At 46.0% G+C, this 57671-nt stretch carries 59 protein-coding genes and 3 riboswitches (2 of these 62 only partly in view); of the genes, 7 read left to right on the top strand and 52 right to left on the bottom strand.

Annotated features, from left to right (window positions below; genetic code table 11):
• The 20 genes from EV210_RS03005 to EV210_RS03100 form a co-directional block, all read right to left on the bottom strand.
• On the bottom strand, nucleotides 1–1932 hold the 5' portion of the coding sequence (locus EV210_RS03005) for a sigma 54-interacting transcriptional regulator (protein ID WP_132075389.1). Its footprint begins 9 nt before the window's first position; only the first 1932 of its 1941 coding nucleotides appear in the window; it begins with the start codon at nucleotides 1930–1932; its stop codon lies beyond the left edge, outside the window.
• 3 nt (nucleotides 1933–1935) lie between these two features.
• Nucleotides 1936–2472 (bottom strand): ClbS/DfsB family four-helix bundle protein, encoded by a 537-nt coding sequence (locus tag EV210_RS03010; RefSeq protein ID WP_132075392.1) that lies wholly within the window; start codon nucleotides 2470–2472, stop codon nucleotides 1936–1938.
• A 185-nt stretch (nucleotides 2473–2657) separates the two neighbouring features.
• Nucleotides 2658–3242: a hypothetical protein gene (locus tag EV210_RS03015; RefSeq protein ID WP_132075395.1), complete on the bottom strand. Its 585-nt coding sequence runs from the start codon at nucleotides 3240–3242 to the stop codon at nucleotides 2658–2660.
• A gap of 163 nt (nucleotides 3243–3405) precedes the next feature.
• Complete coding sequence (locus EV210_RS03020; protein ID WP_243650437.1) at nucleotides 3406–4245, bottom strand: DUF6612 family protein; 840 nt, start codon at nucleotides 4243–4245, stop codon at nucleotides 3406–3408.
• 320 nt (nucleotides 4246–4565) lie between these two features.
• A complete protein-coding gene (gene rsgA / locus EV210_RS03025) occupies nucleotides 4566–5654 on the bottom strand; it encodes a ribosome small subunit-dependent GTPase A (protein WP_132075400.1) in 1089 nt (362 codons plus the stop codon).
• Nucleotides 5655–6150: 496 nt separating this feature from the next.
• Nucleotides 6151–6891, bottom strand: coding sequence for a transposase (locus EV210_RS03030; protein WP_132075403.1), 741 nt, complete (start codon nucleotides 6889–6891; stop codon nucleotides 6151–6153).
• Nucleotides 6892–6972: 81 nt separating this feature from the next.
• Entirely contained in the window at nucleotides 6973–7584 is a 612-nt protein-coding gene (locus EV210_RS03035; RefSeq protein ID WP_132076323.1) for an ABC transporter permease, read from the bottom strand.
• A 6-nt stretch (nucleotides 7585–7590) separates the two neighbouring features.
• Nucleotides 7591–8352 carry an ABC transporter ATP-binding protein gene (locus EV210_RS03040; protein WP_132075406.1) on the bottom strand — a complete coding sequence of 254 codons (762 nt, stop codon included), beginning with the start codon at nucleotides 8350–8352 and terminating at the stop codon, nucleotides 7591–7593.
• 22 nt (nucleotides 8353–8374) lie between these two features.
• Complete coding sequence (locus EV210_RS03045; protein WP_132075409.1) at nucleotides 8375–9265, bottom strand: glycine betaine ABC transporter substrate-binding protein; 891 nt, start codon at nucleotides 9263–9265, stop codon at nucleotides 8375–8377.
• A gap of 92 nt (nucleotides 9266–9357) precedes the next feature.
• Entirely contained in the window at nucleotides 9358–10029 is a 672-nt protein-coding gene (locus EV210_RS03050) for an ABC transporter permease (RefSeq protein ID WP_207900633.1), read from the bottom strand.
• Between the two features lie 333 nt (nucleotides 10030–10362).
• Nucleotides 10363–11217: a hypothetical protein gene (locus EV210_RS03055; RefSeq protein WP_132075412.1), complete on the bottom strand. Its 855-nt coding sequence runs from the start codon at nucleotides 11215–11217 to the stop codon at nucleotides 10363–10365.
• 80 nt (nucleotides 11218–11297) lie between these two features.
• Nucleotides 11298–11624 carry a thiamine pyrophosphate-binding protein gene (locus EV210_RS22830; RefSeq protein ID WP_207900634.1) on the bottom strand — a complete coding sequence of 109 codons (327 nt, stop codon included), beginning with the start codon at nucleotides 11622–11624 and terminating at the stop codon, nucleotides 11298–11300.
• A gap of 71 nt (nucleotides 11625–11695) precedes the next feature.
• Nucleotides 11696–12643, bottom strand: coding sequence for a transketolase family protein (locus EV210_RS03065; RefSeq protein WP_132075415.1), 948 nt, complete (start codon nucleotides 12641–12643; stop codon nucleotides 11696–11698).
• Nucleotides 12643–13479 (bottom strand): transketolase, encoded by an 837-nt coding sequence (locus EV210_RS03070; protein WP_132075418.1) that lies wholly within the window; start codon nucleotides 13477–13479, stop codon nucleotides 12643–12645. Before EV210_RS03070 ends, EV210_RS03065 begins: the two co-directional genes overlap by 1 nt.
• A gap of 85 nt (nucleotides 13480–13564) precedes the next feature.
• Nucleotides 13565–14245, bottom strand: a complete 681-nt coding sequence (locus EV210_RS03075; protein ID WP_132075421.1) for an aspartate/glutamate racemase family protein — start codon at nucleotides 14243–14245, stop codon at nucleotides 13565–13567.
• 290 nt (nucleotides 14246–14535) lie between these two features.
• Nucleotides 14536–15426, bottom strand: coding sequence for a LysR family transcriptional regulator (locus EV210_RS03080; protein ID WP_132075424.1), 891 nt, complete (start codon nucleotides 15424–15426; stop codon nucleotides 14536–14538).
• Nucleotides 15427–15702: 276 nt separating this feature from the next.
• Nucleotides 15703–15891, bottom strand: coding sequence for a small, acid-soluble spore protein, alpha/beta type (locus EV210_RS03085; RefSeq protein WP_243650415.1), 189 nt, complete (start codon nucleotides 15889–15891; stop codon nucleotides 15703–15705).
• 133 nt (nucleotides 15892–16024) lie between these two features.
• Entirely contained in the window at nucleotides 16025–16510 is a 486-nt protein-coding gene (locus EV210_RS03090) for a ferritin (RefSeq protein ID WP_132075427.1), read from the bottom strand.
• 188 nt (nucleotides 16511–16698) lie between these two features.
• On the bottom strand, nucleotides 16699–17511 hold the full coding sequence (locus tag EV210_RS03095) for an amidohydrolase family protein (protein ID WP_132075430.1): 813 nt from the start codon (nucleotides 17509–17511) through the stop codon (nucleotides 16699–16701).
• Nucleotides 17512–17625: 114 nt separating this feature from the next.
• Complete coding sequence (locus EV210_RS03100) at nucleotides 17626–18312, bottom strand: AAA family ATPase (protein ID WP_132075432.1); 687 nt, start codon at nucleotides 18310–18312, stop codon at nucleotides 17626–17628.
• Between the two features lie 239 nt (nucleotides 18313–18551).
• Here EV210_RS03100 and EV210_RS03105 point away from each other — a divergent pair, with 239 nt between their 5' ends.
• Nucleotides 18552–19283, top strand: coding sequence for an AzlC family ABC transporter permease (locus tag EV210_RS03105; protein WP_132075435.1), 732 nt, complete (start codon nucleotides 18552–18554; stop codon nucleotides 19281–19283).
• Entirely contained in the window at nucleotides 19273–19596 is a 324-nt protein-coding gene (locus tag EV210_RS03110; RefSeq protein WP_132075438.1) for an AzlD domain-containing protein, read from the top strand. The genes EV210_RS03105 and EV210_RS03110 overlap by 11 nt, the downstream gene beginning before the upstream one ends.
• A gap of 11 nt (nucleotides 19597–19607) precedes the next feature.
• On the opposite strand, the gene EV210_RS23235 is transcribed toward EV210_RS03110, so the two are convergent.
• The 7 genes from EV210_RS23235 to EV210_RS03145 all read right to left on the bottom strand — a co-directional run bounded on the left by EV210_RS23235 (nucleotide 19608) and on the right by EV210_RS03145 (nucleotide 25681).
• Nucleotides 19608–20786 (bottom strand): methyl-accepting chemotaxis protein, encoded by a 1179-nt coding sequence (locus tag EV210_RS23235; RefSeq protein ID WP_279388472.1) that lies wholly within the window; start codon nucleotides 20784–20786, stop codon nucleotides 19608–19610.
• A 173-nt stretch (nucleotides 20787–20959) separates the two neighbouring features.
• Nucleotides 20960–21472 carry a GNAT family N-acetyltransferase gene (locus EV210_RS03120; protein WP_132075444.1) on the bottom strand — a complete coding sequence of 171 codons (513 nt, stop codon included), beginning with the start codon at nucleotides 21470–21472 and terminating at the stop codon, nucleotides 20960–20962.
• A 26-nt stretch (nucleotides 21473–21498) separates the two neighbouring features.
• Complete coding sequence (locus tag EV210_RS03125) at nucleotides 21499–21984, bottom strand: GNAT family N-acetyltransferase (RefSeq protein WP_132075446.1); 486 nt, start codon at nucleotides 21982–21984, stop codon at nucleotides 21499–21501.
• Between the two features lie 142 nt (nucleotides 21985–22126).
• On the bottom strand, nucleotides 22127–23581 hold the full coding sequence (locus EV210_RS03130) for a protein adenylyltransferase SelO (protein WP_132075449.1): 1455 nt from the start codon (nucleotides 23579–23581) through the stop codon (nucleotides 22127–22129).
• Nucleotides 23578–23871 (bottom strand): iron chaperone, encoded by a 294-nt coding sequence (locus EV210_RS03135; RefSeq protein ID WP_132075452.1) that lies wholly within the window; start codon nucleotides 23869–23871, stop codon nucleotides 23578–23580. The genes EV210_RS03130 and EV210_RS03135 overlap by 4 nt, the downstream gene beginning before the upstream one ends.
• 271 nt (nucleotides 23872–24142) lie before the next feature.
• Entirely contained in the window at nucleotides 24143–25171 is a 1029-nt protein-coding gene (locus tag EV210_RS03140) for an epoxyqueuosine reductase (RefSeq protein ID WP_132075455.1), read from the bottom strand.
• Nucleotides 25172–25246: 75 nt separating this feature from the next.
• Nucleotides 25247–25681 carry a MarR family winged helix-turn-helix transcriptional regulator gene (locus EV210_RS03145; RefSeq protein ID WP_165898765.1) on the bottom strand — a complete coding sequence of 145 codons (435 nt, stop codon included), beginning with the start codon at nucleotides 25679–25681 and terminating at the stop codon, nucleotides 25247–25249.
• 126 nt (nucleotides 25682–25807) lie between these two features.
• On the opposite strand from EV210_RS03145, the gene EV210_RS03150 reads away from it, so the two are divergent.
• Nucleotides 25808–26149 carry a hypothetical protein gene (locus EV210_RS03150; protein ID WP_132075461.1) on the top strand — a complete coding sequence of 114 codons (342 nt, stop codon included), beginning with the start codon at nucleotides 25808–25810 and terminating at the stop codon, nucleotides 26147–26149.
• 50 nt (nucleotides 26150–26199) lie between these two features.
• Here EV210_RS03150 and EV210_RS03155 read toward each other — a convergent pair whose 3' ends face one another.
• Nucleotides 26200–27195, bottom strand: a complete 996-nt coding sequence (locus EV210_RS03155; RefSeq protein ID WP_132075464.1) for a YeiH family protein — start codon at nucleotides 27193–27195, stop codon at nucleotides 26200–26202.
• 108 nt (nucleotides 27196–27303) lie between these two features.
• Here EV210_RS03155 and EV210_RS03160 point away from each other — a divergent pair, with 108 nt between their 5' ends.
• Nucleotides 27304–28179 (top strand): LysR family transcriptional regulator, encoded by an 876-nt coding sequence (locus tag EV210_RS03160; RefSeq protein ID WP_132075467.1) that lies wholly within the window; start codon nucleotides 27304–27306, stop codon nucleotides 28177–28179.
• 96 nt (nucleotides 28180–28275) lie between these two features.
• On the opposite strand, the gene EV210_RS03165 is transcribed toward EV210_RS03160, so the two are convergent.
• From EV210_RS03165 to EV210_RS03175, 3 genes are all read right to left on the bottom strand, one after another.
• Complete coding sequence (locus EV210_RS03165; protein WP_207900635.1) at nucleotides 28276–30879, bottom strand: hypothetical protein; 2604 nt, start codon at nucleotides 30877–30879, stop codon at nucleotides 28276–28278.
• A gap of 223 nt (nucleotides 30880–31102) precedes the next feature.
• Nucleotides 31103–31444 carry a zinc ribbon domain-containing protein YjdM gene (locus EV210_RS03170; RefSeq protein ID WP_132075470.1) on the bottom strand — a complete coding sequence of 114 codons (342 nt, stop codon included), beginning with the start codon at nucleotides 31442–31444 and terminating at the stop codon, nucleotides 31103–31105.
• Nucleotides 31445–31529: 85 nt separating this feature from the next.
• Nucleotides 31530–32717: a GGDEF domain-containing protein gene (locus EV210_RS03175; RefSeq protein ID WP_165898766.1), complete on the bottom strand. Its 1188-nt coding sequence runs from the start codon at nucleotides 32715–32717 to the stop codon at nucleotides 31530–31532.
• 168 nt (nucleotides 32718–32885) lie between these two features.
• Between EV210_RS03175 and EV210_RS03180 the strand changes: the two genes are divergently transcribed.
• Both EV210_RS03180 and EV210_RS03185 read left to right on the top strand, forming a co-directional pair.
• Nucleotides 32886–33371 carry a CBO0543 family protein gene (locus EV210_RS03180; RefSeq protein ID WP_132075476.1) on the top strand — a complete coding sequence of 162 codons (486 nt, stop codon included), beginning with the start codon at nucleotides 32886–32888 and terminating at the stop codon, nucleotides 33369–33371.
• Nucleotides 33372–33448: 77 nt separating this feature from the next.
• The gene (locus tag EV210_RS03185; protein ID WP_207900636.1) at nucleotides 33449–34897 is read left to right on the top strand and encodes a right-handed parallel beta-helix repeat-containing protein; all 1449 of its coding nucleotides are present in this window, start codon (nucleotides 33449–33451) and stop codon (nucleotides 34895–34897) included.
• Nucleotides 34898–34946: 49 nt separating this feature from the next.
• Here the strand turns inward: EV210_RS03185 and EV210_RS03190 are convergent, their stop codons facing one another.
• From EV210_RS03190 to EV210_RS03270, 17 genes are all read right to left on the bottom strand, one after another.
• Entirely contained in the window at nucleotides 34947–35825 is an 879-nt protein-coding gene (locus tag EV210_RS03190) for a cysteine ABC transporter substrate-binding protein (protein ID WP_132075478.1), read from the bottom strand.
• A 20-nt stretch (nucleotides 35826–35845) separates the two neighbouring features.
• On the bottom strand, nucleotides 35846–36577 hold the full coding sequence (locus EV210_RS03195; protein WP_165898767.1) for an amino acid ABC transporter ATP-binding protein: 732 nt from the start codon (nucleotides 36575–36577) through the stop codon (nucleotides 35846–35848).
• Between the two features lie 33 nt (nucleotides 36578–36610).
• Entirely contained in the window at nucleotides 36611–37288 is a 678-nt protein-coding gene (locus tag EV210_RS03200) for an amino acid ABC transporter permease (protein ID WP_132075482.1), read from the bottom strand.
• Nucleotides 37269–37934: an amino acid ABC transporter permease gene (locus EV210_RS03205; RefSeq protein ID WP_132075485.1), complete on the bottom strand. Its 666-nt coding sequence runs from the start codon at nucleotides 37932–37934 to the stop codon at nucleotides 37269–37271. The genes EV210_RS03200 and EV210_RS03205 overlap by 20 nt, the downstream gene beginning before the upstream one ends.
• 123 nt (nucleotides 37935–38057) lie before the next feature.
• Nucleotides 38058–39218, bottom strand: a complete 1161-nt coding sequence (locus tag EV210_RS03210; RefSeq protein WP_207900637.1) for an adenosylcobinamide amidohydrolase — start codon at nucleotides 39216–39218, stop codon at nucleotides 38058–38060.
• A 155-nt stretch (nucleotides 39219–39373) separates the two neighbouring features.
• Complete coding sequence (locus tag EV210_RS03215) at nucleotides 39374–39796, bottom strand: energy transducer TonB (protein ID WP_132075488.1); 423 nt, start codon at nucleotides 39794–39796, stop codon at nucleotides 39374–39376.
• Between the two features lie 60 nt (nucleotides 39797–39856).
• Nucleotides 39857–40447, bottom strand: coding sequence for a hypothetical protein (locus EV210_RS03220; RefSeq protein ID WP_132075491.1), 591 nt, complete (start codon nucleotides 40445–40447; stop codon nucleotides 39857–39859).
• Nucleotides 40444–41487, bottom strand: coding sequence for a S8 family peptidase (locus tag EV210_RS03225; RefSeq protein ID WP_279388473.1), 1044 nt, complete (start codon nucleotides 41485–41487; stop codon nucleotides 40444–40446). Before EV210_RS03225 ends, EV210_RS03220 begins: the two co-directional genes overlap by 4 nt.
• A gap of 41 nt (nucleotides 41488–41528) precedes the next feature.
• Nucleotides 41529–41900 (bottom strand): hypothetical protein, encoded by a 372-nt coding sequence (locus EV210_RS03230; RefSeq protein WP_132075495.1) that lies wholly within the window; start codon nucleotides 41898–41900, stop codon nucleotides 41529–41531.
• Nucleotides 41901–42017: 117 nt separating this feature from the next.
• Nucleotides 42018–42917, bottom strand: coding sequence for a C1 family peptidase (locus EV210_RS03235; RefSeq protein WP_132075498.1), 900 nt, complete (start codon nucleotides 42915–42917; stop codon nucleotides 42018–42020).
• 157 nt (nucleotides 42918–43074) lie between these two features.
• Nucleotides 43075–43668, bottom strand: a complete 594-nt coding sequence (locus EV210_RS03240) for a hypothetical protein (RefSeq protein ID WP_132075501.1) — start codon at nucleotides 43666–43668, stop codon at nucleotides 43075–43077.
• Between the two features lie 56 nt (nucleotides 43669–43724).
• Nucleotides 43725–48131 carry a TonB-dependent receptor domain-containing protein gene (locus EV210_RS03245; RefSeq protein WP_132075504.1) on the bottom strand — a complete coding sequence of 1469 codons (4407 nt, stop codon included), beginning with the start codon at nucleotides 48129–48131 and terminating at the stop codon, nucleotides 43725–43727.
• Between the two features lie 74 nt (nucleotides 48132–48205).
• Complete coding sequence (locus EV210_RS03250) at nucleotides 48206–48799, bottom strand: hypothetical protein (protein ID WP_132075507.1); 594 nt, start codon at nucleotides 48797–48799, stop codon at nucleotides 48206–48208.
• 40 nt (nucleotides 48800–48839) lie between these two features.
• On the bottom strand, nucleotides 48840–49595 hold the full coding sequence (locus EV210_RS03255; protein ID WP_132075510.1) for a hypothetical protein: 756 nt from the start codon (nucleotides 49593–49595) through the stop codon (nucleotides 48840–48842).
• A gap of 200 nt (nucleotides 49596–49795) precedes the next feature.
• Nucleotides 49796–50239, bottom strand: a complete 444-nt coding sequence (locus EV210_RS03260) for an OmpH/Skp family outer membrane protein (protein WP_132075513.1) — start codon at nucleotides 50237–50239, stop codon at nucleotides 49796–49798.
• 197 nt (nucleotides 50240–50436) lie between these two features.
• Nucleotides 50437–50617: riboswitch (cobalamin riboswitch) on the bottom strand.
• Nucleotides 50618–50993: 376 nt separating this feature from the next.
• Nucleotides 50994–51166: riboswitch (cobalamin riboswitch) on the bottom strand.
• 140 nt (nucleotides 51167–51306) lie between these two features.
• Nucleotides 51307–51489: riboswitch (cobalamin riboswitch) on the bottom strand.
• Between the two features lie 138 nt (nucleotides 51490–51627).
• Nucleotides 51628–52095, bottom strand: coding sequence for an OmpH/Skp family outer membrane protein (locus EV210_RS03265; RefSeq protein WP_132075516.1), 468 nt, complete (start codon nucleotides 52093–52095; stop codon nucleotides 51628–51630).
• Between the two features lie 118 nt (nucleotides 52096–52213).
• Nucleotides 52214–53125, bottom strand: a complete 912-nt coding sequence (locus EV210_RS03270; RefSeq protein ID WP_207900638.1) for an MBL fold metallo-hydrolase — start codon at nucleotides 53123–53125, stop codon at nucleotides 52214–52216.
• Between the two features lie 113 nt (nucleotides 53126–53238).
• On the opposite strand from EV210_RS03270, the gene EV210_RS03275 reads away from it, so the two are divergent.
• A complete protein-coding gene (locus EV210_RS03275) occupies nucleotides 53239–53808 on the top strand; it encodes a nitroreductase family protein (RefSeq protein ID WP_132075522.1) in 570 nt (189 codons plus the stop codon).
• Between the two features lie 12 nt (nucleotides 53809–53820).
• Here EV210_RS03275 and thrS read toward each other — a convergent pair whose 3' ends face one another.
• The 4 genes from thrS to EV210_RS03295 form a co-directional block, all read right to left on the bottom strand.
• Entirely contained in the window at nucleotides 53821–55758 is a 1938-nt protein-coding gene (gene thrS / locus EV210_RS03280; RefSeq protein WP_132075525.1) for a threonine--tRNA ligase, read from the bottom strand.
• 154 nt (nucleotides 55759–55912) lie between these two features.
• On the bottom strand, nucleotides 55913–56458 hold the full coding sequence (locus EV210_RS03285; RefSeq protein ID WP_132075528.1) for a glutathione peroxidase: 546 nt from the start codon (nucleotides 56456–56458) through the stop codon (nucleotides 55913–55915).
• Between the two features lie 143 nt (nucleotides 56459–56601).
• Nucleotides 56602–57390: an EFR1 family ferrodoxin gene (locus tag EV210_RS03290; RefSeq protein WP_165898768.1), complete on the bottom strand. Its 789-nt coding sequence runs from the start codon at nucleotides 57388–57390 to the stop codon at nucleotides 56602–56604.
• Between the two features lie 158 nt (nucleotides 57391–57548).
• Nucleotides 57549–57671, bottom strand: partial view of a zinc-binding dehydrogenase gene (locus EV210_RS03295; protein WP_243650416.1) — the final stretch only. Its footprint extends 858 nt past the window's final position; the window shows 123 of its 981 coding nt (coding positions 859–981); its start codon lies off the right edge, out of view — the gene reads right to left on this strand; the stop codon is at nucleotides 57549–57551.

Below are 57671 nucleotides of genomic sequence, written 5' to 3' on the forward strand. Positions count from 1 at the left end.
ATAGCGGATTAAATCAAAATAATAAGGTTCGTTTTCTATAATCTTTTTCATCTTTCGCCATAACGTAGTTGTACTGATCCCTAGTTGCTTTGCAGCAGCAGCTTTATTCCCATTCATTTTAGATAAAACTCGTCGGATAAACTCCTTTTCCGTTAAAATCCCATTGTCAGTCGCTGCCGACAATCTCTCCGGCAGATGGTCGCCGCTAGGCATCGCAATATCATCAGCAACTTCGAGCACCAATTTTTTATCAATTATGCCATTATCACACATGACAGCTAACCTTTCCATAATGTTGCTCAGTTGTCGGATGTTGCCGCGCCACTCACCGGACGCCAAAAGTTCCAAAGCCTCCTCGGTAATACTGCAGGGATGTAGATTGGCGTGGTTTAAAAAGCAGCGCGTCAGTTCCGGAATATCTTCCCGCCGTTCATTCAGGGTTGGGAGACGCAGCTTCAGCACACATAAGCGATAGTAGAAGTCTTCGCGAAATACGCCCTGCTTTACCAAATCATTCAAATTTTTATTGCTTGCAGTAATAATCCGGATATCAACCGGCGTTACTTTATCATCGCCAATGCGAATTACTTTTCGTTCTTGTATGACGCGCAGCAGCTTTAGCTGTACATCTAGAGGCGTTTCGCTTATTTCATCTAGAAAAATTGTCCCTTTGTGCGCTAATTCGAATATTCCCGGTTTCCCTTCATTCAGTGCTCCCGTAAATGCCCCTTTTACGTAACCGAATAACTCACTTTCCAGGACACTGGAGGGAAATGCCGCACAGTTAATCGCCACAAAAGGTGCATGACGCCGGCCGGATGCATTGTGAATACTTTGCGCAAACATTTCCTTACCTGTCCCCGTACCACCGACAATGATAACAGTGCTATCCACGGAAGCATATTTAAGCGCCAGTTTCTTAGCAGCCTGGATAGCTGGACTAGAGCCAACAATATCGGCAAATGTTTTATCGGCAGAATGCTTTTGCGCAAGTACCCGTCGCATTTTGTGTTCGATATTTTGAATTTCGGTTTGTTTCTGCAGTGTTATGACCGCACCTATAACATTCTGTTCAAGCTTAATCGGATCAATACTGATAATTAGCGAGTGCTTGCCGGTTGATAGTAAGGCGCCCCGAATTGACTCCCCCTTGGCAAGCACATCGGCAAAATAACTCTTCCTTATTACACTGTCAATAGGCTGTCCATAGCGCAATGTCTCAAAATACCGGCTCACTTCTCCATTCATATTTGTAACAATGCCCTTGTGATCAATACTGATAATCCCTTCGGATACACAATTTAAAATGGCACGGGTTAACTCATAGCGGCTTTGCAACTCTAAGCCCTTGCGAATTTTTTCCTCTTCAATTTTCAAGAAATGGATTGCCGTAAGAATAGCATCATCAATAGCATCCTGATCGGCAGTGGTCATAAGGTATTGAATATTGCGCTTCAGCACCGCTTTTTTCAAAGACAGTCCACCGATAGCTACCTCGATCCCTAAAGCAGCCAATTCATTAAGCTTTTCTTCTGTGGCTTCTGCTCCCAGCAGCGGATTAATCGGAAAGATTAACGCATCCTCTAAAAACGGTTTTGATTTGGTTAAAATGTTCATGTAGCCTTCAGAAGTTGCTAAAAAAGCGATTTTAGAAGAGATCCGGCGAGCCTTTTGATAACAAGAAAAACAATCAAAAAAAGTATGCTGTACATCAACGATCGGTATATTCAACTGACTGCGCAACATTCGCGCAGTATTTCCACGGCTGATAATGACAGCTACGCCCTTAGCAATGAGCTCTTTCGCGGCCTCCAGCGCATCTTCCTGGGATGCTTGCCGAATTGCAAAAGCTAAGCCTTTTTCCTCAATATTTTTTTGTATTAACTGTGTCAGTGTACTTGAAGGTGAAATGATTCCTATTTTAGGCTCCATTTTTTAATCTCCTTGCTCAGCAGGTGGCCTCCCGTTTAAACATTTTTTCCACTTTCGCAGCTTAGATCTAAAGCTCATGAAGGGAGCAACAGAATTAATATGGAGCCATTTCCACATCGGCCAATTGGCATTGGTCACAGTCCATTTGCGTCTATTCGGTGTAAATAACTCTTCATCACTCAACTCGCTTATCCAATTGCACCAGGCTTCAATGCTTTGTTTAAATAAATTCCGTAATTCCGCAAGGGAACACTCACCATATTCAGCATAAAACTGTGCATAAAGCAACCCTAACTGATTCCACTTATATTGAGGTGAAGGCGTAGTAACTGCTTTACCCGCTAACTCATCTTTTTCCCAGCTCATAACAAGCTTCAGCCAGCCAAGCTGATAGGCCAGCATTTCCCGCGGAGTCTTGTCCACCTCTGGCAGCCGATCATCTATATTTTTTTCTGCTACCTCATCAAATTCCTTGTCAAAGAGCTGATAGGTTTTTTGAATCTTTGCAACCAGTTCTGCTTTGCTGTTATAAGTTTGCATAATACCTCCCTATTCATCCGTGATTTCCGGATTCAATATAACTCAACTTCTGCCTTTGAAAGTGAGGTTCCTTCTATTCCTCCTGACCGATTGATAAAAAACGCCTCGAAGCATTAGTCTTCGAGGCTCTACTATTTAATATAAGCACATTTGCCTGATGTTTAGTTTTCCTAAAAATTTAGTATTCAAATCATGATATTGACACGCCGACTCTTTTTACGGTGATCAGCCTGCTGCTTATCGGCCTTTTCCTCGATTTGCGCCTTGGCCTCCGCATTTTTCCTGCGTACAGCCACCTCTGCGGCAGCAATCCCGTACTGGGCAGCTTCCTGCAGGTCGCGATCAACAGCTGAAACATAGCTGCGCTCTCCTTTGCCGCCATCATTAAAGGCGCTAATCGCTGTCTCTCCCGGATAGTCGGCCTTAACAGCAGCGGACAGGATTTTACTCATGCTTCTGCTTACTAACAGACGTTCGTGCTTAGCCAGAGCCCGTTCCCTGTCTCGCTCCTTTTTTGCTACAGCAGCTTCTCTTTCCAGTCTTTCTTTCTCCAGCCTTTGGGAGACCTCATCATATATTCCCTTAGCAAGCTGCTGATCGACGGCAGCCAGTTCTCGCATTTCTTGTTTTACATCAGCCGGTTTGCCGTTATCCATTTTCTGCTGCAGTTTCTGCAAAACATTGGCACGCTGTTCCCGTAAGACCGCCATATTATTTTTGGGCGTAAGAGTAGCCAGCAAGTTGTTTAAGCCGGTTTGATCAATCGCCATATTCTCCACTCCATCCGTACTGTTCTACTTATTCTATCGAGATTTTCCAGGAAAAGTTAAGTTCTATGGCCTCAATTATATAGCTAAATAATATAAACCCCCGAAAGCTTGTACTATGAGCTTCCAGGGGGTCCAAATCTTTTCGCTTCACAAAACTATGAAATTACACTTTACTCATTGGACTGATATCCTTTGCATTATCGCGCGCTTCCTGCGGTATTTCTATCGGATTTATCTGATTAAATTGCGAATAGGAAGCCCGCATATGTAATGTTGATTTTGCTAAAAAGCCTTCAATAGCTGCTCTGTCTTTGGGTTCACCTATATCCAACAATAAACCTGCGCCTTTGCGAATCGGTTCTGTTAAATCCATTTCAATTTCGTTGATCATTTTCGTTGCTTTATCGACTTTAACAGTGTACTTAATATCACCTGCAGCCAGCAGGGCAAGCCGTCCTACTGCGGCCGCTCTCTGCATTTCCTTATTCTGCATCGTATCCTGCTTAACAGTTGCCCCCATCGCATCACTTAATTGTATCGTATCCAGAGTTACTTCCATGTATTTGAACGATGGTGTTTCCCTTAACGGCTTTACCGCTTTGATAAATTGCAGCATATCCGCCTGAGAATTAGTCTTTTCATCAGCAGCAAGTTTGGCTTTCAGTCCAGGATCAACCGGCAGCATTTGTTTGAACCAGGTTTGATTAACAAACATATACATCATTAAATTACCCTGGTATTGCTCTATATATTGCTTAGCCAGCATAGTATTTTCGTTATTCAGTATATCACGAAAGGTAAAGCTGGCATCGTTTTTCATGCTCAGCGGTTTTTCCTGAGCTTCCCCATTAATCACAGCCTCTACTACTCCCATCGGAGTGTCAGCCTTAACGGAAACATCATAGTGAACGCTGCTTACCTTGGCCATATTTTTATACACTTCATATAAATAGGCTTTTTCCGGCGGCAGTTTTTCCGCAGCAAATGCAAACGATGTGTGCATTGCCACCAATAACAAGCCCCCTATCAAAGCAACTTCCCAATTGCGCTTTCGCCAAAATCCCATCAAATTATCAAACTCCCTCCGTCCTATTCTACTACCCATACATTACCAGTATATGATAATTACACGCCTTTTACAATCCAAGCATGGAAGAGAGTCTTTTCTAATTATGAGGTATTATGGAGCTAGTTAATGTCCTCTCCAATTCAATCAAAAAAGTTACCCTGAAGCGAACAGCTTCAGGGTATTTCACTACTTTTTCACTATTTATACACACTACAAAATCGGGTCCGGTCTTCTCCCTAATCAGGCTTCCCCTATTAAAAACCCTGTCTTTTCTTATTTTTTTCTTTGAGAAACTTTCGTGCATTTTTCATGCCGCCCACTTCTGAGAACATGGCAGTTAACTTTTCCGTCTCAATCTGCTTAGAATTTAAGCCCTCATACTTAGCCTCTTTTTTTAGTTTTAAATAATTTTTAAGCCTTTCCTCCGGCAACAGGCCACCTTTTATAGCCTTTTGTACCGCACAATGGGGCTCACTCGTATGCGTGCAATCATTAAATTTACACGTTGTTGCCAGTTCATCAATATCAGCAAAGGTTTTTGATAAGTCCGCACTTTCAATCCCAAGCTCTCTCATCCCCGGAGTATCAATGACAATGCCACCGCTTGGAAGAACAAAGAGTTCCCGCCTGGTAGTAGTGTGCCTGCCTTTATCATCATTTCTTATTTTTTGAGTTTCAAGAGTATTTTCACCTATCAGTCTGTTAATTAAGGTAGATTTTCCAACACCAGACGAACCAATGAATGCAATAGTTTTGCCACTACCAGTATAACTTTTAACAGATAAGTATCCATCCTCACTCATACTGGAAGTAACACGCACATCAACACCACAGGCAACAGCATTCAGTGCCAACATCTTTTGTGGGAGATTATCACATAAGTCAGCCTTAGTAAGCACGATAACCGGAATTGCCCGACTATCCCAGGCAACTGCAAGATAACGTTCTAATCTACGAAGATTAAAATCATTATTAAGCGACATACAAATAAAAACTGTATCAATATTGGAAGCTACTACCTGTTCATCATTCGATGTCCCGGCAGCTTTTCTAATAAAGGCACTTTTTCTTGTCAGAACATGGTGAATAATTGCATTCCCGCAGTTATCATCATTTCGGTCAAGCATAACGAAGTCACCAACAGCAGGGTACTCCGATAAAGTTCGGCTAGCAAAACGAAGCTTCCCTGAAATTGTTGCTGCTAACTCACCAGTTTCTGTTATAACCTTGTATAGGGCCTTATATTGAGAAACTACTCGCCCGACATACAGACTGGCATATAATGCAGACTCAGTAATAAATCTTTGGCTGAGTCCTAAATTTGTCATATCTATTTTGCTCAATTTTTTAATCCTCCAAAAGTGTTATACAGTAACTCTTGGGAGGTATATACACTAAATTATTTTGTATGCACCTCCCGCCTTGTTACAATATCCAGCATATTATTGTTAAACATAATAACACTCCTTTCATTATTCATTATGCAGTCTACATTTGAAAAACTGGTGTTTAAGCAAACTGCGCTTTTGATAATTACATTATAACACACTAAAATACAACTGAAATTTACCGCTTACGCAGGGGCTGGGTCACAGCCCAGGATATCGAAGTATCTAGCGGCCACATGCTCTAAAAATGCGTGGACAAGCGTCATTGGTGGTTTGAAAGTGCTATTGCTGGCTGCAAAAGTTATATACAAACAAAGGAGGTTTAAGTTGGACTAAGATTTAAGGAAATACTGGAACGAAGAAGAACAATCTCATGTCCACGAGTTTTTAGGAAGTACTCGGCTCGCAGCACTAAAAGTTCGTGTTGACAGCGGGGGACGGTCCTTTTTTGTCAACTTTTTGCCACCACACCCCGTGAGATGCCGGTCGCTCTTTCAATCTGTCGAATCGATAATCCCGCTTGTTTCAGCTCTCTTAACATAAAATTACGTTCAGCCTTTGTCCATGATCCAATCTCGTGAGGCTCCCGTCCATTAGTAAAATTCATAATCCTACGGCGTATTTCGCCATCATTTATGCTGAGCTTCCCTGAAATATCAAACTCATCCACTGTCAGCACCTGGTGCAAGCCTATCCATTCTTCACGCCCGATTAGTTCGAACGCAAATGCAGTATCCGTCAATTCCCCGCCTGATAAATACTCTCGATAACTACTAAACGGGTACGCTTCCAGTTTATCTACTAATCCAGCTTTCAGCGGATTCTGGTGAATATAGCGTAACAGCGGAATAAAGTATTCATCTACTTCAACTGGCACGCTCTTATATCGATTCGCTATCAACGCTCCATTCCGCTGATATTTGCGATTAAAGTACATAGCATATTTAGTTAATAATCGCTTCATAATCAGTGATATATCGCCTGCCTGCTTTTCCCGGAGTAAAAGGTGGACATGATTACTCATCAAACAATAGGCATACACCGCAAAGGCGAGATCAGTCTTCAAGTTATGAAAATCCTTCAAGAAATAGGTGTAATCACTCTCTTCTTCAAAAATATGCTGGCGATTAATCCCCCGAAGCAGTATATGATAAAAACCGCTTTCACTTAATTGTCGCGCTTGCCTACCCATTTATGATCCCCCCATAAGAACATAGTAGAAATGGGACAAAAAAGGACCGTCCCCAATTGTCCTAAAAAATTTTACTTTAAGTTATTCAAGCTTCTTTTCAATAACATTGAATATACCATTTACTACTATGGCTAAGCCTGCTGCCATTAAGGTCCCCCATAGAATTTTAGCTGTATTTACTGTTCTAAGTCCGTCTAACAATACGCTGCCAATTCCACCCGCATTAATCGATGCCGCAATGGTAGCAATACCGATTGTAGATACAACTGCCAGATGAATCCCTGTAAAGATTGGCTTAATGACTAGCGGCAACTTTACTTGAAATAACAGCTGGCTTTTACTCATTCCCATTCCAGTTGCAGCTTCAACAATAGACGAATCTACATTGTTTAATCCATCCAGGATATTTCTCAATAATATGTACTGGTTATAAACTACTAAAACGATAATTGCAGTTGTTTTACCAAGTCCGGTCAGTGGCACCAGGATTGCGAATAACGCCAGACTAGGAATCGAATATACCATGGAAAACAGAGTAACCAATAATCCGGATGCCACCTTGGAATAGGCTGCCAGGATAGTCAGTAAAGCAGCCAATATAATAGAAATCAGTAACGTAATCACCACAATTTCTACATGTTGCACAAAAGCTTTTAGAAGCTTGTCAGGATATCTCAATAGATAATCAATCATCACTCTCTATTCCTCCAAAAATACTTTTTGAACTTTTGCAGAGCGAAGTAGTGATATAACAAAATCATTTGCAGGGTTTTTAGCAATATTTTGCGGCGTATCAAATTGTTGTATCTTACCTTTATCCATTATTAAAACCCGGCTGCCAAGTTTAAATGCTTCAGTAATATCATGAGTAACAAATAGATACGTTTTCTTTGAAGCACGATAGATCTTTAATAACTCATCTTGAAGATTGATTCTAGTTATTGCATCAATAGCTCCAAATGGTTCATCAAGTAACATGACATCAGGATTAGCCGCCAAAGCTCTAGCAAGTCCGACACGCTGCTGCTGGCCACCAGATAGCTGTGCCGGATATCTATTTCTAAATTCGCTTGGTTCCAAATCGACAAGCTTGAGAAGTTCGTCTACTCTAGAATCAATCGTTTCCTTCGGCCACCTAAGGATTCTGGGAACTGTCGCTATATTACCTGCTATCGTCATATGAGGAAAAAGGCCCGCTTGCTGAATCACATAACCTATTTTTCTGCGAAACTCAACCGGATCGGTATTACTAATATCTTTACCGAAAAATTCAATAGTCCCTTTCTGTGGATCATACAAGCGATTAATCATTTTAAGGAGAGTCGTCTTTCCGCAGCCTGATGAGCCTAATATGGTAATGAATTCGCCATGTTTTATGGTCAGACTAACATTATCAACTGCAATAGATGTTGATTCCTTAAATTGTTTGCTAACATTCTTAAACTCTATTGCTATACTCATGTCGACTAGCTCCTTGCTGCTACTATTTAATCGAATCGTAATATTTCTTTGCTACTTCTTCGTATTCTCTCTTTTCTACATCAACTTCTGCATTTAGTTTTGTTATTTGCTTGGTATCCAAGCTTGCGCTAATCTTATTTAAAATATCAGCAATATCGGGGTGCGCATCTAATACGTTTTTTCTAATTACTGGTGCTAAGTTGTAAGGGGGCCATACATGTTTATCATCTATTAATAAAGTAAATTGGGACTTAGTTAATTGACCTTCTGTTGTAGATGCAGGTGCAAGGTCTGCCTCATTACTTGCCAATACCTCATATTTTAAGCCATTGTCATAGACCTTTGATGATTTCCAATTAAACTTACCATATGCTTTCTCTAAGCCAGGAATACCATCTTCTCTTTTATCAAATTCGCCTTGCGAGGCAAATCTAATCTCATTTGCCTGCTTTTGCAAATCAGAAATAGTCTTAATACCCAGTTCATTCGCCACATCGGTGCGAATTACTAATCCCTGCCCATCATTTGCTGATGAATAATTTAACCATACTAAGTTAAACTGCTTTAGATATTCCACTTTAACAGTGTCGTAAACTTGTGTGGGATTTGTTAGCAAATCCTTCTTTAGAATTGCTAACAATCCCGTGCCTGTGTACTCAGGGTATAAATCAATTTCACCATTTACAAGTGCAGTATGGATTATGGAGCTAGCAATATTAGGTACTCGTTCCACTTTATACCCCTTATCCTCGAGGGCTAGGGCATAAATTTCACTAACTATTAAGTTTTCTGTAAAGTTTTTTGCCCCTATGCGGATTTTACTTTTATCTCCACTTACACTTTTATTATTACTGCAACCAACAAGGCTTCCGATTACCACTGCAATCAACAAAGCTACTAAAACTCTTTTCATATTGGCACTTTCCTCCGTTAATATTGTTTTTATTCACTTTTTTATTGTGAGAATTGATAAAAGCTACATCTTGGCCTACCTAGAACGTTGAATTATATATCCGAATCAAGAAATTTATATCTAAAAAGATATCTTTCTAAGCCCAGCATAATTAGGTTCGCCAGCATGGAAATGATCGCTACGGTAATACCTCCGATGAGTAATAAATCCGCTCTGTTTAATCCTAGTCCGGTAAAAATAATATTTCCGACACCACCGCCTCCTACATAGGCCGCCAGTGTAGCACTTGCAATGATCTCAATCATTGCCGTCTTTATCCCTGTCAACATAAATGGTGCCGCCAGAGGCAGTTTAACCTTCCAGAAACTTTGCGTTTTTGACATGCCCATAGCCATTGCCGTCTCTATCATAAACTCAGGAATAGTATTAAAACCAAGTGCTGTATTTACTATTATTGGCGGCATTCCAAGTAAAACCAACGCAATCATCGCGGGTGTCATTCCTGTTCCAGCAATAGGAATTAATACAATGAGAACGGCTAAACTCGGAATAATTCTCAGTGTACCAAACCATGTAGTTACCCCTTGATACCATTTTTTATTCTTTGTAGATACTATTCCAAAAGGGATACCGATCACGGCTGCCACAACTAAGGCTAATAAACTTATTTCAAAGTGCTGCCCTATAGACAGCAGGTAGTTATTTATATCCTTTTGAAAATACTCGAAAATATTTTGCCACATCTCTTCACTCTCCGCTTTCAAAACGTATCCTGCCTAAAAATATAATTGTTCCGCCTATCTAAAACTCTTGCCCTTACTGCCAAATATACTGCCCTGCCTGGCCACACACTTTAGCCAAAAGGCGATATAAGTATATATGCACGCAATTGGATTATTATTGTAATTATTGGATATATTTTACATTTATTCATTTTATCCTTCTATTGAACAGCGCCCTACTGCTGATCATCTTTAATGATAAACTTCGCAAAGTTGACAAAAAAGGACCGTCCCCAATTGTCCCTGTGCCTGCATGAGAGAATATAGAAAAATGGTGACCGGAAGCATGTTTCGCTACTTCAGGTCACCATTTCATTATTCCGCATTCGCCTGTCCGTACATTTTATCAAGAATATATATATACACATACAAGGAGATAATTGCAATCGTTGTATATGCTAGGAACCAGCCCTCCTGATAATACATCAGCTGTAATTTAAAACCAATGTAATGTGCGATATAAAGGCCAGCGATGGTCAACGCTTTCCACGCCCATTTGATTTTTGAAAAATAAACAGCCATCATTGTGCTGAACACGATTAGGTAATAACTTCCCGAGATAAGTGCATCGAGGCCGGATCTTTCCGGAGGAACATCAAGACTTGGGCCAAACGAAAATATGCTCAATAGTCTAAAGACCCACATGGTATGAGCTTGTAAGGTAATTAACCCTAAGAATATATATATATAAAATAAAGTAGGCTTTATAGGTTTTGATCCGCTTTCATATACCTTTTTCCCAATCCAGAATAGTACAGGCAGCGCGGCAACCGTCATCCATGTCCTGTACCAATACTGCACATAAATGCCCAATTTTAAGAAGAGCTCTTCAATACCGCCATAGGCTGCAGCAAATATAACATACCAGTAGTAATTCAGCTTAAAAACAGCAATCAGCATCGCAGTAGCTGAAACAGAAAACTGCGAGAAATAATTCCCTACGACTCCATCATCATACAAGCTGTGTGGAATAATCTTTGGGAAATACTGATATGCATGCAGACCGCCTATTAGTATTTCATAACTAAAGACCAAACCGGCTAAGGAAATGTATAAGGCTAATACTCTCCACTTGTTCCGTACCTTTGTGAGAATGAAGATGAGTTCAATAAGAATTGTTACACCTAAAAGTATGTACCAAATTGTATTGCTCCAAAATGATGAAGGCATAAAATACCTCGTACGCTTTTTTCGAGTGGTCGCCACGTACCACCATCTTTTAGGTTCTGTACAATACGAGTCTCTTATACTCACATAAGTATAAAACAGCCCTGAAGTATATCGCTCAATACTTCGGGGCCGTCTATTCCTTTTATTACGCCGTTCTGACGAGCCGCATCATTTTCCAGGACTTTCTGAGTAAACCTAATTAGTTCCAATCTTTTGGTTACGCGAGCGTAACCATCGGCTGCATGCGAAGCGATTTGTTCGTGCCGCACATTTATGAATTTAATTTTTTTACTTTTGGATAAAGCAGCTAAAAAAGCAATATTCGTATGTCCGCATAATCCAAAGATGTGCTCTACTCCTCTGTCTTCTAAATATTGGATAATTTGCTCTGACATATTTTTCTTCATTGCTTTCCCTCCTAAATTTTGAAACTACTTGCTGTATAATTTGTAACCTTCAAGTACCACTACTTTTAGGTTCATTTGAAATTAATGTTCTTTTGATCAACTAAATTTTCAGCAGCCGCTACTATCCCTGCAGTATCCATATTATACTTGGTATACAATACTTCGCATGGTCCGGATTCACCGAAAACATCCGGGATACCAATACATTTGACCTTACAAGGATACTTTTCCGCCAAAAGTTGGGAAACGGAAGAACCTAGTCCCCCAATAATCGAATGATCCTCTATTGTTACTATTGCGTTTGTCGCTTTAGCTGCTTCCAACACCGCATCCTCATCAATAGGCTTGAGAGTGCTCATATCAATCACACGAACTCTGATCCCTTTTGCATTGAGTATACCCGCTGCATCTAATACCTTTTGCAGCATGATACCAGTAGAAATAAGTGCCACATCATCGCCATAATTTAATATCTTTGTTGCCTTACCTAGTTCAAACTGATAGGAATCATCATAAATTACTGGAGACGGGTTACGGTGCAAGCGAATATATAGAGGGCCGGTAAAACCTATTGCAGCATGCGCTATAGAGCGAGCCGCCACAGCATCGGCCGGTTGAATAATCGTCATATTCGGCAAGGCTCCCATTATAGCCACGTCTTCTACCGCTGCGTGAGTCGCACCATCCTCTCCTACCTGCAGCCCAGTATGAGTACCAACTACAGTTACATTAAGTTTAGGATAGCAAATGTAAGTCCTTACCTGCTCGCAGCAGCGCATCGTAGCAAAGACAGCAAAGGTACAGGCAAATACCTTAAAGCCTGTTGCCGCAAGACCAGATGCTACGTTAATGAGATTTTGCTCAGCTATACCGATAGAATAGGACCTATCCGGAAACAACTCGCCCATCATTTCAATGCCACAAGCTTTGGTATCCGCATTGCATACCACAAAACTATCATCGGTCTTTGCGATCTCTAACAATTCCTTGCCAAAAACAAATCTGGTTGCTACTTCCATTATTCTGCCACTCCTTCTATCTCACATATAGCTCGTGCCAGTTCGTCGTTGCTTGGGGCAGCACCGTGCCACTTAGCCACGCCTTCCATGAAAGATACCCCTTTGCCCTTGACAGTCTGCGCTAGTATCACAACAGGTCCCTCAATAGTTTTGGCGTAATCTAGTGTAGCAACAATCTGCGCCATATCATGCCCATCCATTTCTAATACCTTCCAGCCAAAAGAACGCCATTTATCTGCTAGAGGCTCAATATTCATTACCTTTTCTGTTGTATCAATTATCTGTAGTTTATTTACATCAACAATAGCAATCAGATTTGTTAACTTATGATGAGCTGCACACATGGCAGCCTCCCATACCACACCTTCCTGACATTCGCCGTCGCCTAGCATGACATATACTTTATAGTTCTTATTTCGTACTTTTCCAGCTATAGCAATGCCCACTGCGCAACCTATACCATTTCCTAGTGATCCGCTTGTCATATCGATACCAGGACATTTGTTCATGTCAGGGTGCCCTTGTAACTTCGTTCCATATTTGCGCAGAGTCAAAAGCTCGTTTACTTCAAAATATCCACGACGGGCAAGACAAGCATACAATACCGGACAACAATGGCCTTTAGATAAAACAAATCGATCTCGGTCTTCCCATTGAGGATCCTTTGCATTTATATTTAACGTGTTAAAATATAGTGCCGTAACAATATCAGTGGCCGATAAACTACCACCGGGATGACCAGAGCAAGCCGCATGTACCATTTTTAGGATGTCTGTCCGTATAGTCCGAGACATGCATTGCAAATCGTGAACTCCAAGTTTTTGAAAGTCAGCCATTCTATATCTCCTTTTTACTCATAATCAATACCTTAACACCCAGTACCGTATTTGTTACTTTGTTAACAGAGCTTTTCTTAGTCGCCTATTGCTGCTCACACATCTTCTTGACTTTGTCAATGACGGCGTCCAGACCTGTATAGAAGCTGCATAATACGGGTGTCTTTGTTCCGGTCAAATCCGGTAAAAGAGCCCGCATACTAACTTGAGCCATAACTATTGCATCAAAATTCTGTTCATCCAGTTTTCTGATACTTTCAATAAGAATTTCATTATGACGCTTGCTATCGCCAGTTGATAACGCTTCCCAGGCAGGCTGGTCAAGAAATTCCGTAAATTTAATTTCCCGCCCTAGTTTCCTGCCATAACGTTCAATAGCTCGCCGGCTTGGGCCTAGTGTAGTTGGCAGTGTGGCAATCAGTGCAATATTATCACCAAGTTCAGCAGCTTGCTTCGCCATCTCATCGTCAATTTTTATCACAGGCACTGGCACTACTCGACTGTAAATGTCTGCGACTTCTCCAACTGTAGAGCAAGAGTTAAGAATTAAATCTGCTCCCATAGCTTCTGCCGCCATTGCATAGAGTGTCATTCGTTGAATGACGGGCTGTGTTGCTGCTCCTGCTTTACGTATATCCGCTAATAAAGAGCTGTCCGTAATAAAGTCTATACGGATCCCTGGCAAATGCTCCTCAAGATAGGCAGTCGTGTCTTCTCGCTTGGCAAAACTAGTTTGAAGGACCACTATGTGCTTTTTATATTCCATAAATTCTCCTCCAATTATTATTTTGTTTTTTCTTATTTATCTTAATATTTCGATTTCAGTATAAAAGGTTAGCAAGAAAAAATGAAATAGTCCTTTTCTATTTCATCATAGAAGCATTCGATCTACTTCGAAGCACTTTAATTGATTTATTAAGGAATAAAAAAATTATTGATAAATGTTAAAATAAAAATGCACCCCAAAAATGGACACTGAAATAACGTCCACCCTGGAGTACATTTAATTTTATATATTTATCTTAGAACTGCTGAGCAGCCCACCTATTGGTTTGATCAAACAGTCTGGCTGATAATGAAGTCTCGGAAACGTTTTACAGCCGGTTCCAGCTGACGATCTTTGAGCCATAGTAAATAGATTTTACGCGCTAACGCATCTCTTTCCTTTTCACAAAAGCGCAGAACTTTCAGACGTCCCCCTTCAAATGTAGGAGATAACGGGGTAACGGCTATTCCAAGATTAGCTCTTACCAAAGCAGACATAGCAATGCATTCAGCTACTTCTCCAGCAATAATTGGTTTTGAACCGATCCTTTCATAGCATTTGGCAAGGTGGTTTCGGATATTACTTGCTTTTCCGCCAATGCTTATCAGCGGCTCATCCTTCACATCTGAAAGAGATACTTCATCTTGTCTTGCAAGACGATGATTTTCTGGTACAATCACGAAAAGCTCTTGATGAAAAACTGGAGCTCCTATAATGGTTTTATCGTTTGGATCTGCGGTAAGTATTAAATCTAAGTTAGCTGACTTTAATTTTTCGATCATCACAGAATGCAATCCTTGAAAGAAGTCAAAAGTTATTCGGCTATTCCCCTCATCAGCATAGAACTTCTCAAGCATCCTTGGCACGTAATCAAAGCTAATACTATACATATAACCTAGATTAATTTTTCCACATGATGCATCCAGCATTTCATATAAGCGAGCTGTAGCATCCTCCAGCGTCGAAAATATTTGCTTTACATAGGGAGTAAAACTCTCGCCATACTTTGTGATGCAAGTGCGATTCCCCTTTTTTTCAAAAAGAGGAACTCCCAACTCCTTTTCCAATTCAGACAATGCATAGCTAAGAGTAGGTTGTGATATATAGAGCTGGTTTGCAGCCTTGGTATAATGAAGTACTTCTACCATAACAAGAAAGCATTTTAATTGCTGTAGAGTCATTCACTTATTCACCGCTTTTCCAAATGAACTTTTAATTAGACTATACGACTTTAAGGTTAAAATTAATCATGAAAAAGAAATGTGCAAGGAAAGTGCCGAGAAAAGCCCGTTATAATATAACGATGGCTAGTTGAATGTATTATATCACACCAGTTGTACAACAGTCTCATAAGTTCATAGCAAAGTATGATAGCAGCCGTCATAGGAAACTAAGTGACAACATTAGGGGGACAGGTAAATGCCCCGAAGCTTATAAGCTCCGGGGCATCTTTTCATTTATTCAGCGTTTTGATGTGCAGCACCATTTTCCTGTGCTTCTTTCGCCATGGCAGCTTCACCGCGTTTTATCGCTTCACGAACCATGGAGCCAACTTCACCTGTTGTTACGTCGCTCCAATCTCCATCTTCCACCTTGGCACCGAACCCGAGATCATGGGCCAGTTCATATTTGAACTTATCAGACATTACACCTTTACCCATAATATGCACCTCCAGTACGTTGTTATTGGCAACGAAACTACTGATAGTTTGCTTAATTTTTGTCAAACTTATTCCTAACAATAAAAAAAGACTCCTTTATGGAGTCTTTTCCAAATTGCTATCTTTTTGCCAATTCTTTATCAAAGTAGAATATACCACTGTTTTTATCGCCGATCAGTTTTAATTTTTCCAGTATTTCAGTAGCACTCGCTTCTTCTTCGACTTGTTCGCTGATGAACCACTGGAGGAAAATTTGCGAAGCATAATCTTTCTCGGCTATAGCAATTTCGTATAATTTATCAATAGAAGCGGTTACATGCTGCTCATGTTTCAAAACTTGCTCAAAAACGGATACAGGATTGCCGAATTCTACCGGCGGCGCTTCTAATGCCTGCAGTTTAACGGTACCGCCTCTCTCTACCAGATAATCAACCAGCTTCATTGCATGTCCCTGTTCTTCCAGATGCTGCTTTCTCAGCCAGTTGGCAAAGCCTTTCAAATTTTGCCCTTCACTGTACACTGACATCGCCAGATAAAGGTAGGAAGAGTACAATTCAATTTGAATTTGATTGTTAATTGCTTGTTCCACTTTTTGATTAATCATATACTATCATCCCTTCATATGGTAAATCATCTACCAAAATTATCTATTTCTATAATAGCAGAATTCAGTCTCGTTTGCAATATTTATTTTCAACAAATAACAATTATCGTTATAGATCAAAATCATACGGAGTTACCAGTCTATGTCATAACTCCGCATGTAACAGCTAGCAAATATAATTCCGCCGGTTATAGGCCCAGATCATAAATCCTGTTGGCGTTGTCAAAGAATACTATATCGTGATGTTTTTCCGGAATAATATGGGCCACAAAATCAATATAGTTCGCAATATTAGCAAGCGGCCAATCCGTCCCGTACAGCAGACGCTCATAATTGTCCAGGTATTCGAGCCACACTTTCAAGAAGCCAATATACCCTTGCTTTCTGGCAAAAAAGTCCGGCATGCTGGCGATTTTTCCCTCTAGAATCCCAGAAAGATCAGCGGCTACGTTTTGATTTTTCTCAATAACCGCGATCGCATCTACTAACCAGGGGTTGCCGATATGACACATAACAAACTGCACCTGCGGGTAGCGTACTGCCGCTTCATCCAGAACCATTGGATGACTATATTTGAGCAGGGCATTGCTGGTGGCCGTCAAACCCGTATGAACAGCAACAGGCTTGTGATATTGCATCGCCAGCTGATAAAACGGATCGACTACCGGGTCCGAGATATAAAAGTGGTTATAGCCTGGATACAGCTTAATGCCTACACAATTTTTTCGTTGCAGGTGTTTTTCTACTAAATAGGCTTGCTGGGTCACCTCTTCCACGTTAAAGCAGGTGCTGTCCAGACCGACGCAGTAGCTGAGATAGTCGGGATATTGATGATTGCTCAAGTCCAGGCTGCGGTTTCCCATAACTACAGCGTGAGCAATATTATGCTTGGTATATTCTGCTTTAAGGTGTTCACTGGTATTTTTATGTCCAGCCAGTTCTGCGATCTGATCAAAATAAGGTTCCTGGCAGAAATGGATATGAGCATCAATGATTTTCATAAGTTTGATCCTCCCTTACCTGTTATTATGCGTCTATACTGGCTCAGCATGTAAGAGACGAACGCATATATCTCTTTTATCATACCACTGCAGGCTATTAGTGAAAAGCGGCTGTCATTTCAATAACAGCTCTAGCATCTTTTTACGGTTATTAATAAATTCTTTCGTGATCATATAAGATTCCGTTGCTTCGTAATCAACAGCGCGAATACTTTCATTGGCAATTTGGAGAATTAAGGCCTGAGGATATCCGGTAATAATCGGGGAATGTGTCGCAATAATAAATTGAGACTGCTGCTGTACCAAATCATGGATTCTGGCTACCATTGCCATCTGCCTCATCGGCGATAAAGCCGCTTCCGGTTCATCCAGTATATACAGCCCATTGCCGCTAAACCTGTTCATAAAGGTTGCAAAAAAAGCTTCCCCATGGGATTGCTCGTGTAAAGATTGTCCCCCGTAATATTGCTTAACTAACAGTTCATCGACCTGCGTTGCCACGTTATAGAAGCTCTCTGCCCGCAGAAAAAAACCGTCTCGCGGTCTCTTCACTCCCCGTACCAACCGAATATTCCGGTACAATTGCGAATGAGAGTCTCTCGTTGAAAATAAGAAATTGCGAGTTCCACCTTCGGGATTAAAGCCCCAGGCTATGGCGATTGCTTCCAGCAAAGTAGACTTGCCAGTGCCATTTTCCCCTACAATAAAGGTAACCTGGGGATGAAAGTCGATGCAGTGCAAATTACGAAAAACAGGCAGCGAAAAAGGATATTCCTGCTTTTCTTCGGTTTTGTCATGCATGATTTGTATTGAACGTAAAAACTGTGATGTATGAATTGTAATCGGCTCCCAATCTAAATTTGATCGCCTTACTAGTATCTTCTATCACAAACCGTTTCAGCCATCTATACGGAGCGCATAAATTATAGCATTGTGTGCAACATGCTGCAATGATATAATACTATACAAATTAACACTGATAATCAGCTGAAATTCAGTTGACTGTAAACTTATATCACGTGTGGAATGGAGTAAATAACATGGACAGTAAAAAAGCAATTATTGCACAAGGCTATCAATATAGCGAGCCTGAGTTTTGGAAAGGAGTCATTAGCAGCGGGCCAATTTTACTAGGAGTGATTCCCTTCGGCATTACCTGCGGAATCATGGGCCTGACTGCCGGGTTGACATCACTGGAAACGATCTTGATGTCGCTGCTGGTATTTGCCGGCGCCAGTCAATTTATTGCCATTACCATGCTGGGAGCCGGTATTACCGGCTGGAGCATGATCGTCTTTACAACACTTCTGGTAAATTTACGTCATATGCTGATGGGTGCATCTTTAGCACAATACATGGTGCGGCTGCCGCTGTCCCGTCAGGCACTGCTGTCTTTTCTGCTGACTGATGAAGCCTATGCCGTTACAATCAGCCGCATCGATCAGTCCGGCTACAGCGCAGCTTTCCAGCTAGGTACCAGCCTGAGCCTGTACATCACTTGGGCATTATCGACAATAACGGGCGTTCTGGTTGGCAGCTATATACCTGATCCACTGGCCTGGGGACTGGATTTTGCCATGCCGGCAACTTTTTTGGTATTACTGCTGCCAAGGTTAACCGACAAAATAAGTATTGCCGTATGTATCACAGCCGGCCTGATAGCCATTACAGGTGCGTTGTATCTGCCCGGCAAATGGTATATGGTTGCCGCCTGTTTGGGAGCAGTCTTAATCGGTGTGCTTATGGAAGGAGCTAAAGAAGATGCGCAATGAAATAATGGCAATTATCGCTGGTATGGCCCTTGTCACATTTATAACCCGGTTCAGCTGTGTAGCCTTGCTGCAGCAGACCGGTATGCCGCTATGGCTGGAGCGATGGCTGAAGCATATCCCGACAGCGATTCTTACCGCTTTGATTTTACCAGCCCTGGTCCTGCCTGAGGGCCGGCTGGATTTATCTTTGCACAATCACTATTTGCTGGCCGGTTTTGCTGCAGCCCTCGCAGCCTACAAGAGCCGCAGCATTGTTGTGACTTTGTTGCTTGGTATGGGAACAATGGTAACGCTGCGCTTCCTGGGGGCATAGCGCTGCTGGTTCTACCTCAGCTTCGTAGTTGCCTGAACGATACCATTTCCCATGTCACTAATCGTTTCTAAAGCCTTAAATATTTGCATAATGGCCTCATTCTCTTCCTGGGAAGACCGGGAAACTTCGGTAAAGAATTTTTGGTTTTTCTCCATTTCCCCCGCTAAAGCAATGAGGGCAGGCACAATCTCAGACACGATTGCTTGCACTTCCACAATCGCAGAGCGAATATTCTCTGTCGACTGACGGCTTTCTTCAGCAAGCTTGCCTACCTCTTTCGCAACTACTGCAAAGCCGCGTCCGTGCTCACCCACCCGGGCAGCCTCAATACTTGCATTTAAAGCCAACAAATTGGTTTGCCCCGATATATGTTTAATGGCATCCGCTACATTCCCAATATTCTTGGCAGCTGCGGCTAACACTTCCGACCGGTTTTTCACTTGCTCCAATTGGCTTACGCCTTGCGTAAATTTAGTGGTAATATCTTGCAGCGCAGCTGTTTCATTATTGATGGAAGTCGAGATTCGCTGAGCTATCCCGGTTATTTGCTGTAATTGGCCATTTAACTGGTTTGTGTTCTCTGTAATCTGCAGTAATAACTGCTTATTGCCGAAAGAGGTTATCCACTGCATTAACTCACAAGCAGACTCAACACTGGCGATCCGCTTTGCGGCAATGATCCGGGCATCAGGCTGAATGTACTTCTTATATCGGTGATTCAGTACACCTTCAACGCCAACTATCGTTTCTACTCCGATAATGAATTTGGCTGCTGCCAGGCGCCTGCCAGCCTCTTCCTCCGTTATCTCATCATAAGAAATATACTCGAAGCGTATGTGGTCAATACTTAGTTCACCACAATACTCTTCGAGTTTTTTTGCATAACTGGTTGAATTATTAAAGATATGTACCGTTGCTCCTGCCGGCAATTTAGCCACCTGAATAAAGAAGTAATTATAGGGCAGCAATTCAATACCGACAATCTTATCCTGCGGAATCTTTTTTGCTAATTCTGTTTTCCGTGATGAAACGCATAGAAATAAATCAGCACCCGTATGCTCAGGTAAGTTATTGATTGGGCATGCGTGAACGTCGAAGGTATTCCCCAGAATTTGCTGCACTGCTGTCATTAATTCATTGGCGATTAAATAATCACCTGCTGTCGTAATAATCCTGATACTCGAATTCATACTTTCATCCTCCCTGTTGCTGTTAAAAAAATTAAAAGTAAAAGCCCTGGGCTCGGAGAGAGTCCAGGGCTTCATTGCCGTGTTCTAATATCCCAGATTGTGCAGACTTGAGTGCCAAACGGCAAGTTTATTGCCGAAGATTGTGGCCTCATCCATTAGTGTTCGATTGCCGGTTATTTTTCCGTAGGTATTTTAGGGCCTGCTAAATCCAGCTGATAAAAGGCAAGATGTAACCATTTACCAAACTTATAGCCGGCATTCTTGATGACACCGGATAATCGAAACCCTAATTTTTCATGCATTATAATACTGCCTTCATTTGCCTCATCAATTCCGGCAACCAGTGTGGCATACTCCCGTTCACCGGCAATGCGGATGATTTCCTTCATTAGCAGCGTAGCAATACCCGCATTCCTGTACTCCTTATGTACGTATACGGAATGTTCGATCGTATATTTGTATGCCGGCCAGGCCCTAAAAGGACCAAAGGTAGCAAAACCAACAACTTTCTCATCTTCTTCAAATACTAATAAGGGATAGCCATCAGCCTTCTTTTTTTCATACCAATCTTTTCGGTCCGCAAGGGTATGGGCTGTATAATCATAAACCGCCGTCGTATGGATGATTGCATCGTTATATATTTCCAGTATGTCCGCCAGATCCTGTTCCTTAGCTGCTCTGATCATATTGTACTGCTCCTCACAAGGCAAATTTACGATAATGTCTTAATCATATTGAACCAATCGGCGCCACCAAGCTGTGAACCGGATGTACCGCTGTTATTGTAACCATGCTTTTCATAAAAGCGAATATACTTTTCCTTACAGGTAAGGGTTACGGTTTCCCGCTGCCTGCTGGCTGCTGCCTGTTCCATATGACTAAGCAGCTTTGCGGCAATCCCCAGTTTTTGATACTGTGGATCAACTGCCAGGCCCAAGATGCTTTGATGCCCGCCCGATACCGGATTGGCCTGTATATCACGAAATAATTCATCCGTAATAAAGGGGCTTGCAATAACCGGCCCATTTACCAGTCCAATAATCTTTCCGTCTTCTTCAAAGACAAAAAAGCTATCCGGAATGATCCTCAGCCTTTTTTCAAACGCTTCTGGTGTAGCTGCTTCTGTTTTTACAAAACAAAGATTTTCAAGAACAAGTAATGCTGATAGATCCTCAATTGCTGCATTGCGTATTTTCATCCTGACAACCTCTAATCACGTAGTATATTTCTATTATACTAAATAATCCGTTGTAAGAAAACAAAATGTATCAATATAAATACGAAACGTACAGTCCATGAAGTTTTTTTCATAAACTGTACGTTCGCTGTTACTACTGATCTCAAGTACCACAGAAAGTTTGGTACGGAACAGTTGACGGCACAGGCAGAGCAGCATATTCAGCCTGTTCGGGAGTATAAGCATACGGCTTGGCCAGTACAGCAAGCAGCCTATTTATACCCCTGTAATCTGCGTATTCCACCGCGCTCGCCAGCGCTTCTTCCACCCGGTGATTGCGCGGAATGACGGCAGGATTGTTGTCTTTCATCAGTTGACGCCATTTATCTTCTGCTTGTTGCTGTCGGCCCAGTCTTGCCCGCCATGAATCACGCCAGTGGGCAAAATCCGTAGTTTGCATCATCCCAGCATCCTCATGCATCCCCAGCGTCAGCAACCGGAAGGTGTTCGTATAGTCGGCCCGGTATTTCTCCATCATTGTAAGCAGATTTGCCACCAGTGTCTCGTCTGCTGCCTCTTCATTGAACAGGCCCAGTTTAGCTCTCATTCCGGCCAGCCAGGTACTTTGATACAGTTTCTGAAAACCAGAAATTACGTCCTCCGCCAACCGGAGCGCCTGCGCTTCGTTACTATGCAGGAGCGGCAAGAGAGCATCGGCTAATCGCGCAAGGTTCCAGGCGGCAATCGGCGGCTGATTGGCATAAGCATACCGCCCCTGCCGGTCAATCGAACTGAATACGGTTGACGGATCGTAAACGTCCATAAAAGCACAGGGTCCATAGTCTATGGTTTCTCCGCTAATCGCCATGTTATCCGTATTCATTACACCATGAATAAAGCCTGTCAGCTGCCATTTGGCAATTAAAGCAGCCTGGCGCCTGACCACTGCTTTTAGCAGTTCCAAATAACAATCCGGCGATGGTTCGATATCCGGATAATGCCTTTGCAGCGTATAATCGGCCAGTGTCTTTATATCCTCAACAGTGCCCCAATTGGCAACATACTGAAAGGTACCGACACGGATATGACTGGCAGCTACCCGGGTCAGGATTGCTCCAGGCAGCTCGGTTTGCCGGATAACCGCTTCACCGGTTGTCACCACCGCCAAACTGCGGGTTGTAGGAATACCAAGCCCGTGCATCGCTTCGCTGATGATATATTCACGCAGCATCGGCCCCAATGCTGCCCGTCCGTCTCCACCGCGGGAGTACGGCGTTCTGCCCGAGCCTTTGAGTTGAATATCTACCCGCTCACCCTGAGGAGTAATCTGTTCCCCCAGCAGCAAGGCCCGCCCGTCACCCAGCATGGTAAAATGTCCGAACTGATGGGCTGCGTATGCCTGAGCGAGCGGCGCAGCCCCCTCCGGCAGCCGGTTGCCGGCAAACACAGCCACATTGTCGGCGCTCTTCAGTTCAGCGGCATTGAATCCCAGAGAATCCGCCAGTGCATCATTCAATAGGATTAATTTTGGTGTACGTACAGGAGTTGGGTTAAGACGGGTAAAAAACTTCCCCGGCAGCCGCGCATAGCTATTGTCAAGGTTCCACCCTGTTGTCATCCTTTCTCACTCCTTTTAGCCGTATTCTCAGCAACTCTATATGTAACGATTTTACCGATTAATTCATAAGGAAGCGGCTTATCTAAGGGAAACTGGACTGAGCCCTTTGCGCCTTTATAATTCGATAATTCACTTTTAAAGGCTTCAATTCCACTGGGACCGGGATAAAAGCCGACAGGTGCGGCCTCTTTTATTACGTTTTTTAACTTGTTGAGTATTGCCTGAACATGAGGCGAAAATTGTAAGATATACTCATCAATCGTGTTAACCGGTATTGTACTCTCTGGCATGATTTCCTCCAACTTAACTAAGCATTATGATTTCGTATCAAACCTGCGATATAGCTATGTTGTCCAGTTTTCGGATTTATTACATAATTTCCTTGAACAAGCCTCCTTAATACGGTACTAAAGATATCGATAATTCTATAGTATACCTGGAGGATGCATCTGTAAAATCCTTTCATCCGGTAAGAAGCATGGCTAACCTGTCTGCCCATCTTCTTATCGCAGGAACACATAAACCGGCATGGCTCAGTGCCCATGCCGGTTTCCATACTGACTACACTGCCACTTCTTTGGCAATGGTCTGCGCCATCTCACGAACCTTTTCATTGTCACTTTCACAGGCTGTAAGAATGACATTTTTATATTTCGCCTGATAGTTGTTACGCATGAAGCTTAATACATTTATCTGCCACTTCCAAAGCTCATCCGGCGACAAATAGAAAAACTTGGGCTGAACCTTTGCCCGGTAGAAATCGTCTTTCATCTGCAATATATTCTCCGGAGTAAGCGCCAAAGATAACTCGGCAAGTCCAGGAAACTCCTTTTCCTCTTGCCATTTCCCCTTATTCATCGGACACACATCCTGACAAATATCACAGCCATAGATGCAGCTGCCAAAGGTTTTACGCAAAGGCTCCTGAGGCAGATTGCGTCCGCCAAAAGTCGTCAGGAAGGAAACGCAGGTATTCGGCAGCATCGTATAGGGAGCTGATAACGAGCGGGTCGGACATGCCTTTACACAGCGATTGCATCCCTCGGGACAGGGACGGGTATTGGAAGCTTCCCTCAGCTCCATTTCCTCGTCGGTAAGCCAGGCCTCCAAATGCATCCAGGAGCCGGCTTGTGTATAAAAGAAATTATTGCGCCGGATAATGCCAAGACCGGCCTGCATGGCCGCCCAGCGCAGCCCGACAACTCCAAATTTGCGGTTAGTAGCAATCTTCAAACCAAGCCCTTCCATAAAACGCTCCATTGCCTGGCTGTTCTGAAATTCCTCTGAGCTGGCATCGCAGCGAACATCAAATAAGTAGGCTTTGGCAATCTGGCCTCGAACCGCTTCCGGTATTTTATATTTTCCATAGCCTGCTACCAATATAACAACCGATTTTGCCCAGGGATAGTGCTCAAGCGGCTGCGTCAGATGACGCTGTCTTTGATAAAACATCTCGGACGCCGGTATTTTTTGAATGCGTTCATTAAACTTTTCCGCATAGCCCTCCAAAGCACGGACCGGAATAATCCCACACTTTTCATAACCCAGTTGGTATGCTCTCTCCCGAATCAGTTGTGCTGTTGTTTGCATCTTACCGCACTCCCCTTACGTATAATGTGACTGTCTTTTAATTTACATGTATATACATGTAAATCACTAAAAAATTTATTTTACTAATTGTTCAAGCATTTTCAAGGTTTTAAAGAAATCAGCCAAACGTTCTAAACCCAATTCTTGTTGAATATGGGTTTGGGCTTCTCGCCACAAGGGCAGTATTTCCGCTAACTTCTTCTTCCCTTCTTCTGTCAGGCAGATTGCTTTTTTCCTCGCATCGGTTTCCTTGCGGGTAATGGTAAGATAACCTTGCTTCTTCAGTATTTCAATATTACGGGTGATTGTCGTCTGGTCTTTGCAGGTTTTCTCACCAAGCTCGCTAATGGATATTTCTTCATTCTGCGAAACGGCTAGAAGCAGTGAATACTGAGATGCTCTTAATCCACTTGGCTGTAGATGCTGGTCATAATACTGAGTGACAGCCTGTGCTGCTTTGCGTAAATTATAGCAGACACAACGCTGATCAATTCTTGCTGATGAAGTCATAAGCTTCCCCCGTTTCATGTATATACATATATTAGTATGACCATTGCGTTTTGTCAAGAATGATCGCGAATAGTTTTGCGCTTTTGTACACAGGCTAAGGAATAACCAAATAAGGGAGGAATTGACATGTTTAACCGGTTACGAATCGTATTCGCTTTACTTGTCTTAGGCACAATGATTGTCAGCGGCTGCGGCACCGCCCCCCAGCAGAAGCCGGCTCAGCCCATGGAGCAAATGCAGGAAATGAGTGAAGACGCTTGGAATAACATGATGAAAAACAGGCCGGAAATGATGAAGAAAGCCATGAGCAATCCGGAAATGCGCGCAACCATGGTGAAAATGATGTCTGAACCGGAAATGAAACAACCAATGCTTGATATTATGGCTGATCCGGCTATGAAAGATGTTGTACGCAGCATGATGAAAGACCCCCGTATTAAACCGACAGCCCAGGAAGCCCTAAAATAAAAGGAACAGTCTCTTTACTTGCAATAGCAGATAAAGAGACTGTTTTTTGCTTACCATAGTTCGAGGTAATACTGTACGCCAAGTGATACCAAGGCAACTGACACCCAGCACGTTAAGCCCAGCAGTACCGGCCGGATTCCGTTACTTGCCATCTGCCGCAGGTCTATGCTTAAACCGATTGCCGCCATAGCGGCTATAATTAAAAACTTTCCGGCATGAGCCAGCGCGGCACAAAGCTCGCTGGATAAAATGCCTGACGTATTTATCAGGGAAGCTGCCAAAAATCCGGCGATAAACCACGGGAAGGTTTTGACTAAATTAAATTCACTGTCAGCAGCGGTCTTTTTCGCCGTTAGGATTGCCAGAACGATTGTGATTGGAATGATCATCAATGTACGGGTAAGCTTTACAATCGTTGCAAAATTGCCGGCTGCTTGACTATAAGAATAGGAAGCGGCCACAACGGAAGAAGTATCGTTGATCGCCGTACCGGCCCACAGGCCAAAACCTAAATCACTCATCTTCAGATAATGCCCTAACAAAGGAAAAATAAATACGGCAGCTACATTGAATAAAAAGATCGTAGACAGCGAATAGGCCACTTCTCTTTCCTTGGCAGCAATAGCAGGAGCTGTTGCTGCTATTGCCGATCCACCGCAGATGGCAGTACCCACACCGATCAGGATAGCCGTATTACCCGATAAATTTAGACCGCGGCCAATCATCCAGGCAGCACCAAAAGCAGCACTAATCGTAAAAAACATAATTGCCAGGGACTGGCTGCCGATTGCAAAAACATGGAATAAATTCATGTCAAAGCCGAGCAGTATGACAGATAATTGTAAAAAGTATTTGCCGGTAAATTGAATGCCTGTACGGCAGCAGGCAGGCGGCTTCTTACAAATTGCTGCGATTATCCCCAACAGCATGCCGAATACAGGTCCGCCAATTAGCGGAAATTGTGTACCAAGATACCACGCAGGAACAGCGACTAGGACGGTTACTGCAATGCCTGGCAGAACTAAGCTTCGTTCAGTATACTTCATGTAATTGCCTCCTCTTTGACTTGATCATACCATTAGACATTCATTAAGTAAAATACTATAATATTGTATATATGATAGGTAATTACCTATGAATGGAGTTGCCAAATTATGACTTTACGACATTTGACTATTTTTCTAGTCGTTTGTGACGAAAAAAATATGACTGCCGCTGCAGAAAAACTTCACATTGCACAACCCTCGGTTAGCCAGGCCATTTCCGAACTGGAAAGACACTATAATCTTAAGCTGTTTGAACGGCTGGGACGCAAGTTATTTATTACGGTTGCAGGTCAAAAACTATTAAGCTATGCCCGCCATATATTGAACTTGAGTAACGAAGCAGAGGCTGCTATGCAGGAAATCTTTGAGCAAGGAATAATCCGTGTAGGAGCCAGCGTAACCATCGGTACCTGTATCTTGCACCGGCTGATCCGGGACTTTGTTCAGAACAATGCTCACACTAAAATTGCTCCAGCTGTTAATAATACAAGAATTATTGAAAACATGCTGTTATTGGATCAAACGGATATTGGCCTGATTGAAGGCAACGTTCATTCTCAACTGCTGGTGGTTCAGCCCTTTATGAAAGATGAGCTTGTATTAGTAACAGCTCCCGGCCATCCATTTGCGGTAAGAGGAAAAATTGCCGCCGCCGACCTTAATCATACCGAGTTCTTGGTCCGAGAAGAGGGCAGCGGTACCCGTGAACTGTTTACCTCTGTCATGGCTAGTCATGGAATCAGCTGGCAGACAGGCGGTGTGTATAACAGTGCTGAAGCAATCAAGAATGCCGTGGCTGCAGGATTAGCCATTACAGTCCTATCAAAAATGTCTGTTCAAAAAGAAATCGCCCGAAATGAACTGGCGAGTGTACCTATTGATGACTTAAAATTCCACAGGCAGTTCAGCCTTGCTTATCACAAAAACAAATTTATCACTCCACCTCTTGCGCGATTTATCCAATACATTCTAAACTTTACCTGAGAATAATCCAGTTTCTCAAACAAAGTGAGTACACCTTTGGAGCAGCAAAAGGGTACCGGTCAATCCGGTACCCTTTTATAATGCACTTTCTGTTTTTTAAGCTAAGCGATTAATCGACCAAATTATCCCTGAACCTGCGCCGCCTAAGTTAAGTGCTACGGTTAACCCATCTGCTTCATAGAAGAGTCCGACCACATCACCTGCGTTCAATTGCACTTCTCCGGCTAACGTAACCGTGCCATTACCGAGTATTGCACGCAGAGTTAAAACCAATGCTACGTTAACGTCTAACACCGGGAATAACCCCGTAATTAAGTCGGTTACTGTCGGTGAAGTTCTTCTAACTACAAAGCCTGGGTTAACACCTGCACCGAGGTTAATTGAAATAGCAGCAGTAGTCGTATAGTTAATTGTCGCCTGAATAGTATAAACCCCGGTTGCCGGAACGGTATAGTTGCCTGTTGTTTCATTAAAGGTGGCACTGTCAAAATAAGGAGAGGTAACTGTCCAGCCGGTTAATTGCGAGCTTGCTGACAAGGCCAGCGTAGAAAGAAATGCTGAAAAACCTTCCGTCGTTACCTCTGGCCCGGTGGCTCCAGTAGCCCCTGCCGCCGCTAGCATCATATAATCTGGAGAGGTATTTGGAACTCCTGTCGGCGGTGCCGTAGTAACCATATAGGTACCACCACTATACGTTACTACCTGATTCGTTGGATAGCTGGCAGCATCTGTGGGACTAAACGCAACAAGACCAGCCAACCCAGCACCAACCGCTCCAGTTTCGCCAGTTGCACCTGTTGCGCCTGTCGCTCCGGTTGCTCCGGTTTCCCCTGTTGCTCCTGTTGCTCCTGTCGCACCTGTTGCTCCAGTTTCTCCTGTCGCGCCTGTTGCTCCGGTTTCTCCTGTGGCTCCTGTTGCACCGGTTTCTCCTGTGGCTCCTGTTGCACCGGTTTCTCCTGTCGCGCCTGTTGCTCCGGTTTCTCCTGTGGCGCCTGTTGCACCTGTTGCTCCTGTTGCTCCGGTTTCTCCTGTGGCTCCTGTTGCTCCGGTTTCTCCTGTCGCGCCTGTTGCTCCGGTTTCTCCTGTGGCTCCAGTTGCTCCTGTGGCACCTGTTGCTCCTGTATCTCCTGTTGCACCTGTTGCTCCTGTGTCTCCGGTTGCACCTGTCGCGCCTGTTGCACCTGTTGCTCCTGTGGCTCCAGTTGCACCGGTTTCTCCTGTCGCGCCTGTTGCACCGGTTTCTCCTGTCGCACCTGTTGCTCCGGTTTCTCCTGTCGCGCCTGTTGCTCCTGTGGCTCCAGTTGCTCCTGTGTCTCCGGTTGCACCTGTTGCTCCTGTATCTCCTGTTGCTCCTGTTACCCCTGTTACCCCTGTTGCACCTGTCGCGCCTGTTGCACCTGTTGCTCCTGTGGCTCCTGTTGCACCTGTTGCTCCTGTATCTCCGGTTGCACCTGTTGCACCGGTTTCTCCTGTGGCACCTGTTGCTCCGGTTGCACCTGTCGCGCCTGTTGCACCGGTTTCTCCTGTCGCGCCTGTTGCTCCGGTTTCTCCTGTCGCACCTGTTGCTCCGGTTTCTCCTGTCGCGCCTGTTGCTCCGGTTTCTCCTGTCGCACCTGTTGCACCGGTTTCTCCTGTCGCGCCTGTTGCTCCGGTTTCTCCTGTGGCTCCAGTTGCTCCTGTGGCACCTGTTGCTCCTGTATCTCCTGTTGCTCCTGTGGCTCCGGTTGCTCCTGTTGCTCCTGTATCTCCTGTTGCACCTGTTACTCCGGTTGCACCTGTCGCGCCTGTTGCACCTGTTGCTCCTGTGTCTCCGGTTGCTCCTGTGGCTCCGGTTGCTCCTGTATCTCCGGTTGCACCTGTTGCTCCTGTGTCTCCGGTTGCTCCTGTGGCTCCGGTTGCTCCTGTATCTCCGGTTGCACCTGTGGCTCCTGTGTCTCCTGTTGCACCTGTTACTCCGGTTGCTCCTGTGGATCCCGTTACACCGGTTGCCCCAGTCTCTCCAGTTGCACCTGTGGCTCCGGTTGCTCCTGTTGCACCTGTTGCTCCTGTGTCTCCGGTTGCTCCTGTGGCTCCGGTTGCTCCTGTATCTCCGGTTGCACCTGTGGCTCCGGTGTCTCCGGTTGCTCCTGTATCTCCGGTTGCACCTGTGGCTCCGGTTGCTCCTGTGGCTCCGGTTGCTCCTGTGGCTCCGGTTGCTCCCGTTACGCCGGTTGCTCCTGTCGCTCCAGTGGCACCGGTTGTCCCTGTATCTCCGGTTGCCCCGGTTGATCCTGTCGTACCAGTCACTCCCGTTTCTTCTGGAACCTCACCTAAAACCAAAGAGGCTCTTGTCGTTGTTAATGTCGAATAGGATACTGTGCTTACAGTTCTATTTACTAAACTGACAGTTACCGGTGCAGCATCTACCTGAATTAAGGCAAAGCCCACCACTTCATCTGCCTTAATAGGTGATTCTCCCACCAGTTCATCTCCCTGAGAGGATGAAATAGCAAAGGAAATCGCCACATTTCCTGCAGCAGCCTGGGTTGCGACCCACCAGTTGATAAAATATCTGCCGGTTTTATTAATGGTTATAACCCCCGTAAGTGGATTATAACTGACCGGACCAAAGGTATCTATAACCGTATCAAATACTACATTGGCATTAGTTGCAACAGTTCCGCCTAAATTTCTCTCGATCTGCAGACCAATTGTATCCATATTATCCCTCCCCTTTTTAGAAATATTTATTACTGATTTCGTTCCTCCCGCAGTAAAGGCAGTACAATACCTCTATATTAACAGCAGCAGCGAACTTAATCATAATATAGTATGAAAACTTATGTTAATTGGTTACCCACTACACTGTCAAAGCTTCTGTTGTATGTATCTATGATTGCACAAAAAAAGCCTGCCGTAACCGGCAGACTTTTCTAACATGGCTCTATGCTTTTTTAACAAATTCTGATTTGAGTTTCATTGCTCCAAAGCCATCAATATGGCAATCAATATTATGGTCACCGTCAACGAGGCGGATATTTTTAACTTTTGTACCAATTTTTATAGCAGATGAACTGCCCTTTACTTTTAGATCCTTAATGACAGTAACCGAATCGCCATCAGCTAATACGTTACCGCTTGCATCTTTTATGAATTTTTGCGCATCAGCGACTTCTATTTCCGCCTGCGGAGCCCATTCATGAGCACATTCGGGACAGACCAGCAGACTGCCATCTTCATAGGTATATTCGGACTTGCATTTCGGACAGTTCGGCAACTCAGACATATTTGCATTCTCCATTCTAACGTTAGTCTCACTATACTACCACAGTTTTCTCACCTTGACAAATGCTAGACCGCTGTCTACATCTTCATTTGCTGACACAGTTCCGTCCTTTTTTCTTAGCCCGGTAAAGCGCAGTATCGGCAGCTTTGATTACCTCGCCTGTGCTGCTATGTTTTTCACTTCGCTCCGCTGCGCCAATGCTGATAGTAACAAAAAGCTGTTTCTCCTGTTTGGCTGACGCTTTCCTTTTAGCTGTTTTTTCGGTTTTTCCGCTGTACTGATACGGGCATTTTTCTACAGCTGCCCGCAGTTTTTCCAGATGCGGTACCGCATCAGCAAGCCTGGTACGGGGAAATACGACCGTAAACTCTTCACCACCATACCGGAATGCTTTGCCGCCGCCTGTTACTTCTTTGAGTACTGAGGCTACCAACCGCAAAACGTCATCACCCGTATCGTGCCCATAGGTATCATTAAACTTCTTAAAAAAATCAATATCCACCATAGCAATGGTATATTCTCCACTTAACTTCAGCAAGTCTTCCTGTAAAGCGCGCCGGCCGGGCAGTCCCGTCAACTCATCCAGATAGGCCATCGAATACGAATCCTGAATCACAGCAACAATAAAAATAATTCCCGCTGTCGCAAAAAATACCGGCAGTGCCATCATTTGCTCCTTTACATACAGGCCCAGCAAAGTAGCTGCGGCAGCTGCAATAAAAGCACTGCCTAGCGGAGACCGAGTACGCACTTGTCTGCCCACAAGCAGTATAAAAACAAAACAATATGCCCAGACTGCAAATCCGGGAAAAGCAGCCGACGTCCCTGCCGGGACTGTCTGGTAAAAAAACGCCAGCAAAGTGCGGTCATTCGCCACTACAGCTACAGCCAAATAAACTGCCTGCGCTATAATAATCCCAAATCGCCCTAAACCCCAGCCATTAAATATGCCTCGTTCCTTTAGCAGCGAAAACAGGCAGATGTTAAGCGGCAGCATTACGCAGACAAATGGATAAATAGCGGCTCCATACACAGGTGCGGCAATCGCAGCCGCCGCCCTGTCACTGAGAGCAAACTGCGCTAAGGCGATTATAATGACAGCGAAAAAAACGCGGCTTCTATTAAACCACCAGCTTAACAGCAAAGCTGTACCGTAGATGACATACGAAAAATTATCGCTATTAGCGACGAAACGCGGTTCGAAGGGAACTCCCCAGAAGATTACACAAACCCCTAATAACACTCCGATCGGAATAGTAGTCAGTATTGACATGATATTTGGCACTTTTCGAATCCTTTCGCGCAGCATATCGAATTTGAAGGTAATTCTATTATAGCAATTTCGACATTTTTTGTCATTATATGTCATAGAATGATCTTTCCGAAAGCCGGGAAGGATATTGATAGTTTTTCACTTTAGCAGGGGAAAGGAATCGTAAAGATGCTCAATGCAGAAATAGTAATTAGCGTACTGGCAGCAGGTATTGCCTTGTTGCTGCTGATTTTCGTGGTAGACTGGCGATATTTTCGGGATTGGGTCGTGATCTACTTGTTTAAAAGTCTGATTGACTTTGCCTGGGGAAGCCCGGTTGTCAACCTGAAGCTTATCGACTATCCCGTCAGACTGCTGCCCAAGTTTTATAACACGTGTATCCTATTCGAATTATGGGTCTTCCCTATTATGTGTATATTGTACAACCAGGTTACCCGTGAGAAAGGTCTCACTTCCATTGTCTGCTATGCGGTATTGTTTAGTGCCGGTTTAACAGCAATTGAGTATCCTATTGAGCTCTATACCGATCTTATTCACTACATTGAATGGAGCTGGTTTACTACTTTTTATACTCTCATCATAACGTTTTTGCTTTCGCGCTCTTTTATTGCCTTCTTTCGCTGGGGCTGCGACCATTTCAGCAAAAACAAATAAGCTTTACTGCTCATGTTACACTTCGCCGTCTAAAAACATAGGATGAAATAAGATGTTTTATGTCAGGAGGAGACTTCATGAGCAATATCGCCTTACAAATTGAACGTGAGACTGCCGGCAGTGTCGCAGAGGGAGCAAATGTTATTTTTGAATCCGTTGTTTATTCATCCGGTAATATTAGTTACAACGACATAACAGGCGTAATAACATTTAATGAACCCGGAAGATACTTCCTCAATTGGTGGGTTGCAACGCAATCCATCGCTTCAGCTTGTGGAGTTGTATTTTCCCTGTCGTCTTCCCAGGGGGATTTTTTAGACAGCAATTCTCCGTCAAAAATAGGTGTGGTTCCGGGAGTAGGCGTTATCGACGTTACAGCTGCTCCGGTTACATTATCACTGGTAAATGCAAGTGATTCCTTAGTTTACTATTCGGCAATCGTACCGGTTACGGCAACTCTTGTTATTATTGAAGATGATGTTCCCGAGATTGGCTCTACGGGGGCAACCGGTGCAACAGGCGCTACCGGCGCAGGTGGAGGTGCAACAGGTGATACAGGTCCAACCGGCGCCACTGGCGCAACAGGAGCAACAGGAGACACTGGTCCGACAGGAGCCACAGGAGCAATTGGCGATACAGGTGCAACTGGCGCTCCAGGAGGTACCACAGGCAACACCGGCTCAACCGGTGAAACGGGTTCAACGGGTCCTACAGGCGCAACAGGCTCAACTGGAGCAACAGGCCCTACTGGAGCAACAGGTGCAACAGGTCCTACGGGCGCAACTGGGACAACTGGAGCAACAGGTGCAACAGGAACGTTTGAACCCAATCCATATGCAGTTTATGTTCAAGCTGGAGCTGTTGGCGGAAATGGCACGCAGGCTAGTCCATTTGGAACTATCCAGCAAGGAGTAACAGCAGTTTCTCCGACAGGGACTGTCCATGTACTAGGAGGAACTTATCCGATTACTTCGACAATAACAATTAATAAAGCAGGTGTAACCTTAAAAGGCTATCCCAGTACAGTTATACAATTGCAAGCGGCGGTTATTCTATTTCTGGTTACCGGCAGCGGCATAACCATCGACGGTCTAACGATTACCAGTGATAATCCCTATGCCGTTGAGTTTATCCAACTAGCTGGAACAAATCATAAGCTTGTTAATAATGTCATTTTGGGTCCGCCACAGGCAGGTCCCTCAACGGGCTGGGTTGTGAATCGCGGTTTTTTAACGCAATCTAATGTAGTGAATTTAATCGCTCAAGATAATATTTTCTACTCTCTGAGGCAACCTGCTTATCTTAACCCGAATTCTACTGGTAACATCATTAATAATGTAGTGTATAATACCCGTGGCTTCGTTGTGGACCGGTCCGTCTTTGTATTCTCCGGCAACTCCTGGGGCAGCCCGGAAAATGCCGTTGATATTGCCTTGCTTGTTGGTACAATAACAGGGCCGCCGTATGACCCGCTGACGGATTTATCAACCAATAACAGCGACGCTTCTATCAGCGATCAGCGGTAAAATGAACCAGCCACCGGCTTGACCGGTGGCTGGTTTGTTAGAATGATGCTTATTTTAGTTTGCCGCCTTCGACTACAATATCTTCCGGGTTAATAGAATCCCCATATACCGGTTTTAGTGTCGCTTCGTAGGCCTTGTGGATAAAATTTTCTTTGCCAAGAGTCTCTAATTCCGTATTAATCCAGTCAAGCAGCTCTTTATTCCCTTTCTTTACTGCAGGGGCAATGGTGTCAAGCCCCCCCAGAGTCGCTACACCAACCGTGAAACCGGCATTTTCTTTGGCCCAGGCAAACAGCAGGGTATTGTCATTGGCATAGGCAGCACCTCGTTTATCTTTCAGAGCTTCAAAAGTTTGGGTGATTTGGTCGAATTTCAACAATTCAATATCCGGATGATTTTTAGTGAAATAGGTCTCGGCGGTAGTCCCTTTGGTAACAATCAGTTTTTTGCCCTTTAACTGTTCAACAGAGGTAATCGGCTCACCTGCGGGGGAGACAATCCCCAGGGCAACCTTCATGTACGGATTGGCAAAATCAACTTTCTGTTTTCTTTCATCAGTAACAGTAAAGTTAGCTAGAATAATGTCCACTTTATTGGTCTGCAGATACTCTACGCGGCTGGCCGGTTCAAGCAGCACAAATTCAATTTTGGATTCATCGCCTAACAGATCTTTGGCAAAGCGTTTGGCAATAAACACATCATAGCCTTGATTTTTGCCGTTGGCATCAATATAACCAAAGGGAGGCTTATCGCCAAAGATACCGATTCGTATTGTTCCCCGTTTTTTGATCTCCTCGATCGAGCTTTTAGCCGCAGCCGGTTCGCCTTTGCCATCCGCTTTCGTGGCGGTATTGGAGCCGCAGCCTGCTAAAACGCCGATCAGAAGTAATGCACTGAAAGCCACTGCCAGGGTCTTTTTGAAATTCATAACTCTCTTCTCCTCTACTTTTAATTTTGGTATTGAAAAATATTTAAGAATTGCTGAGCTCGTTCCGTCCTTGGATTAGTAAAAAATTCGCTTGGGTCGGCCATCTCGCAGATTTTGCCTTCATCAATAAATACAATCCGATCTGCTACCGCCCGGGCAAAGCCCATTTCATGAGTTACCATTACCATCGTCATGCCCTGCCTGGCCAGCCCTAAAATGACATCCAGTACTTCCCGCACCATCTCCGGGTCAAGAGCAGCTGTCACTTCATCAAACAGCATAATGTCAGGGTTCATACACAAAGCCCGGACAATGGCAATCCGCTGTTTCTGTCCGCCCGACAACTGCCGGGGATAAGCATCCTTGCGGTCGAGCAGGCCTACCCGCTCCAGCAATTGCTCCGCCTGCAGCAGCGCCTCAGCACGTGCTCTTTTTTGCACCTTTACAGGGCCTAGCAGAATGTTATCAATAACCGTCATGTGGGGAAACAAATCATAGTTTTGAAAGACCATGCCAATCTGCTGACGCACCGCCTGCCAGTTCCCGTTTTCGCCAGTAATGCTTTTACCGGCCAAGCGGATATCACCTCCCTGAATTTCCTCCAGCCCGTTCAGACATCTGAGCAGGGTGCTTTTTCCACAGCCTGACGGCCCCAGGACAACAACAACCTCGCCTTTATGGATGGTAAGGTTGATTGTATCTAATACCGTTTTACCGTCAAACTGCTTATTTAGCTCTTTTATTTCCAGCAATACTTCGCCACTGTTCCTAATACTAACGCCTCCTTAGCTTTGCCACTTTGCCTCCAGCTGTTTGGACAGCCTTGACAGCGGATAGCAGATAATAAAATACAGGATAAAGATAAAACCATAGACCCAAAAGGAAGCGGTAGGTGCTTTCAAGATGGACAACTCGATAATCTGCTGACCGATTTTTACAACATCAATCACCCCGATCATGACAACCAAAGATGTAGTTTTTACCATTCTTGTTGATAAATTAATTGCTCCCGGCAGCATCCGACGGACGGCCTGAGGAATGAGAATATAGCGGTACAGCCCCCAGAAGCTGAGGCCTAGCGCTTTGCCTGATTCCATCTGGTGCTTGGGCAGGGAGATCAGAGCGCCCCGCACGATATCGCCCATTTCAGCCGCCCCCCAGAGACTGAAGACAACGACTGCCACTGCTTCTCCCTCAACATGAATATCCAGCATACTGGGTATCCCGAAGTAGACAATGAACAGCCATACCAGGATGGGAATGATACGAAACAGCTCCAGATAAAAGCGGCAGAAGAAGCGGACTATCCTCGATTTTGAAGTTTGTACAAGACCTAGCAAGAGGCCCAGCAAAGAACCGATAATAATGGAAAGCAGTGCGATACGGGCCGTAATCAGCAGCCCGCCCATCAGGCGCTGCATATTAATTCCTTCAAACAGTACTTCAATTCCCGAATTCAGCATAGCGTAGCTTCCTTTCCAGCCAAGTCAGTCCAAACGACAAGGGCAAAAGCATAATGAGATAAGAGGCTACCAGCATGAATAAAGACTCATATGTTTGGTAGTACATGCCGATTAGATCCTGTGTCAGATGCATCAGCTCCGGAATGGCAATTGCTCCGACGATCGAGGTTTCCTTCAACAAAAAAATACAATTGGCCCCTACTGCCGGAAGGGACACGGTAAACGCCTGAGGCAGAATAACGTATCGGATAAGCTCCCCATTGGAAAGGCCTAAGCTGAGCCCGGCCTCAATCTGCGACTTGCCGACTGATTCAATTCCCCCGCGAAAGGCTTCGGCCATATAACTGCCGCCCAGAAAGGACAAACCAAGAATAGCGCAGGTATACTCACCCATTGTTAGGCCCAGCTTCGTGAAGCCATAGTATAAAAAGAACAGCTGGATGAGGAGCGGTGTATTGCGGGAAAGCTCGATATATACCCGGACAGCGCTGCTCAAAACGGGCGTTTTGTAGTATAAAATGATGCTGCACAAGAGGCCGATGAGCAGTGATACACCAATACCGCCAATAGCGAGCTGGAGTGTCAGTACAGCCGCTTTTTGATAGAGCGGCAGGCTTTGCAGCATAAATTCCCAATTTAAATGCATTCGTTAACCACCTGTTCCCGTGACAGCAAAACAAAAAAGACCAAGCCTCTCTTGCGAGAGACGTTGGCCTTCAGTTTTTCTGATCAGCGCAGTTATGTATTTGTTAAAAGGATACCCTACGAATCAGTCCGTGTCAAGGGGATTTTTCACTATTTCCACAACCAAATCTGTCCAGGCCTGAACAACGCCCTGCAGATCAGAACCGGCAATAACCGGAGCCGGAACATGGTAGGCATCTGCCGTCAGGCGCAGCAAAGCGTTGCCGGCTTCCGCCACTTCCTCATTATTTAACAGCTGCCACTGCAGTTGATCAAGCAAATGCACATACAGCGAGGTATAGCTGACCAGCGGTGCCTCCCGTTCCACTTGCTTAAGTGCTGCCGCAAAACGCGCTTTATCGGCTATACCGCCGCCCTGCACATAATGCTGGTACAGCATGTCCTCTGTCACTCCGAAACGGTTCATGCGCCGCAGCACACTGTGCTGCTTTTCCGGGGACAGGCCGGTTTGCTTAAACAGCGCTTCCTTCACAGCCAGCTTGACCGTCCGGCCAATCAGCTCACCCAGCTTGGAATGCTTGCCTGCATCCTCCAGATACAGCTCGGAGCCCGGATTGGCAATGATCATCGTCTGGTCAGTGCCCGAGCCGGTAGCCAAGCCGGTGGAAAACCGGCTGCCCGCCACCAGCTCCTGCAAGGCTGCTGTTTTTGCTTCCGTGCAGGTGACCAGTGCCCTGGCCATCGTACCGGCAGGCAGATCGGCATCAATCACCAGCATAATATTAATCGTTCCCGGCTTATAGGCTGCCGGTTTCTGACCGGGCATAAAATACGAAGTAGGATCACCTACCCGTCCGCCGTTGCCTTCTACACCGCCGGTCGCAATCGCCGTCACCGTAAGTGTTTGATAGCTTTCCGAGCGGATGGCGACATTCTCCATCGAGGCAGCTGTGCCCATCCCGCTCACGCTGGCCGGATCAAGTCCCAGACTCCTGGCCGTATCGGCTAAGTAGGTCAGGTAAGTAGCGGCAGTTATCCCAGTGGCTCTTTTCATATCATGGTTAAATACTGCCTGCAAATCGTTCCTATATCCTCCACTAAAGAGTGAAGTACTCAGTACCGCTCTCGGCCCGGTAAAAGCAATAACCATACTGGTGTCCTGCTGATAAACCGCATCGCCGGTAGACAAGGTATAAACCGGCATCCGCTCACTGCCAAAACAGAAAGCAATACTATAACAAAAAATAAGAGCAGCCAGCAGCCCTGGCCTAAGATACAGTTTCATGGCTATTCTCCCATCATTTGCCGTGTTCCACGGCTACACTCCTAAACTTCTTTCTGTCTCTTCAATAGACAACCATTCTCCGCTATTCTTGACCGCTGCTTCCGCTTCTGCCAGCTTAGCGGCTTAAAATTTGGCATTTTTTACTCCTTTTATCCCTACTGTGCTGCCGCCTGTCCGTCACCGGCAGGTACCTCTTCCTGTGGTACATCATTTTTAACTTCAATCTGCAGCGGCAGCAAGATAGAGCTGGCCATTGCCTTACCGTCGCGGGACGCGGGCTGGAAGGTTGAGGCCTTCACAGCAGTGATGACAGCCTGATCAACTAGTGCGCTCCCCGAACTCTCGATAATTTGCACATTATCCTGAACCACACCGGCATCGGATAGGTTGACTCTGAGTGTTACATGCAGCACCTGCGCTGCATATTGCTCGGTAATTTCCGCAGTAAAGGCAATCGGTGCCAGGGTCACCAGTTTAGGCGGAACGGCATTGCTATCTGCCTTCGCCAGGGCAGCAAACGGCAGTCCCAGCAGCAGCAGACAAGCCAGCAGTATTTTCGTATAGCGAATCATCTTCATATCGTACACCTTCCTTATTGGTATTCCAACTTCTTCGACACAGCCTGACAAGCTTTCCTGCTATTCGCCGGTGCTTTTGCCGATATCCTCCCAGCCGGGCCAGGTATAATACCGGTCAATCCATTCGTCGAGCTTCTTTAGTCTTGTCTCACGGATTTGGTCATGCTTCACCCAGATCTCCTGAAATTTGGTTACAAAAGAAAAAATATCGGTAATTACAGTGGCAAAGCTTTGGGTAGTGATTTCCTGGGCACTGCTGTGCAGCGCCGGGGAGGACACGATCTTCTGTGCCACCGCGCTGAACTCGTCAAAGGCCTGCAAGGCATCCAGCACAACTGCCTGATAGCGAGAATCGTTTACATTGGGAATCCGGCTGCCGCCGATTACTTCCAGTTCAATAGTGGACCGTACACCGGAGAATTTAGCTGCTGCCGCCTCGTATTTCAGCCGGGCATTATCATACAGCTGATCCTTGTCCCTGCCGGCGTAGTGTTCTTTGATCAATACCACGTAGCTTTCGGCAATTCGTTTCGCCGAAGCGCAGTAATACGAGGCCGGCAGTTCCGCCTTAGCCGGCCTGTCCGCTGCGCAGCCAAAAGCGGGAAAGGAAAAGAGAAAAGCCAGCGGCAGCAGCAGCAGTTTTGCTTTCATACCGCTCCCTCTCCTTTGACCGCAGTAGCGGCAACCTCTAAACACATCGGGTTCAACACGATCTGATAACCTACCGTCAAATCAAGAAAGCCGTTGCCTTCCTTGATTTTTTTATAGCCTAAGGCACTTGTCCGCTTGCAGAGCTGAGCATAGATTTCCGACTCGGTCAGTGTACGCTCAAAATCTTTCTCGCACTGGTTGATGATGAGCGCAGCCGCTCCGGCGACGTGGGGTGTTGCCATGGAGGTTCCCGACAGCGAGGCATAGCGGTTGTCAGGATAGGTAGAGATAATATCTACGCCCGGTGCCACCACATCAATCTCTTTGTTCATCGTGCTGAAGGGGGCCAGCTTTTTCTGCAAATCCACCGCTCCTACGCCGACTACCTCGTTATAGCCGCCCGGATACTGGCACTCGACCTGACCGGTATTGCCGGCGGCGCAGACAACCAGCACGCCGCTGTCCACCGCCTTGACAATGGCCGCATGAAGCGCTGGATCATCGGTATCACCGCCTAGTGACATGGACATAATCCGTACCTTCTGTCCCGCCGGCCCCTGCCAGGCCAGGGCATAGTCAATGGCTTTGATGAGATTCTCATAGCCGCCGTTACCGTAACGGTCCAGTACCTTCAGGATGAGCAGGCTCACCTGGGGGGCCATGCCCACCAGTCCCTGGGCATTTTCCGATGCGGCAATTGTACCCGCCACATGAGTGCCGTGGCCATTGTAGTCATTGTAGGTATCGGGATGCTCAAAATCATCGGTAGTAAAATTGCGGCCGCCGATGATGCGGTCCTTCAGATCAGGATGATTCACCTGGCAGCCGGTATCGAGAATAGCTACCACCACGCCCTGACCGCGCTTGCTTTCGTCCCAGACCGCCGGGGCCTTCATCAGTTGAATCCCTTCGGGGATTTTTTCCGTATTTTCCATGATTTCATTCACTTCAAAAGGGAGCAGCTTCATTTCCCGCATGTCAATCCCTCCTTCATTATAGACGCAGACAAAAAAGGGGACTGTCCCCTTTTTTGGGGGCATGCTTTTTCGGTATCCAGTCTCATCGCTAGCTCACGTCAGGGTTATTTCTTCTCCTCGATCTTGAAAAAAGCGTTATAGTCGGCTACAACCTGATTGGCGCTTTCAATGGCGGTGTTTCTTTCCTTAATAATAGCATTCGCATCGTTTCCTGCTGAGTCTATATACTTCTGTGATGCTTTTAAATAGGCATCCACAGCAGCGATGTAGGCGGCAGTAGCTTTGGCATCTTGCAGAGAAGCCGGCGGTACAGGGACTGGCGGCAGCTTTTCTTTCGCTGCAGTATAGCCTGCGACGAGGTTAGTAGCTGCGGCATCGGCAGGGGCCTGCGCCTTCTGCTGTTCTCCCGCCGCAAAAGCTAGATTTCCCAGACTTAAGCAACATAGAAGCATGGCAATATAGATGATCTTTTTCAAGGTATTTCCTCCTTTCGCAGTCATCTTAATTTGGTGCGACTTCATCAGCCCAAATTCTGTGCACGATAACCAGGGTCAGACTGACGAGCTGCGGTTTGAATTGTCCCAGCACAGCGGTCACATCCCGAATTGATCGGTGGCAATCCACTCCATATTGAGCAGTGACCAAAAATCGGTTGCTAGCTTATTCAGTACATATTCATACGGCAGCCAGCCATAGCCGGCATTTCCCCAGGTGCTGCCCCAGGAGTTGCGGATTAAGAGGGCTCCCGTAGTTTCCTGATTATATTGGGTGTTTGTTATTTTCAAGGTATCATCATAGCCAAAAGCCGCCACTGCATGGCCCCAGGCAGCCTGTTCGTTGGGACCGGGACCGGGAATGCCGCCGGGAACGTCGGCGGCGGTAAAGGAAGGAAAGCCATAAAAGCCAAACATCGCCGGCACACCGGCAGCCAAATATTTTTTTACGCTGCATAGAACATCGGCCGGAGCCAGGTTATTTCCGGCGGGATCATGGCAGAAGTACTGCAGCGCTTCATAATTATCGGCAATCGCATAGACAAAGGAAGTCGGCTCTTTGTCAAAATCCGGCGTTTTATCGGTATACGGCCAGTACCGTTCCGGCGGTACGCCGCACAAGGCCAGTGATCCCATGGTATCCCGGATGTAAGAGCCTTCATCCCCGGTGATTCCCTGCAGGTTGCGGGAATTCTTGTAAATAAAGAGCCGCGAGGCAGTAAAATGCTTATTGAAAGCCCGGTTCTGAAAGTATTCGATAATGGCCGCCGCTGCATGGGCGGTGCAGGCCCCCAGGTTACCCTGATCTGGCACCGGTGTGCTGCACCATTGGTGCAGGTCTGCTTTTGCCGGCAGTGGCACAGTATCGTCAATCCCTAAGCGTTTGATTGTTTCCTGCAGATTGGGGTGGCATTCAGTGTAATCCCGCAAATCAGGCAGTGACGGCCGCCAGCCTGTCCCTACTTCCCTGTTATTCGGCAAAATCACATGGGCATGCATACGAAAACCTCCTTTAGCTTTTTTCCTTTACTGGCACATGCATTCCCCGTATAGGCAACTTCTTATAAAAGGGGACTGTCCCCTTTTATTTTTTAGCGGTTAGGGATAAACAACAGGCCCGGACAACTGTCCCGGCCTGCTATTCTGCTGGCTGCTACTAATTGATTGCAGCTTCTCTTGGTAAAAAAGTAAAGCTTTCCGGATCAATGCTGTGGCTGAAGCACATGGACGGCATACCGCCATGCTGAATTACTTCTGCTTGCATATCGTCGATGGCTGCTTTGGCAGCAAGCGCCAACGGCATCCCCTGGCAGATATTGCCGTAAAGGCGCGGCATAAACAGGCGGGAAGCCAAAGGGTTATAGCCATTTTCCATGCCAATCATGGCCTGGAGCTGTCCCATATTGGACAAATCCCGGTTGTCCAGCTTACTGTTCAGCGTCAGCAGGGTAAGCGCCGGTGCTGCCTCACGCGAACTCTTCACCAGAGAAAGGCGGTCACAGGAGGGTTCCGTGCCGCTGCCACCGGAAAAAATCAGCTTTTGGTCATCGCTGCGGCCAACGATGTGGACCCAGTCTGGCTTGGCGGCGGTAACAGCAGTGATGATATCCTCTGGCTTTTTGCAGTCAACCACACTCACTGCTACCAAGCCTGCTGCCGTCTGCGCAATCACCTCTTTGATCGTATCGATTTCCTGCATCTGATCGAGAAGATCCATTTTCAGAATCAACAACTTACGCTTAGCCTTCATCCTTAGTCACTCCTCCTTCGGTGATTTGTCCCTGCGGTAGCTGACGCAGGAAGTAATTAGAATGTGTACTCTACTGTCATGTAATAGGTCCGGCCTTGCTGTGGATAAGCAACGTTGTTCTTGGTTTTATCTATTGTTGGATACGGATCGTTCGGCCCTTCTGTATAAGGATACTGCAGCATTTGGTCAGGCCCTTTATTGGCAACGTCATTAATGCCGGCAATCAATTTAAACTGCTTGTTAAAGCTATATTTCATGCCGATATTAAAGAGTCCCAATGCATCGTAGTAGGCACCTTTGCCGGTGTTGTTATACTGATAAAGTTTATCTGTCCAATTGTATTCGCCAAAGACGCTGAACTTATCGCCGGGGAAACGATAATCCACTCGCGCATTGACCGACCACTCCGGCGTCCAGGGGAAAGGCTGATCTTGCCAGGCGGCATTGCTCATATTGTCATAAGCCTTATACCCTTTGGTGATTAAGGAGTCCTGCCATGTAGTACTTAACGTAAAGTCAATTTTTTCCCAATGCATTTTACTGCTAAGCTCAACACCCTGAATCTTGCCGGCACCGTAATTGGCGTACCAGGTCGCGCCGGTCAACGGGTTAAAGACAGTAGTTAACAGATTTTCCGAGTCGCGCTGGAAATAGGTCACGGTGGTATCGTTGTCTGTACCGAGCAGTTTGCCGTTCCGGTTAACGGATACGTCCCAGTTCTGTCCATGCTCAGCCGACGTTTCCGGACTCCATTTGGCCGCACTGTTAAATTCCTTCCATTTGGACACCAGGTTGACGCCGTCGCCAAACACCTCGTACCAGCTTGGCAGCCGGTGATAGGTGCCATAGGTGGCCCAGGTGGTCCACTTGTCATTCAGCTGTTTCTTCAGGCCCAGGTTATAGCTGTACAGCCATCCTTCCCCTTCCATAACCTCAATACCAATATTAGCCTTTTGCGCCCGCACCAGAGGCGTAAAGATCAGGCTGCCGGTATCGTCCAGCTTCATCGTATCCTGCAGTTGAAGATAATAATTGCTCATATCATATTTCGGCAGGAACGCAGCTTCAAAGTCGTCTTTCCAATTCTGATTAGAAAACTGATCGGCATCAAACTTGACCTTCATCGTTTCCTTCGTGCCTGTCGCCAGGAATTCAAGCAGGTGATGCTCACCCATCTTCCAGGTGCCGTCCATGGAAGCGCTATAAGTATCATTGCGGAAGGTATTGGTACCAAAGACGAAATCACGCTGGCCAGTCCCGTATCTGGCCCATAACGACTGTTTGTCCTGATGGATAGTACCCAGCTTCCAGCCCCATTCCACATTGCCGGTTTGTTGGCGACGGCCAAAGGACAGCTCTGTTTTTTCCGTATCCACCGTGCCGCCATACATGGCCCGTTGAGCACTATCAAAGGAATTAGGCCAATATTGCTGCGGCACATCTGCCAAATAAGAGCCGACTGCTTGCGGTGTGTGTGTCTTGTTATTGATGTAGTTCAGCTTGACAAACCAGTTGTCGTCCTGCCATTTGGCGAGGATGTTGTTGTTTTCATAGCCATTATTCTGGCGCCAGCGGGTCATTGGGAGGGTTTCGACAGGGTACGTCTTGCCATTTATAATCTCCCATTTTGTGACATCGTCCTGGGTCAAATGTTTATTGTACCTAAAGTCACCGGTAGCCTCATCATGATTGACCGCTAACAACAAACTTCCTTCCCCAACTGGGGCCGTGGTCTCCAGATTGAATTTCTGGCCGCCAAACGAACGCAGGCCATAACTGACCTTGCCGCCAGTTTGATCCGGTTTTTTCGTCACAATGTTGATTGCCCCACCCATAGCCGCACCGGCAAAGCGGGCCGGAATATAGCCCCGGTAAACTTCGATGCGCTCCACATTGTCGATGTTGAGATTTTCCAGGTTTACGGCCTGTTCGCTGCCGGTATTGACCAGCACACCGTCCATGTAGATATTGACCTGGCTGGCGCTTGAACCGCGCACGCGCACTGTCGTGTAGTGGCCGGTACCGCCGCCGGAGAGCTTGTCGATATAGACACCCGGCACCGTTTGCAGCAGGTCGCCCAGCGTCTTATGCTCGCCTTCATACTTGGCCACCTCAATGACCGATACAGTACCTGGTGACAGCTTTTTCTCCCAGTCCGGACGGGCTGCTTCGACAACAACCGGCTCCAGTGTAAACCCGCCAGTCTCGCCGGAGTGCAGCGCACCAGTTGTGCCTGTACCGTCAGGTGTACTGCTTGCGCCCAAGCCTATATCAGCACTTTTCGGGAACGTATTCAGATTCGACCGGCTGGTAATTTGTCTGTCAGAACCGGAGGCAGTATTTTGCTCAACGGCAACGCTTGCCGGAATCTCCTGCGCTGAACCAGTGACTGCTCCAGCCTTTACTGCTGCCGTTACCGGCAGACTCTCCCGGTTGCTTTCGCTCTGCGGAGCAGCTTCTGCTTGGTTCATGCTGAAGCTGCCAGGCACCTGCCGGTTCCGGTATACTGCTTTGTCCGCCCGTGACGGCCCGCCCCAATGCCAGGCAATACCGCCGTTTATCTGCCAGTCCGTATCCACCTTGCCGCCAAAGGATTTATTGACTTCCAGCCAGCCGTTCCGGCTATCGCCCAGCTTGAAATTGCTGCCCAGCGTCACATCATACCAGGTATCCTTACCGGCCAGGGTGTCCACCTTTTGCGAGGCAAGCACATTTTGCGCCAAGTCTGGATTTGTGCTGTTCTGCATAGCGTACATCATAGCGTTTCCGCCGTCCATAAAGTCATGGTTGGCGGACAGCTTGAAATAAGCTTCGCCAGTGTGATCGCCTTGCCCGTAGCGCTTCCCGATGGACAGTCCGGCACGACCGATCAACATGTCCATTTTGTCCTGTGCATATTTTAGACCGTTATCCTGACGGAAGTCAAAGGAGCGCATGACGCCGTAGGAAAGGCCGATTTGCGGCTCTATAAACCAGCCGTTGCCTTTATCCACGCGCAGGCCGTAGCGAGCACCGAGACCGTAGGTTTTCGCGGTAAAATCCTTTCTGTAACTGTCGCCGAAAGAGTCGGTATAGGTGTATTCGTTGCCGATTTTGCTCCAGCGCACGGTAGTATCCAGATAGTGTCCTTTGTTGCCTACCCAGAGCATATATGCGCCTAGTCCATCGCTGTCCAAATCGCCTTTGCCGCTATTATAGTCGGCGCCACCGGTATTTTGCGCATAAAAGTCAGCATCGGAGGTCATTTTGCTAAAGAATAGTCCGGTATAAAACTTGCCGCCAAACAGTTCCCGGTCCCGCAGCTTATCATATCCGACCTGGATGCCGCTATAGGTCTGGCCGAAGCTGGAGTTCTGAATACCGTCATAGCTATATTTCCCTCGCCAGGTATTGGCCCACACGCCTTCCCGGTCACTGAAATCGTTCTGGTCAATGCTGCGGTTGGCGAACCGCCGGTCATCGCCGCGTTTCCAGAACAGGCCGTCTTCAATGCGCCACAGGTTACGGGTCGAAAGGGCGGCGTTGGCGGCAGAGTAAGCTCCCTGGGAGAGAAACTCTTGTTGTTGCGCTGACCAGTAGACAGAGTAATTTTTACTTGTAGTGTCCGAAGAATCTACCAATAATTCTGTTGAGATGACGTACTTGTTCAGGACAGCGTCAATATCATTCTGGGAAGAACCAGTAACAATGAATTTATCCATTGTAGGCACATCAGAATAAAGAATCTGAAATACCCCGTCTACCTTGCCCTTGAGCAGTGGAGAAAGAGTTGCAGTATTTGTCCAGTCATAACCGGCAAAATTTTTATGGATTGTATAATCTACCGTAATATGAGAAGTTGCATCTTCAGCCGTATCAATCAGCTGAGGAGTCCGCAAAATTACTGAATCAGTATAACCAGTACTCGCAGACCATGTGCCATCTGGGTTAAGCGACGAATTTTTCGTATCCAGATTAATCCGAAAGGTAAGATTATCGCCAAACTGTCCATTTCTTAGCGTCAATCTACGTCCGGCTGAGGTTCCGATTGTCGACCATGTGTTATAACCATTCTCTTCCGTATAACCATTATCGGCGCTATACTTATAAGCTAAATCAATTGCAGCACCATCGTTCATGATAAAAGGCATGGAAGTGTTTGAGATATCCGTAGCTTCTAGTGGCCGCCAAGTGCTATTCTTTCCAAGAATGATTGTTGCCCTGTAACCAGTTTGTATCTGGGAAGAGCGTCCGTATGTCCGTAAAGTTGTACCTTCATCAACGGTAAAGGTTAGACTTGCCTGATTTGTGTTTCCTCCCCAATTCATCTGATCAACGACTTCGCCGGTAATACTTGGGGACGCAAGCGTACAAGTATTATAGGAATATATGGAAGTTAACACCAGAGAAAGAATTAAAGCTTTCTTAGCTAATTTATGATTGCGACATTGCCTATTTTTTTTATGATTTTTACTTCTACGCAAAAAACTTCCTCCTACATAACATAGCTAGAAAAGAGGGCGGAGAATCCGCCCCCTTTTCTAAGAGCAGTTAAGCATTACTTACTTAGATACGAACTAACAAACTTATCAAAGTCTTCCTGGCTCACGCCGGCGCGGGAAGCCAACAACGGATGGACAAAACCACGCACCGATTTAATAGAAGCCGGCGCAGCCCCTTTCAGGCGCGTAATGGATGGCATCGCCAAGGCAACGGCATTAAATGACGGGCTGCCGGTAGCGCCCCATTGCGACGCTGTACCAGCGGAAATGGCGCTTGTACCGCTAACAATACCGCTTGCATCATATATGCCAAGATCGACACCTAACATGCCCCAAACTTTGCTAATATCATCTGCCGGCAATACGGCCCATAGGTAGCCGTAGACGGAAGATATAGTAACAGGAACGTTGACAACATTCACGACATCCGATATGAGGTCATTGCTAGCGGCATCCAAATCCGAAATTGCAGCCTGCCACAAGCGCCCGCTATAAGCAAAAGATGCATTGTAAGAACCGGTCAGAATATAGGCATCGCCATTGGAGAGAATAGCCAGAGAACGGATATCAAATTTGTCGTCGGTTTTACCAGTCTCCGTAGAATTCGCCGGGCGGACAAGATTGGTTACCGTCAGGTTGGCGAGAGCCACCCGTTGAATACGGGATGCCTCGTTCCATTTAATCGGGGTGTTATTCCATTGCGCCCCCCCCCAGAGCAGTTACGTAGAGATTGCTGTCATAAAGCTGAAGCTCGAAAACATTCGGTGCTAAGGTTGCATCCGGCCCATCGACCGGACTGGCTGCTAAATTAGAAGCAGTCAGCTTAACGATAATGCTGTTGTAATACGTGTAGTCAGCCGGATCAGAGCTGCCGGCAGGGGAAACTGTATATTGCTGGGCTACAGCGTAAATATAATTTACCGATGATTCGGTATTAAACACCGTATCAACGCTAAAGGCGTTAGCACCAGATCCGGTTGCCGCAAACTCATAATAATCGGAAGCAAGTGTCAAGGTTTCTACTGTGCTAGGTTTCGCATGAACAAATTTAAACACTCTGCCGGCAGAATAATCTGCACCAAAAAGCGTGCCAGCGTTAACACCACCAGGTGAGGTAAGACTATAGACATTAAGCAAAGCTGCACTGTCACTATAGGTATAAGTAGTCCTTGCTACTGTAACTGCCCACGTACTAGGATCATATACAGTAATTTCGCAAGGTAATTGAAAAAAGGTAACTGGATCATATGCTCGTTCTACCACCAATACTCGAATACCAGTGCTGCTGCCGCCATTGAAGTAAAAAGCGATAGGGTCAGTATTGGCAAGATTCACACCGGAACCGCTGACAACTGTCGGTGTAGAGCCAGAAGAGGTAATTAATCTGACTCGGCCTGCTGCAGGACTTATTCCAAAATTGTAAAACGTAGCAATTACTGTTGACATACTAAGCACCTCTTTCTACTTTTTTTGTTTTGCTTACCGCCTTACCTAACGAACCCGGCAGCTAACTCGCTGCCAAGATTGTAGCCTGCCTACGGTAAAGCTTCACCTCCTTGTTCCCATTTCCTATCGCAGCCTGTCCGGGCGTCGTTATCACGTCCGGGCAGAATGTTAGGCCAGTTAGCTGCCGTCACTGCTGCTGCTTATTGTTTTACTTTCGCTGCCACATCGGCGGTGATATCCATACCGCCATAGATCACAACTTGTGCGTCGATAATTGCTGCCAGTCCTTTTTCCTCAGCGACGGCCTTAATGGACGCCTCTATTTTGTCTCCCACTGGTTTCATCAGCTCGTCTTCCTTTTGGGCTTCCTGGCGGGACAGCTTATCGCTGTACGCTTGTTTTTCCGCCGCCGGCAGGTCTTTGGCGTTGGCGTCATAGTCTTTTTGCGCCTCGGCCCGCATGGTCTGGATGCGGTTCATAAGTCCCTCAATCCCGGGATAAGCGGCGAAAACCTGCTGCCTGTTGACGAAACCAATGGTTTGCTCGTTTTTTGCCTTGGCGGCCAGCGCCTCAGCGGGTGCAAGCAGCCCCCATAAGAATAATGCGGCTGCCACCAGTGAAAGGATTCCGGTAAATGTTTTCATTCTTTTCCTCAACTTACTTTTTATAATGGTGTTATAGGTACAAGCAAGGCTTGTACTCTCAAACCCCTTGCAAATAATCCTTAATAAACAATAATAATAGCAATAAAAAAACTCCCATATTGGGAGCGCTTACGCTAACCGGCCCAAACCGGGCCTTGGTTTTTACGTAATCTCCTCCCTGTCGCTCGCAGGTAATAAAGGCGATTGCTGGATAGGCAGTTCTCCTGACTCCGGTTCATCGTTTGCCGCGCCTTCCCAAGACAGTTTGTCTCAGTGGCATGCTGCGGTTCTCTCCCCGTTACAGTGGCGGGACCGTGCCGGTCTTACACCGGTCTTCCCTTTTAAGCCCCGAAAGGCACCTCTCCCAACGCTATGCGGTTGTTTGTTACTTTTTCATCCTATGCAGGACTTCATAACCCTATGACGATAATTTTGTACTTTTTTTCCTCCTTTTCATCTTTCATATATTGCTTCCTGTAAGGCTAGAGCTTACAAAAGCTTCCCTAATCTTCTCCCTGCCAAGCGCAGATCAAGCGAAGATTAAAAACAAAAAAAGCGTCAATCCTTCCGTCCGGCGGAAAGATCGACGCTTTACCTTTTGCTAAAGCTGCCTGCTTCCGGTGCCGGTTTAAGAACTCAAATGGCCAAAGGTGAGTAAAACTTACCTTAACTAAGCCTGCAGTCAATCATATAGCGTAGAGCTATTCCTTGCACGCAAGTGTTCTTAATCCCAGACCTATACATCGCAGGCTGTACGGATGCGCAAAACCAGGCAGTACCCTGACTTAGGATCATCGCCATAATTCTCCCTTGTAAGAGGCTTACAGAAAAATGGCTCTCCTTCACAGTTGCGAGACAGCGCCGGATTTACACCGGACTTCCCTTTTAAATCCGGCTAAGCCGGATACCTGATTTCATATGAAATTTTGTAAGGCCAGAGCATTTATGTAGAAAACAAAAGAAGCCTTCCCTGTCAGCACCTGGGAAGGCTTCTTACTTTCCGGCAAGTCTGCCAGATAACATGCAATACTGCATCAGAATCCCCTTCCCTATCGCTCGCAGGTCAAATGGTGATTGCTATACAGGCAGTTCTCCTGGCTCTGGATCGTCGCTCCTCCAAACCTTCCCAGAACAGTTATGTTCCAGTGGCACTTCTTGGATTTGCTCCCCATTACAGTGGCGGGACCGCGCCGGACTTTAACCGGCTTTTCTATTAGGCCCTTTCGGGCACCTGTACCTTTATATTTAATTTTAAACTTATTATCATTTTTCTAATCTTGTCCTAATAATACCACTTTTTGTAATATATTGTCAAACAATTTTCAAAAAAGAAAGAATTTGAAATAAAAAGGCCGGAATATGGATTTCCCCATTCCGGCCTTGACACTTTATTTCGTTTTCTTCACTTTAGCCAATACATCATTGGTAATGTCCACTCCGCCGGAAACGATGGCGCTTTTGTGAACAACAATGCTTAAGCCCTTTTCGTCAGCTACTGCTTTTACGGCAGCATCGACTTTGTCCATGATGTCACCGAGCAATTGCTCACGCTTCATTTCAACTCTTTGGCTAAGCTGGTTGCCTAGCTGTTGCTTTTCCTGATCATTCAGGGAAGCGGCTTTGCTTTCATATTCTTGTCTGGCTTGTTCGTTTTCTGCTTTTAAAGCCGCGTCGGCTTTGTCGGCATCAGGATGCTGATCAATGAGCTTGCCGTAATCGACTATCCCAATGGTTGATGCCGGTGCTTTGGCAGCGGATACTGCTGCTGGTTGTATTGCCCCCCAGCCGATGACTCCCAATGCAAGAATTAAGGTTGCGATAAAGATAACAGATACACGTTTCTTCAGGTTCAACATAGTGCCTGCTTTCCTGCCCCTCAAGGGCAATTATCCTATTTTCATTCGGGCTTTCTGCTCCAAATTAACTAAATACTACCATTCCTTGTCTCGCCTTGTCAAACCATTTTCCCCGTCGTTACTCCCACCATTTGGCGGCAGGATACTCTGCTGCCCCAAGGATAACGGGCTCACCAATCTTAGGAGTGGCAATCGCGACTCCCCGCTCGTGGGAAGCTGTTGTCACCCGTTCGATGGGATCGGTCCAGCTGTGAAAGGCCAGACTGAAGGCTCCCCAGTGAATGGGAACCAACAGCTTTCCTTTAACGTCAACATGAGCCTGGACGGTTTCTTCCGGCGCCATGTGGATTTCCGACCATCGCTTGTCATACTGGCCGCATTCCATTAACGTCAGGTCAAAAGGGCCGTATTTAGAACCGATCTCGGCAAAATGAGCGCCGTAACCGCCGTCGCCGCTGAAAAAGATACTCGACTGAGGCCCTTTTAGTGCCCACGAGCTCCACAGCGTTGTATTGCGGTCAAATAAACCTCTTCCCGAGAAATGCTGGGCCGGAGTGCAAATAATCTTCAGCCCGGCCAGTTCTTCTTCATCCCACCACTTACATTCCCGGATTTTTGCGGGACTGATCCCCCACTTTTTCAGCCGCCGCGCTACACCGGAAGGTACAAAGAACACGCCGGTTCTGTCCTTCAGGCCCATAATGGAGCGGTAATCCAAATGATCGTAATGATCATGAGATATAATGACTGCATCTAAGGCCGGCATACTCTGAGGGTCTGCGGGCAGAACCCGGCTGAAGCGTTTGCCGCCAACCAAAGGGAAAGGCGAGGGTCTGTCGGCAAAAATCGGATCAAGCAGGATGCGTTTGCCGTCCAGCTGCACAAATACGGTCGAGTGGCCAAACCAGGTAATAGCAGCTCCGGTCTGTTCTTCAAGGACACGAAAGTTCACCGGTACTACCGGCAGCACCTTGTCCGGCTTTGTTATGGAACTGCCTTTCAGCAGGTCTCTGACAATGCTAAATATCATTTTCATCTCCCTGTAACATATCGCTTTACGCTTACAATTAAGCAATCTTGTTCAAACTTCCTGCCCGCTTTGCTATAATAATAGCAAACTAAGCCATGCATCAGGAGGAAACAATGGACACTCTAACAGCAATCACGGCAAGAAGAAGTATCCGCGAATATGAAAACAGACCGGTAGCCCGGGAAACCATCGAAGCAATTCTGGAGTCGGCAACGAAAGCACCGTCAGGAAAAAACCGCCAGCCCTGGCGCTTCGTAGTTTTACAAGGCAGCAGAAAAGCTGAGCTGGCTGCTATCATGGCTCAGGCCGCAGCGCACCGCAAAGAGCAGGGACTGGATATCGGCAGCTGTGAACTGAGTATCAAGGCAATTACGCAGGCTTCTGCCGTTTTTGCTGTCTTTAATGCCTTTTCTACTGAAGAAGCCGATTATAATCATTACCGTCTGCTGACTGACACACAGTCCATTGGTGCAGCTGTTCAGAATATGCTTTTGGCAGCCCAGTCTTTTGGACTTGGCACACTATGGATGTGTGACATCTTTTATGCTGAGCGGGAAATCCGCGCCTGGCTGAACCGCAGCAGCGAATTGGTCGCCGCTGTGGCCATTGGTCATGCCGCTCAAGCTCCCTGGCCCCGGTCCCGCAAAGCCTGGCAGGAAGTTACTGAATGGGGGCAGGAATAACCGCACTCACAATTATTGACGCCGCTCAATTTCCGCTGCAATTTTGCCGATAAAGTCGGCCAGCGGCAGTATCCCTATATCGCCCTCTGTTCTGGAGCGCACCGCTACTGCTTTATCGGCTGCCTCTTTATCGCCGATAACCAGCATATACGGTATTTTTTCCATTTGGGCTTCCCTGATTTTGTAACCGATCTTCTCATTCCGGCTATCCACTTCTACCCGGATATTCTTTACCTGCAGCAGTTCTTTTACTTCCAATGCATAGGCGTGATGCTTTTCGGTCAGCGGCAGTACTCTTACCTGGGTCGGCGCCAGCCATACGGGGAAAGCACCGGCGTATTTTTCGATCAACAGGGCCAGGGTGCGTTCGTAGCAGCCAATTGAAGTACGATGAATAACATAAGGATGCTTTTTTTGCCCGTCACGGTCTACATAGAGCATCCCGAACTTTTCGGCAAGCTGAAAATCGATTTGTACCGTGATCAGGGTATCTTCTTTTCCATGGACATTCTTGATTTGAATATCCAGTTTGGGACCGTAAAAAGCAGCCTCACCAGTTTTTTCCCGATAAGGTATTTGCAAATGCTCCAATATCTCCCGCATTCTGTTTTGGACTTCCTCCCATTGTTCAGCCGAACCGATATACTTTTCTTTGTTGTGCGGGTCCCATTGGGAAAACTGGTAGGAAACGTCATCGGCAAGCCCTACCGTTTTCAGCATGTAATTGGCTAGATTTACACAATCGGCAAACTCCTGTTCCAGCTGTTCCGGCAGGCAGGCAATATGCCCCTCGGAGATGGTAAACTGTCTTACGCGGATGAGGCCGTGCATTTCCCCGGAAGACTCATTGCGAAACAGTGTTGACGTTTCATTAAACCGCATGGGCAGATCCCGGTAGCTGCGCTGTCTGGCCAAATACACCTGGAACTGGAAGGGGCAGGTCATGGGCCGTAAAGCAAAAACTTCCGCATTTGCCTCGCTTTCATCGCCCATCACAAACATGCCTTCCCGGTAATGATCCCAGTGCCCGGATATCTTGTACAAATCACTCTTCGCCATAAAGGGAGTCTTGGTCAGCAGGTAGCCCCGCCGTTCTTCCTCATCCTCGACAAAGCGCTGCAGAATCTGGATAACCTTTGCTCCTTTGGGCATGAGAATGGGCAGACCCTGACCGATATAGTCGACTGTTGTAAACAGTTCCATTTCGCGGCCCAGCTTGTTATGATCCCGTTTCCTGGCTTCCTCTGTTCTAATGATATATTCATCAAGTTCGCTTTTCTTAGGAAAAGCCGTTCCATAAATTCGTTGCAGCATTTTGTTTTTCTCGCTGCCCCGCCAGTAGGCACCGGAGACCTGAGTAAGCCGGAATGCTTTCACCTTGCCTGTTGACAGCAGATGCGGGCCTGCACACAGGTCGACAAATTGACCTTGCTGGTAAAAGGATATCTCCGTCCCTTCCGGGAGATCACGGATCAGTTCTACTTTGTAGGGCTCTCCTTTATCCGCCATGAGCTGGAGAGCTTCCGTCCGGGAGAGCGTAAACCGCTCCAGCGGGAGGTCTGCTTTTATAATCTTCTCCATTTCGGCTTCGATTATTTTGAGGTCTTCCTGGGTAAATGCCTTATCGATATCAAAATCGTAGTAAAAACCGTTGTCTGTGGCAGGACCGATTGCGAGTTTCACCTGAGGAAATAGTTTTTTTACAGCCTGAGCCATAATATGGGAAACAGTATGGCGGTATACCTTTTTGCCGCCTTCATCGTGAAAGGTCAGAATGATCAGTGTGCAGTCTCGCTCAAGCCGATAAGATAAGTCCCGTAGCACACCGTCTACCTCGCCGGCAAGAGCGGATCGGGCAAGTCCGTCCCCGATGCTTTCGGCGATTTGCTGAATACTGTTGTTTTTGTTGACCTTTTTTATACTGCCGTCTTTTAATGTTATGGTAATCATTGTGCATGCCTCCTAACCGATTATGGAAAGTACAAAACTCCCGTTCCTTAGAAAAAGGGACGGGAGTTTTCCCGCGTCTCCACCTAATTGGCGGTTACGCCCACTCGAAATTGGTAACGGAAGTGTTATCCGCAGTACTATTCTCGGCCATTTCTTATAACAGTTTCTCAATATCGGCTTTCATTGCCAGCGGTGAAGTGGTCGGCTCATAGCGCCCTGCTACCTCGCCTTGACGGTTTATCAGGAACTTGGTAAAGTTCCATTTAACCGAATCGCCTTCCAGTAATTCAGGAAACTTTTCCTGCAAGACCTCCTGCAGCTTACCGGCAATCGGATGTTTGGAATCGAAGCCTTTGAAGGGTGCCTGCTCCGTCAGGTATACAAACAAGGGATGAGCATTTTTACCGCGAACTTCCGTTTTCTCAAACAGCGGAAAGCTTACGCCATAATTTAAGCGGCAAAAATTTTGCACTTCCGTATTGCTGCCCGGTTCCTGTTCAGCAAATTGATTGCTGGGAAAGCCAAGTATGACCAGGCCTCTATCAGCATAAGTGTTATAAAGCGTCTGCAGCTCTTCATATTGAGGAGTAAAGCCGCATTTACTTGCCGTATTCACAATAATAATAACTTTACCTTGATAATCAGCTAATGAAGTCTGTTGGCCCTCAATCGTTGTAACTTTAAAATCGTAAATATTCATACTAACCCCCTTAACGCTTAGCGAGCATTCCCTGTTACTTTATTATCCCTTTGATTCTCGCAGCTATGCACAGCCGGTTAATATCGTTGCTTTCGTTTATTGTTGACGTAACTACTGAGCATTAATTACAGCAAATCGATTTTTTATTTCTTGGGGCTGATTAAATCATTATAGGTGATCTGCGGATGATGGTACCGCTTCCTGCCAGCCGTATGGCTGCCGAATTCGATGCTTTTCACCGGGCAAAAATGCAGACAGGCCAAACATTCCTGGCATTTTTCCCGCCACTGGGGCTTGCCTTCATGGAGGGTTATATTATTGACGGGGCAAACCGTTTCACAGTTACCGCAGGAGATACAGGCATCCGTACAAGAGAACTTTCGGTACGCATGCGGCAGCAGCTTTTGCTGCCAGTACTTGTTGATGGCATGAAAGGGCAGCCAGAAATGCTCCGCCTCAAGATTGCCGCTTACTATTGAAATCGCAGTTGCCGCTTTCTCTATTGCCAGATCGGCCTGCTCCAGCTTCCCGTTCAGTTTATCCCGTGGCGGCAGGTCGGAAAGCGGTGTGTAACTGGAGATCATGTCAATATGAAAACCGGCATTCAGCTTATACCCCTGCTTTGTCAGCAGCATCGCTGCCTGGCGGATTGCACTGCTGAGATGACGGTTGCTGCCGCTTGTTGCAACTGCAAAAAGATAGCTGGCATTAACAGCCTTCAGTCTGCTGATGAAGCTGCTGACAAGGGGCGGCAAACCAAAATAATGTGTGGGAAAGACAAAGCCGACTCGTTCGGCATCGGTCATAATAGTACCGCTATCACTGACTTCAGGAATTGACACCAGGGTGCATTTCTCTAGTTTTGCGGCAATTTTTCTGGCAACATGCAATGAATTTCCTGTGGCAGAAAAATAATAAATCATGGTTTTCATAATAAGACTCCTTTTTGCTCTCTTGAACTTCAGCATGTGCAGATAAGCAGCTTGCTACTCTGTGAAGTCTATTTACCGCCGATCGCTAAAGTCCTGCTCCATTGATAAACATATCTGGCTGGAAGTGAATGCATTCACTTCCAGCCAGATATTCGTTCTTAATGCCAGTGCGCTAACAGATACTTTTCCGCTTCGGTGCTCCAGAGGCCTTTCGAGCGGTTCGTAATTTCTGCCAGTTTGGCAAAATGCTGATTAGTTTTGCCTAAAGCAGCAAAATCATC

Source organism: Anaerospora hongkongensis, assembly GCF_004339805.1.
Classification (GTDB): Bacteria; Bacillota; Negativicutes; order Sporomusales; family DSM-15969; genus Anaerospora; species Anaerospora hongkongensis.

Coding starts and splice junctions, on each gene's coding strand:
- EV210_RS03010 (WP_132075392.1), bottom strand. CDS start 2,472: ATGCAAACTTATAACAGCAAAGCAGAACTGGTTGCAAAGATTCAAAAA.
- EV210_RS03015 (WP_132075395.1), bottom strand. CDS start 3,242: ATGGCGATTGATCAAACCGGCTTAAACAACTTGCTGGCTACTCTTACG.
- EV210_RS03020 (WP_243650437.1), bottom strand. CDS start 4,245: ATGCACACATCGTTTGCATTTGCTGCGGAAAAACTGCCGCCGGAAAAA.
- EV210_RS03030 (WP_132075403.1), bottom strand. CDS start 6,891: ATGGGTAGGCAAGCGCGACAATTAAGTGAAAGCGGTTTTTATCATATA.
- EV210_RS03035 (WP_132076323.1), bottom strand. CDS start 7,584: ATGATTGATTATCTATTGAGATATCCTGACAAGCTTCTAAAAGCTTTT.
- EV210_RS03040 (WP_132075406.1), bottom strand. CDS start 8,352: ATGAGTATAGCAATAGAGTTTAAGAATGTTAGCAAACAATTTAAGGAA.
- EV210_RS03045 (WP_132075409.1), bottom strand. CDS start 9,265: ATGAAAAGAGTTTTAGTAGCTTTGTTGATTGCAGTGGTAATCGGAAGC.
- EV210_RS03055 (WP_132075412.1), bottom strand. CDS start 11,217: ATGCCTTCATCATTTTGGAGCAATACAATTTGGTACATACTTTTAGGT.
- EV210_RS22830 (WP_207900634.1), bottom strand. CDS start 11,624: ATGAAGAAAAATATGTCAGAGCAAATTATCCAATATTTAGAAGACAGA.
- EV210_RS03065 (WP_132075415.1), bottom strand. CDS start 12,643: ATGGAAGTAGCAACCAGATTTGTTTTTGGCAAGGAATTGTTAGAGATC.
- EV210_RS03070 (WP_132075418.1), bottom strand. CDS start 13,479: ATGGCTGACTTTCAAAAACTTGGAGTTCACGATTTGCAATGCATGTCT.
- EV210_RS03075 (WP_132075421.1), bottom strand. CDS start 14,245: ATGGAATATAAAAAGCACATAGTGGTCCTTCAAACTAGTTTTGCCAAG.
- EV210_RS03080 (WP_132075424.1), bottom strand. CDS start 15,426: ATGACTCTACAGCAATTAAAATGCTTTCTTGTTATGGTAGAAGTACTT.
- EV210_RS03085 (WP_243650415.1), bottom strand. CDS start 15,891: ATGTCTGATAAGTTCAAATATGAACTGGCCCATGATCTCGGGTTCGGT.
- EV210_RS03090 (WP_132075427.1), bottom strand. CDS start 16,510: ATGATTAATCAAAAAGTGGAACAAGCAATTAACAATCAAATTCAAATT.
- EV210_RS03095 (WP_132075430.1), bottom strand. CDS start 17,511: ATGAAAATCATTGATGCTCATATCCATTTCTGCCAGGAACCTTATTTT.
- EV210_RS03100 (WP_132075432.1), bottom strand. CDS start 18,312: ATGCATGACAAAACCGAAGAAAAGCAGGAATATCCTTTTTCGCTGCCT.
- EV210_RS03105 (WP_132075435.1), top strand. CDS start 18,552: ATGGACAGTAAAAAAGCAATTATTGCACAAGGCTATCAATATAGCGAG.
- EV210_RS03110 (WP_132075438.1), top strand. CDS start 19,273: ATGCGCAATGAAATAATGGCAATTATCGCTGGTATGGCCCTTGTCACA.
- EV210_RS23235 (WP_279388472.1), bottom strand. CDS start 20,786: ATGAATTCGAGTATCAGGATTATTACGACAGCAGGTGATTATTTAATC.
- EV210_RS03120 (WP_132075444.1), bottom strand. CDS start 21,472: ATGATCAGAGCAGCTAAGGAACAGGATCTGGCGGACATACTGGAAATA.
- EV210_RS03125 (WP_132075446.1), bottom strand. CDS start 21,984: ATGAAAATACGCAATGCAGCAATTGAGGATCTATCAGCATTACTTGTT.
- EV210_RS03130 (WP_132075449.1), bottom strand. CDS start 23,581: ATGACAACAGGGTGGAACCTTGACAATAGCTATGCGCGGCTGCCGGGG.
- EV210_RS03135 (WP_132075452.1), bottom strand. CDS start 23,871: ATGCCAGAGAGTACAATACCGGTTAACACGATTGATGAGTATATCTTA.
- EV210_RS03140 (WP_132075455.1), bottom strand. CDS start 25,171: ATGCAAACAACAGCACAACTGATTCGGGAGAGAGCATACCAACTGGGT.
- EV210_RS03145 (WP_165898765.1), bottom strand. CDS start 25,681: ATGACTTCATCAGCAAGAATTGATCAGCGTTGTGTCTGCTATAATTTA.
- EV210_RS03150 (WP_132075461.1), top strand. CDS start 25,808: ATGTTTAACCGGTTACGAATCGTATTCGCTTTACTTGTCTTAGGCACA.
- EV210_RS03155 (WP_132075464.1), bottom strand. CDS start 27,195: ATGAAGTATACTGAACGAAGCTTAGTTCTGCCAGGCATTGCAGTAACC.
- EV210_RS03160 (WP_132075467.1), top strand. CDS start 27,304: ATGACTTTACGACATTTGACTATTTTTCTAGTCGTTTGTGACGAAAAA.
- EV210_RS03165 (WP_207900635.1), bottom strand. CDS start 30,879: ATGGATACAATTGGTCTGCAGATCGAGAGAAATTTAGGCGGAACTGTT.
- EV210_RS03170 (WP_132075470.1), bottom strand. CDS start 31,444: ATGTCTGAGTTGCCGAACTGTCCGAAATGCAAGTCCGAATATACCTAT.
- EV210_RS03175 (WP_165898766.1), bottom strand. CDS start 32,717: ATGTCAATACTGACTACTATTCCGATCGGAGTGTTATTAGGGGTTTGT.
- EV210_RS03180 (WP_132075476.1), top strand. CDS start 32,886: ATGCTCAATGCAGAAATAGTAATTAGCGTACTGGCAGCAGGTATTGCC.
- EV210_RS03185 (WP_207900636.1), top strand. CDS start 33,449: ATGAGCAATATCGCCTTACAAATTGAACGTGAGACTGCCGGCAGTGTC.
- EV210_RS03190 (WP_132075478.1), bottom strand. CDS start 35,825: ATGAATTTCAAAAAGACCCTGGCAGTGGCTTTCAGTGCATTACTTCTG.
- EV210_RS03200 (WP_132075482.1), bottom strand. CDS start 37,288: ATGCTGAATTCGGGAATTGAAGTACTGTTTGAAGGAATTAATATGCAG.
- EV210_RS03205 (WP_132075485.1), bottom strand. CDS start 37,934: ATGCATTTAAATTGGGAATTTATGCTGCAAAGCCTGCCGCTCTATCAA.
- EV210_RS03210 (WP_207900637.1), bottom strand. CDS start 39,218: ATGAAACTGTATCTTAGGCCAGGGCTGCTGGCTGCTCTTATTTTTTGT.
- EV210_RS03215 (WP_132075488.1), bottom strand. CDS start 39,796: ATGAAGATGATTCGCTATACGAAAATACTGCTGGCTTGTCTGCTGCTG.
- EV210_RS03220 (WP_132075491.1), bottom strand. CDS start 40,447: ATGAAAGCAAAACTGCTGCTGCTGCCGCTGGCTTTTCTCTTTTCCTTT.
- EV210_RS03225 (WP_279388473.1), bottom strand. CDS start 41,487: ATGCCCCCAAAAAAGGGGACAGTCCCCTTTTTTGTCTGCGTCTATAAT.
- EV210_RS03235 (WP_132075498.1), bottom strand. CDS start 42,917: ATGCATGCCCATGTGATTTTGCCGAATAACAGGGAAGTAGGGACAGGC.
- EV210_RS03240 (WP_132075501.1), bottom strand. CDS start 43,668: ATGAAGGCTAAGCGTAAGTTGTTGATTCTGAAAATGGATCTTCTCGAT.
- EV210_RS03255 (WP_132075510.1), bottom strand. CDS start 49,595: ATGTCAACAGTAATTGCTACGTTTTACAATTTTGGAATAAGTCCTGCA.
- EV210_RS03260 (WP_132075513.1), bottom strand. CDS start 50,239: ATGAAAACATTTACCGGAATCCTTTCACTGGTGGCAGCCGCATTATTC.
- EV210_RS03265 (WP_132075516.1), bottom strand. CDS start 52,095: ATGTTGAACCTGAAGAAACGTGTATCTGTTATCTTTATCGCAACCTTA.
- EV210_RS03270 (WP_207900638.1), bottom strand. CDS start 53,125: ATGATATTTAGCATTGTCAGAGACCTGCTGAAAGGCAGTTCCATAACA.
- EV210_RS03275 (WP_132075522.1), top strand. CDS start 53,239: ATGGACACTCTAACAGCAATCACGGCAAGAAGAAGTATCCGCGAATAT.
- thrS (WP_132075525.1), bottom strand. CDS start 55,758: ATGATTACCATAACATTAAAAGACGGCAGTATAAAAAAGGTCAACAAA.
- EV210_RS03285 (WP_132075528.1), bottom strand. CDS start 56,458: ATGAATATTTACGATTTTAAAGTTACAACGATTGAGGGCCAACAGACT.
- EV210_RS03290 (WP_165898768.1), bottom strand. CDS start 57,390: ATGAAAACCATGATTTATTATTTTTCTGCCACAGGAAATTCATTGCAT.